General features: G+C 58.6%; 55 protein-coding genes (2 of these 55 only partly in view). 34 read left to right on the forward strand and 21 right to left on the reverse strand.

What is annotated here, in order from left to right; genetic code table 11:
• The 6 genes from AB1A64_RS11595 to cobS all read right to left on the reverse strand — a co-directional run.
• Positions 1-420 carry the 5' portion of a class I SAM-dependent methyltransferase gene (locus tag AB1A64_RS11595; protein ID WP_366551544.1) on the reverse strand. Its footprint begins 279 nt before the window's first position, so 420 of the gene's 699 nt are visible here — the first part of the coding sequence; it begins with the start codon at positions 418-420; its stop codon lies beyond the left edge, outside the window.
• Between the two features lie 26 nt (positions 421-446).
• Positions 447-788: a DUF427 domain-containing protein gene (locus tag AB1A64_RS11600; RefSeq protein ID WP_366551545.1), complete on the reverse strand. Its 342-nt coding sequence runs from the start codon at positions 786-788 to the stop codon at positions 447-449.
• A 60-nt stretch (positions 789-848) separates the two neighbouring features.
• Positions 849-2,630, reverse strand: a complete 1,782-nt coding sequence (locus tag AB1A64_RS11605; RefSeq protein ID WP_366551546.1) for an aminopeptidase P family protein — start codon at positions 2,628-2,630, stop codon at positions 849-851.
• 73 nt (positions 2,631-2,703) lie between these two features.
• Positions 2,704-4,581, reverse strand: coding sequence for a cobaltochelatase subunit CobT (gene cobT, locus AB1A64_RS11610; protein ID WP_366551547.1), 1,878 nt, complete (start codon positions 4,579-4,581; stop codon positions 2,704-2,706).
• A gap of 214 nt (positions 4,582-4,795) precedes the next feature.
• Positions 4,796-5,515, reverse strand: coding sequence for a sulfotransferase family 2 domain-containing protein (locus tag AB1A64_RS11615; RefSeq protein WP_366551548.1), 720 nt, complete (start codon positions 5,513-5,515; stop codon positions 4,796-4,798).
• A gap of 4 nt (positions 5,516-5,519) precedes the next feature.
• Positions 5,520-6,506, reverse strand: coding sequence for a cobaltochelatase subunit CobS (gene cobS, locus AB1A64_RS11620; protein WP_170360236.1), 987 nt, complete (start codon positions 6,504-6,506; stop codon positions 5,520-5,522).
• 391 nt (positions 6,507-6,897) lie between these two features.
• On the opposite strand from cobS, the gene AB1A64_RS11625 reads away from it, so the two are divergent.
• Complete coding sequence (locus AB1A64_RS11625; RefSeq protein WP_366551549.1) at positions 6,898-7,785, forward strand: Hint domain-containing protein; 888 nt, start codon at positions 6,898-6,900, stop codon at positions 7,783-7,785.
• A 6-nt stretch (positions 7,786-7,791) separates the two neighbouring features.
• Here the strand turns inward: AB1A64_RS11625 and AB1A64_RS11630 are convergent, their stop codons facing one another.
• The gene (locus AB1A64_RS11630) at positions 7,792-8,415 is read right to left on the reverse strand and encodes a J domain-containing protein (protein WP_366551550.1); all 624 of its coding nucleotides are present in this window, start codon (positions 8,413-8,415) and stop codon (positions 7,792-7,794) included.
• 108 nt (positions 8,416-8,523) lie between these two features.
• On the opposite strand from AB1A64_RS11630, the gene AB1A64_RS11635 reads away from it, so the two are divergent.
• Entirely contained in the window at positions 8,524-8,778 is a 255-nt protein-coding gene (locus AB1A64_RS11635; RefSeq protein ID WP_366551551.1) for a BolA family protein, read from the forward strand.
• Between the two features lie 32 nt (positions 8,779-8,810).
• Entirely contained in the window at positions 8,811-9,035 is a 225-nt protein-coding gene (locus tag AB1A64_RS11640) for a GDCCVxC domain-containing (seleno)protein (RefSeq protein ID WP_366551552.1), read from the forward strand.
• Between the two features lie 17 nt (positions 9,036-9,052).
• Here AB1A64_RS11640 and AB1A64_RS11645 read toward each other — a convergent pair whose 3' ends face one another.
• The 5 genes from AB1A64_RS11645 to pepN form a co-directional block, all read right to left on the reverse strand.
• Positions 9,053-9,463 carry a DUF4177 domain-containing protein gene (locus AB1A64_RS11645; RefSeq protein WP_366551553.1) on the reverse strand — a complete coding sequence of 137 codons (411 nt, stop codon included), beginning with the start codon at positions 9,461-9,463 and terminating at the stop codon, positions 9,053-9,055.
• A 140-nt stretch (positions 9,464-9,603) separates the two neighbouring features.
• Complete coding sequence (gene gatB, locus AB1A64_RS11650; RefSeq protein ID WP_366551554.1) at positions 9,604-11,115, reverse strand: Asp-tRNA(Asn)/Glu-tRNA(Gln) amidotransferase subunit GatB; 1,512 nt, start codon at positions 11,113-11,115, stop codon at positions 9,604-9,606.
• A gap of 70 nt (positions 11,116-11,185) precedes the next feature.
• Positions 11,186-12,445 carry a hypothetical protein gene (locus tag AB1A64_RS11655; RefSeq protein ID WP_366551555.1) on the reverse strand — a complete coding sequence of 420 codons (1,260 nt, stop codon included), beginning with the start codon at positions 12,443-12,445 and terminating at the stop codon, positions 11,186-11,188.
• Positions 12,446-12,576: 131 nt separating this feature from the next.
• A complete protein-coding gene (locus AB1A64_RS11660; protein WP_366551556.1) occupies positions 12,577-13,005 on the reverse strand; it encodes a hypothetical protein in 429 nt (142 codons plus the stop codon).
• Positions 13,002-15,554: an aminopeptidase N gene (pepN, locus tag AB1A64_RS11665; RefSeq protein WP_366551557.1), complete on the reverse strand. Its 2,553-nt coding sequence runs from the start codon at positions 15,552-15,554 to the stop codon at positions 13,002-13,004. The genes AB1A64_RS11660 and pepN overlap by 4 nt, the downstream gene beginning before the upstream one ends.
• A gap of 206 nt (positions 15,555-15,760) precedes the next feature.
• Here pepN and AB1A64_RS11670 point away from each other — a divergent pair, with 206 nt between their 5' ends.
• The 3 genes from AB1A64_RS11670 (at position 15,761) to AB1A64_RS11680 (ending at position 19,345) form a co-directional block, all read left to right on the forward strand.
• Complete coding sequence (locus AB1A64_RS11670; protein WP_366551558.1) at positions 15,761-17,893, forward strand: malate synthase G; 2,133 nt, start codon at positions 15,761-15,763, stop codon at positions 17,891-17,893.
• Positions 17,894-17,918: 25 nt separating this feature from the next.
• Positions 17,919-18,344 carry a heme-binding protein gene (locus AB1A64_RS11675; protein ID WP_366551559.1) on the forward strand — a complete coding sequence of 142 codons (426 nt, stop codon included), beginning with the start codon at positions 17,919-17,921 and terminating at the stop codon, positions 18,342-18,344.
• A 221-nt stretch (positions 18,345-18,565) separates the two neighbouring features.
• On the forward strand, positions 18,566-19,345 hold the full coding sequence (locus AB1A64_RS11680; protein ID WP_366551560.1) for a gamma-glutamyl-gamma-aminobutyrate hydrolase family protein: 780 nt from the start codon (positions 18,566-18,568) through the stop codon (positions 19,343-19,345).
• Between the two features lie 39 nt (positions 19,346-19,384).
• Here AB1A64_RS11680 and AB1A64_RS11685 read toward each other — a convergent pair whose 3' ends face one another.
• Both AB1A64_RS11685 and AB1A64_RS11690 read right to left on the reverse strand, forming a co-directional pair.
• The gene (locus tag AB1A64_RS11685) at positions 19,385-21,625 is read right to left on the reverse strand and encodes a molybdopterin cofactor-binding domain-containing protein (protein WP_366551561.1); all 2,241 of its coding nucleotides are present in this window, start codon (positions 21,623-21,625) and stop codon (positions 19,385-19,387) included.
• Positions 21,626-21,628: 3 nt separating this feature from the next.
• The gene (locus tag AB1A64_RS11690) at positions 21,629-22,093 is read right to left on the reverse strand and encodes a (2Fe-2S)-binding protein (RefSeq protein WP_366551562.1); all 465 of its coding nucleotides are present in this window, start codon (positions 22,091-22,093) and stop codon (positions 21,629-21,631) included.
• A 99-nt stretch (positions 22,094-22,192) separates the two neighbouring features.
• Between AB1A64_RS11690 and AB1A64_RS11695 the strand changes: the two genes are divergently transcribed.
• Positions 22,193-22,771, forward strand: coding sequence for a helix-turn-helix domain-containing protein (locus AB1A64_RS11695; RefSeq protein WP_366551563.1), 579 nt, complete (start codon positions 22,193-22,195; stop codon positions 22,769-22,771).
• Here the strand turns inward: AB1A64_RS11695 and kynU are convergent.
• The gene (kynU, locus tag AB1A64_RS11700; protein WP_366551564.1) at positions 22,764-23,957 is read right to left on the reverse strand and encodes a kynureninase; all 1,194 of its coding nucleotides are present in this window, start codon (positions 23,955-23,957) and stop codon (positions 22,764-22,766) included. The two genes, AB1A64_RS11695 and kynU, sit on opposite strands and share 8 nt — an antisense overlap.
• Positions 23,958-24,123: 166 nt before the next feature.
• On the opposite strand from kynU, the gene AB1A64_RS11705 reads away from it, so the two are divergent.
• The 7 genes from AB1A64_RS11705 to AB1A64_RS11735 all read left to right on the forward strand — a co-directional run bounded on the left by AB1A64_RS11705 (position 24,124) and on the right by AB1A64_RS11735 (position 32,078).
• Positions 24,124-24,573 (forward strand): isoprenylcysteine carboxylmethyltransferase family protein, encoded by a 450-nt coding sequence (locus AB1A64_RS11705; protein WP_366551565.1) that lies wholly within the window; start codon positions 24,124-24,126, stop codon positions 24,571-24,573.
• Positions 24,574-24,702: 129 nt separating this feature from the next.
• A complete protein-coding gene (locus tag AB1A64_RS11710; RefSeq protein WP_366551566.1) occupies positions 24,703-26,274 on the forward strand; it encodes a Re/Si-specific NAD(P)(+) transhydrogenase subunit alpha in 1,572 nt (523 codons plus the stop codon).
• A 13-nt stretch (positions 26,275-26,287) separates the two neighbouring features.
• Positions 26,288-27,742: an NAD(P)(+) transhydrogenase (Re/Si-specific) subunit beta gene (locus tag AB1A64_RS11715; protein WP_366551567.1), complete on the forward strand. Its 1,455-nt coding sequence runs from the start codon at positions 26,288-26,290 to the stop codon at positions 27,740-27,742.
• 160 nt (positions 27,743-27,902) lie between these two features.
• Complete coding sequence (locus AB1A64_RS11720) at positions 27,903-28,259, forward strand: VOC family protein (protein ID WP_366551568.1); 357 nt, start codon at positions 27,903-27,905, stop codon at positions 28,257-28,259.
• 107 nt (positions 28,260-28,366) lie between these two features.
• Positions 28,367-29,644, forward strand: a complete 1,278-nt coding sequence (locus tag AB1A64_RS11725; protein WP_366551569.1) for a DUF3422 domain-containing protein — start codon at positions 28,367-28,369, stop codon at positions 29,642-29,644.
• 69 nt (positions 29,645-29,713) lie between these two features.
• A complete protein-coding gene (locus AB1A64_RS11730; protein WP_366551570.1) occupies positions 29,714-30,856 on the forward strand; it encodes an MFS transporter in 1,143 nt (380 codons plus the stop codon).
• Between the two features lie 58 nt (positions 30,857-30,914).
• Complete coding sequence (locus AB1A64_RS11735; protein ID WP_366551571.1) at positions 30,915-32,078, forward strand: M20 aminoacylase family protein; 1,164 nt, start codon at positions 30,915-30,917, stop codon at positions 32,076-32,078.
• Positions 32,079-32,129: 51 nt separating this feature from the next.
• Here the strand turns inward: AB1A64_RS11735 and AB1A64_RS11740 are convergent, their stop codons facing one another.
• Positions 32,130-33,440 (reverse strand): 3-deoxy-D-manno-octulosonic acid transferase, encoded by a 1,311-nt coding sequence (locus AB1A64_RS11740; RefSeq protein WP_366551631.1) that lies wholly within the window; start codon positions 33,438-33,440, stop codon positions 32,130-32,132.
• A gap of 13 nt (positions 33,441-33,453) precedes the next feature.
• Positions 33,454-34,461 carry a GTP 3',8-cyclase MoaA gene (gene moaA / locus AB1A64_RS11745; protein WP_366551572.1) on the reverse strand — a complete coding sequence of 336 codons (1,008 nt, stop codon included), beginning with the start codon at positions 34,459-34,461 and terminating at the stop codon, positions 33,454-33,456.
• 90 nt (positions 34,462-34,551) lie between these two features.
• On the opposite strand from moaA, the gene AB1A64_RS11750 reads away from it, so the two are divergent.
• Positions 34,552-34,983, forward strand: coding sequence for a hypothetical protein (locus AB1A64_RS11750; protein ID WP_366551573.1), 432 nt, complete (start codon positions 34,552-34,554; stop codon positions 34,981-34,983).
• Here the strand turns inward: AB1A64_RS11750 and AB1A64_RS11755 are convergent.
• The 3 genes from AB1A64_RS11755 to glmU are packed head-to-tail and all read right to left on the reverse strand — an operon-like array spanning position 34,971 to position 38,882.
• Positions 34,971-35,654, reverse strand: coding sequence for a DNA alkylation repair protein (locus AB1A64_RS11755; protein WP_366551574.1), 684 nt, complete (start codon positions 35,652-35,654; stop codon positions 34,971-34,973). The two genes, AB1A64_RS11750 and AB1A64_RS11755, sit on opposite strands and share 13 nt — an antisense overlap.
• Positions 35,655-35,705: 51 nt before the next feature.
• Positions 35,706-37,526, reverse strand: a complete 1,821-nt coding sequence (glmS, locus tag AB1A64_RS11760) for a glutamine--fructose-6-phosphate transaminase (isomerizing) (RefSeq protein WP_366551575.1) — start codon at positions 37,524-37,526, stop codon at positions 35,706-35,708.
• 3 nt (positions 37,527-37,529) lie between these two features.
• The gene (gene glmU / locus AB1A64_RS11765) at positions 37,530-38,882 is read right to left on the reverse strand and encodes a bifunctional UDP-N-acetylglucosamine diphosphorylase/glucosamine-1-phosphate N-acetyltransferase GlmU (RefSeq protein ID WP_366551576.1); all 1,353 of its coding nucleotides are present in this window, start codon (positions 38,880-38,882) and stop codon (positions 37,530-37,532) included.
• 134 nt (positions 38,883-39,016) lie between these two features.
• Here glmU and AB1A64_RS11770 point away from each other — a divergent pair, with 134 nt between their 5' ends.
• From AB1A64_RS11770 to AB1A64_RS11780, 3 genes are all read left to right on the forward strand, one after another.
• A complete protein-coding gene (locus AB1A64_RS11770) occupies positions 39,017-39,724 on the forward strand; it encodes an HAD-IA family hydrolase (protein WP_366551577.1) in 708 nt (235 codons plus the stop codon).
• 3 nt (positions 39,725-39,727) lie between these two features.
• The gene (locus AB1A64_RS11775) at positions 39,728-40,918 is read left to right on the forward strand and encodes an aminotransferase class I/II-fold pyridoxal phosphate-dependent enzyme (RefSeq protein ID WP_366551578.1); all 1,191 of its coding nucleotides are present in this window, start codon (positions 39,728-39,730) and stop codon (positions 40,916-40,918) included.
• A 161-nt stretch (positions 40,919-41,079) separates the two neighbouring features.
• The gene (locus tag AB1A64_RS11780; protein WP_366551579.1) at positions 41,080-42,243 is read left to right on the forward strand and encodes an isovaleryl-CoA dehydrogenase; all 1,164 of its coding nucleotides are present in this window, start codon (positions 41,080-41,082) and stop codon (positions 42,241-42,243) included.
• Positions 42,244-42,287: 44 nt separating this feature from the next.
• Here AB1A64_RS11780 and AB1A64_RS11785 read toward each other — a convergent pair whose 3' ends face one another.
• Positions 42,288-42,890 carry an OmpW family outer membrane protein gene (locus tag AB1A64_RS11785; protein ID WP_366551580.1) on the reverse strand — a complete coding sequence of 201 codons (603 nt, stop codon included), beginning with the start codon at positions 42,888-42,890 and terminating at the stop codon, positions 42,288-42,290.
• 136 nt (positions 42,891-43,026) lie between these two features.
• Between AB1A64_RS11785 and AB1A64_RS11790 the strand changes: the two genes are divergently transcribed.
• From AB1A64_RS11790 to nuoF, 16 genes are all read left to right on the forward strand, one after another.
• Positions 43,027-44,553, forward strand: coding sequence for an AMP-binding protein (locus AB1A64_RS11790; RefSeq protein ID WP_366551581.1), 1,527 nt, complete (start codon positions 43,027-43,029; stop codon positions 44,551-44,553).
• The gene (locus tag AB1A64_RS11795; protein ID WP_366551582.1) at positions 44,550-45,026 is read left to right on the forward strand and encodes a hypothetical protein; all 477 of its coding nucleotides are present in this window, start codon (positions 44,550-44,552) and stop codon (positions 45,024-45,026) included. The genes AB1A64_RS11790 and AB1A64_RS11795 overlap by 4 nt, the downstream gene beginning before the upstream one ends.
• A complete protein-coding gene (locus AB1A64_RS11800) occupies positions 45,023-46,627 on the forward strand; it encodes a carboxyl transferase domain-containing protein (RefSeq protein WP_366551583.1) in 1,605 nt (534 codons plus the stop codon). Before AB1A64_RS11795 ends, AB1A64_RS11800 begins: the two co-directional genes overlap by 4 nt.
• A complete protein-coding gene (locus AB1A64_RS11805) occupies positions 46,627-47,052 on the forward strand; it encodes an ASCH domain-containing protein (RefSeq protein WP_366551584.1) in 426 nt (141 codons plus the stop codon). The genes AB1A64_RS11800 and AB1A64_RS11805 overlap by 1 nt, the downstream gene beginning before the upstream one ends.
• A 3-nt stretch (positions 47,053-47,055) precedes the next feature.
• Positions 47,056-48,984 carry an acetyl/propionyl/methylcrotonyl-CoA carboxylase subunit alpha gene (locus AB1A64_RS11810; protein ID WP_366551585.1) on the forward strand — a complete coding sequence of 643 codons (1,929 nt, stop codon included), beginning with the start codon at positions 47,056-47,058 and terminating at the stop codon, positions 48,982-48,984.
• 78 nt (positions 48,985-49,062) lie between these two features.
• Entirely contained in the window at positions 49,063-49,917 is an 855-nt protein-coding gene (locus AB1A64_RS11815; protein ID WP_366551586.1) for a hydroxymethylglutaryl-CoA lyase, read from the forward strand.
• A 9-nt stretch (positions 49,918-49,926) separates the two neighbouring features.
• Positions 49,927-50,709, forward strand: a complete 783-nt coding sequence (locus AB1A64_RS11820; RefSeq protein WP_366551587.1) for a crotonase/enoyl-CoA hydratase family protein — start codon at positions 49,927-49,929, stop codon at positions 50,707-50,709.
• Positions 50,710-50,902: 193 nt separating this feature from the next.
• The gene (locus AB1A64_RS11825; RefSeq protein ID WP_050602775.1) at positions 50,903-51,268 is read left to right on the forward strand and encodes an NADH-quinone oxidoreductase subunit A; all 366 of its coding nucleotides are present in this window, start codon (positions 50,903-50,905) and stop codon (positions 51,266-51,268) included.
• Complete coding sequence (locus tag AB1A64_RS11830) at positions 51,259-51,792, forward strand: NADH-quinone oxidoreductase subunit B family protein (protein ID WP_010442777.1); 534 nt, start codon at positions 51,259-51,261, stop codon at positions 51,790-51,792. Before AB1A64_RS11825 ends, AB1A64_RS11830 begins: the two co-directional genes overlap by 10 nt.
• Before the next feature lie 11 nt (positions 51,793-51,803).
• A complete protein-coding gene (locus tag AB1A64_RS11835; RefSeq protein WP_366551588.1) occupies positions 51,804-52,409 on the forward strand; it encodes an NADH-quinone oxidoreductase subunit C in 606 nt (201 codons plus the stop codon).
• Positions 52,409-52,582 (forward strand): hypothetical protein, encoded by a 174-nt coding sequence (locus AB1A64_RS11840; protein WP_010442775.1) that lies wholly within the window; start codon positions 52,409-52,411, stop codon positions 52,580-52,582. Before AB1A64_RS11835 ends, AB1A64_RS11840 begins: the two co-directional genes overlap by 1 nt.
• 1 nt (position 52,583) lies before the next feature.
• On the forward strand, positions 52,584-52,709 hold the full coding sequence (locus AB1A64_RS11845; RefSeq protein WP_366551589.1) for a hypothetical protein: 126 nt from the start codon (positions 52,584-52,586) through the stop codon (positions 52,707-52,709).
• Complete coding sequence (locus AB1A64_RS11850; RefSeq protein WP_366551590.1) at positions 52,709-53,932, forward strand: NADH-quinone oxidoreductase subunit D; 1,224 nt, start codon at positions 52,709-52,711, stop codon at positions 53,930-53,932. Before AB1A64_RS11845 ends, AB1A64_RS11850 begins: the two co-directional genes overlap by 1 nt.
• On the forward strand, positions 53,932-55,029 hold the full coding sequence (nuoE, locus tag AB1A64_RS11855) for an NADH-quinone oxidoreductase subunit NuoE (protein WP_366551591.1): 1,098 nt from the start codon (positions 53,932-53,934) through the stop codon (positions 55,027-55,029). The genes AB1A64_RS11850 and nuoE overlap by 1 nt, the downstream gene beginning before the upstream one ends.
• A 32-nt stretch (positions 55,030-55,061) precedes the next feature.
• Complete coding sequence (locus AB1A64_RS11860) at positions 55,062-55,283, forward strand: DUF5337 domain-containing protein (protein ID WP_366551632.1); 222 nt, start codon at positions 55,062-55,064, stop codon at positions 55,281-55,283.
• A gap of 12 nt (positions 55,284-55,295) precedes the next feature.
• Positions 55,296-56,115, forward strand: partial view of an NADH-quinone oxidoreductase subunit NuoF gene (gene nuoF, locus AB1A64_RS11865; RefSeq protein WP_170395745.1) — the 5' portion only. The gene runs 479 nt beyond the window's last position; only the first 820 of its 1,299 coding nucleotides appear in the window; its start codon is at positions 55,296-55,298; the stop codon falls past the right edge of the window.

Raw genomic sequence — 56,115 nt, forward strand, 5'->3', positions numbered from 1 at the left:
CTTGGTCGTCACAACCATGAAGAACACACCGTCCTTTGCCAAAGCACGTTCTATTGCTTTGGCGGTGGATTCCAAGGCTTGTTTTGATCCCAGTTCCATGAACACGAATACAGACAGGACTATGTCTACGTCCTGCACCGGCAGTTCGTCGTTCGGTCCTATTTGGCGGTAGTCGCCACTCGGGTCCGCGGAACGAGCGAGCTTCAACTGTTCCGCGGAAATGTCCAAACCTACAACCGAGAGGCCCAGACGTTTCAACAGGCGAGTGGACTTTCCGCTTCCGCAGCCGAAATCAACAGCTGTGCCCCTGTTTGAATAGGTGTTGATGAGGCTGGCAAGATCGCGATAGGCAAGCAGGTCCGTTCCGTTCAGGCCGACCTGTTCATATTGTTCCGCCTTGCCTGAATAGCGATCATTCATTACGCCGAAACGCCAGCTGTTGGCGCTTAGATCTGCTCAACCTTCACCGACTCGACCGGGTAAAAAGCCACATAACCCTTGATCTCGGCCATGGCGGCAATGGGGGTTTCATAGCTCCACGCGGCGTTTTCGGTCACCGAGGATTTGTTGACGATCGAGAAATGCGAGGCATCCCCCTTGTGTGGGCAGTGGGTGACCTTATCGGTGCTATCCAGAAAGGCCATCGCGATGTCGGTACGGGGGAAATAGATCACTGGAGTCAGATCACCTTCGATCAATTCCAGCGCGCCATTACTTTCACCCAGTACGGCACCACCGGAACGAACGCTCCATTTGCCCGGAGCCTTGCGGATCGTGATCTCAACCATTTTTCTTCCCTCGTCTTAAATTCGGCCTCTCTTCTGCTCTGTTTGCGTAACAGGACAGTGTCAGATCGGCGCAGTTGCGGCATCCAACCACAGTTGCGCGTCGTCGCCCAGCCTTGAGCGCAGTTTTTTCGCAACGTCGTAGTGATAGGTGTTCAGCCAGTCTCGCTCTGCCGACGTCAACATGTCGGTCACAATCAGCCTTCTGTCAATTGGGACGTACGTCAGGGTCCGCCAGTTCAGCATCGCGCGTTCCGCGTCACCACCGGGCAGGGCTGGGGCTTCTTGAACAACTACGAGGTTTTCGATGCGGATACCAAAGGCGCCCTCGCGGTAGTAGCCCGGTTCGTTGGACAGGATCATGCCCGGTTGCAAAGGGACATGGCTAGCTTTCGACAAACGCTGGGGGCCTTCATGGACGCTCAGGTAGGCACCAACGCCATGGCCGACACCATGGTTAAAATCCTGACCTGCAGCCCACAGCGGGGCCCGCGCGATACATTCGATGTCACGCCCGGCCAGCCCGACAGGCCAGCGCAGCATTGAAAGGTTAATCATGCCCTTCAACACACGGGTAAAGCACGCTTTTTCTTCATTCCCGATTTTGCCGATGGCGATGGTGCGGGTGATGTCGGTGGTGCCGTCCAGATATTGACCGCCACTGTCCAGAACAAGAATATGACCGTCTTCAAGGCGAGTGTCGGTTTCCTCGGTCACGCGATAATGCATGATCGCGCCGTTCGGGCCCGTCCCGGCGATTGTGTCGAACGAGATATCCTGCAGCGCATTGTCCTTGCGCCGGTTCTCTTCAAGGCGGGTCACCACCTGCGTCTCGGTCAGTGTCCCCGGGGCTTGCGCATCCAACCAGCAAAGGGTTTCTATAACCGCCGCTGCATCGCGCAGATGCGCTTCGGCGCTGCCCGTGATCTCGGCCGCATTCTTGCAGGCCTTGGGCAAGGCGCAGGGATCGCCGCCATCCACCATCCGATCCTGCAACACATCTGCCACAGCCTGAGGCAGCGTTCCCAGATCGACCTGTATCTTTCCCTCAAGCGCTGTAGCAGCGTCCAGAAATATCGCCGGCGTGTGGACGGAAACTTGATCCGTCAATGGCTCGGACAGTTTTTCCTGATCCATGAACAGATCCACCCGGCCATTGGCACGCAGAATAGCAAAGCCATGCGCCACCGGGTTGTACCCGATATCCGAGCCGCGAATGTTCAGAAGCCACATAATCGAATCCGGCAACGTGATCACTGCTGCTGTGCAGTTTGCCTCGCGCAGGGCTTCGGCCAGACGGGTGATTTTGCTGTCCGCGGTTTCACCCGCAAACTCAATTGGATGGATCTTGACCGGGTTCATCGGGGCGGTTGGCTGGTCGGGCCACACGCGGTCCACCAGATTGTCACAGCGCACCAGTTCGATACCGCTGTTGGTCAGTTCTTTCTGTGCGCTTGTAATCTGACCTGCTGCATGCAGCCACGGATCAAAACCTACCTTGCCGCCATCGGGAAGGTGTTCCTTCAACCAGGTACTCAGGCTGACCTCGGGCCATGGAACCGGAGTGAATTCGGCGGCGACCTGCGCCTTGACTTGGGTTCGATACCGGCCATCGACAAACACGCCCGCTATATCCGGCAGCACGGCGCAAAACCCTGCTGATCCTGTGAACCCTGTCAGCCACGCCAACCTCTCATCCCGAGGTGCCACGTATTCGCCCTGATGCGCGTCTGCGCGCGGGATCAGAAAACCGTCCAACCCTTCGTTCGAAATCTCACTTCGCAGAGCAGCCAACCGGGGCGGCCCCTGTTCCGGGCGCGCCGTCACCTCAAAGGACTGAAACATCACATACCTCTCCCAAGTGGGGGGTCACCCCTTATTCTTTTGGAAAATTCTTTGGCCCGGGGCAAGGCCAGCCTCAGCTGGCCCTTTTCATCCCCATCACCCGCGCACGCGCGCGCGGGTCACTGTCGAACAAGGCGGCCAGTTGCTCGGTCATTGCACCTGCCAGTTGCTCTACATCGGTGATCGTCACCGCGCGGTCGTAATAGCGGGTGACGTCGTGACCGATGCCAATCGCCAGCAGTTCAACCATTTTACGCTTTTCAACCATGGCGATCACGTCACGCAGGTGTTTTTCCAGATAATTCGCGGGGTTGACGCTGAGCGTTGAATCGTCGACCGGCGCACCATCCGAAATCACCATCAGAATTTTACGTGCTTCGCGCCGCGCCAGCATCCGGCGATGCGCCCATTCCAGCGCCTCGCCGTCGATATTCTCTTTCAGCAGGCCTTCTTTCATCATCAGGCCCAGATTGGGCCGTGCGCGCCGCCATGGGGCATCCGCGCCCTTGTAGATGATGTGGCGCAGGTCGTTCAGACGCCCCGGCTGTTGCGGTCGGCCATCGTTCAGCCATGCCTCGCGCGCTAGGCCACCTTTCCACGCGCGGGTGGTAAAGCCCAGAATCTCAACCTTCACGTTGCAGCGTTCCAGCGTGCGCGCCAGAACATCCGCGCAGATCGCCGCAATGGAAATCGGACGCCCGCGCATTGATCCCGAGTTGTCCAACAACAGCGTTACCACTGTGTCGCGGAACTCGGTGTCTTTCTCGACCTTGAAGCTGAGCGGCGTGGTCGGGTTTGCCACAACTCGCGCCAGACGGCCCGCATCCAGAATGCCTTCTTCGCGGTCGAACTCCCAGCTGCGGTTCTGTTGCGCCTGCAGGCGACGCTGCAACTTGTTGGCCAATCGGCTAACAGCGCCCTTCAGGGGCTCCAACTGCTGATCCAGGTAAGCACGCAGCCGTTCCAGCTCGGCCGGTTCGGCCAGATCTTCTGCAGCGATCTCTTCGTCGTAGGTGTTCAGATAGACCTTGTATTCCGGATCAGCTTCGGACGCAGGCGGGGGCGCAGGGGGTTCCAGCGGAGCCTCACCTTCGGGCATCTCTGCCTCATCGCCCATCTCATCCTCGGCCATCTCATCCATCGAGACCTGCGCCTGAGACTGGTCCTGCTGTTCTTCCTGCGTTTGTTCAGGCGTGGCGTCGGCGTCCTGCTCTTCTTGGTCATCCTGGCCGGTGCTGTCGGGATCGGGCTGTTCCTCGGCGTCGTCTTCGGCCTGATCTTCCTGTTCGTCGTCCAGCTCATCAGGGTCATCGCCCAGCTGATCGCCGTAACCCAGATCCTTGATCATCTGGCGGGCAAACTTGGCGAATTCCGCCTGATCCGAGAGCAGCTCATCTAGGTTTTCCAGCGTGCCACCGGCCTGTTCCTCGATAAACCCACGCCATAGATTCATGATGTTAGAGGCCGCCGGGGGCAGGTCCCGCCCCGTGGCCAGGTGCCGGATCAGATAGCCCGCAGCAACCGCCAAAGGCGCGTCCGCTGGCTGTTTGCACTGGTCGTACCCGCGCCGCAGGGCCTCATGCCCAATCTTGACGTCGATATTGCTGGCGGTGCCGGGCATATCCCGCGCGCCCATCGCCTCGCACCGCGCGACCTCCATCGCCTCGTACAAGTCCCGCGCCATATCACCCGGAGGCGCATAGCGCGCATGGGTGGCGTCGTCATGGTATTTCCGCTGCAGCGCCAGAGCATCAGCTGTACCGCGCGCCAGCAAAACCTCTTCGCGCGTCATCCGGCGGCTGACTTGCGGCAGACGCATCGACTCGCCCGATATACCGGAAGGGTCGACTGTGTAGGTCACGTTCAATTCGGGGTCGTCGGCCATAACTTTGGTGGCCTCGGCCAAAGCCTTCTTGAACGGATCAGCGGGGTTGTCGTTGGGTTTGCTCATCGGTGGCAGTCCGGTCTTGTTCTGTCCCGGCAACCTAGTGCCAATTCAGGGCCTTGACCATAGGGCCAACCCCGTTTTCGCATGAAACCAGAAGAGGGTTAACAGTAGAATCCTTGTAGAAATTCGAAGCGCGGCGAGTCAGACCTTGGTTAGTGCTGGTCGAAACTGGCGCATCAATGGCTTGTGTAAATGCATCGTAAAGAGAGTAGTGGTATTACCTGAACCATCCTGAAAGGCCCTCTAGCACTCCCTTAAGCCCATTTTGCCGAAACAACTTCTGATCTTTGCCGTGGGGCGAGCGCATAACGATTTTGGTCAAGTCACGCATCTGTCCGGCGTTGAGCTTCATGGGATCGCTTACAGCACTGGAGTTCACTTTCTTGCTGGGCATGTCGGTCAGGTCAAAGCCGTTTTCCCGGCCAAATGTCTCAAGCCCGTGCCGTAAATCGGCAAAATCCAACAGGGTCATGCGCGCTCCTGATGCATGCCGGGCGCTCTTGTTGACGGTTAACCTACCTGAAACATTTTTCATATCCAGCAAATCCGAGATCGATTTGTTGGCTGACACAAGCGTCTCAAATTCCTCAAGGTTTATTGGTTCGTTGCGGGGATCAAGGCCGAAACCACCCCCTTCTTGCGCGCGCATCCAGCGGTGGGGCGAATAGTACAGCGAGATCATCCGCTCGACCGGAGGGCGGGCAAAGGCATAAGCGGTATACTCGGCAAAGGCCGGGCCAATCAGTTGGCTGTATTCCGCAAGCGTCTGATGCTTGGACTTGGTTGCGTCACCGCTTAGTTCGAACCGGTCTGTACCGTCTTGGTGGCCGCTGGTGACGATGGCATCGTCTGAGAACCGAAGGAAACAACGCGTAAAAAAGTTTCCTCCGGTTTTCGGTACGTGGATGAACACGCATTTTTGCGCGGCAAATTGCACCTACTTATCCCAGGCTTGTGCTGGCCGCGCTTTCCGGCAGTTCTTCGTCAAAGCAACGCTGATAGAACTCGGCAACGGTCTGGCGTTCCAGTTCGTCACATTTGTTCAGGAAGGACAAGCGGAAGGCATAGCCCACATCGCGGAATATTTCGGCGTTCTGGGCCCAGTTGATCACGGTCCGCGGGCTCATCACGGTGGACAGGTCGCCATTCATAAAGGCGGTCCGGGTCAGATCAGCAACGGTCACCATCTGGCTGACGGTTTTGCGGCCTTTCTCGGTGTTGTAGTGCGGCGCTTTCGACAGGACGATCATCGTTTCGGCGTCGTGGCTCAGGTAGTTCAGGGTCGAGACCAGCGACCAGCGGTCCATCTGCGCCTGGTTGATCTGCTGTGTGCCGTGATAGAGGCCAGTGGTGTCACCCAGACCGACGGTGTTTGCAGTGGCGAACAGGCGGAAATTCGGGTTCGGCGTGATGATTTCGTTTTGGTCCAGCAAGGTCAGCTTGCCGTCATGTTCCAGCACGCGCTGGATCACGAACATCACGTCGGCGCGGCCGGCGTCGTACTCGTCGAACACGATGGCCACGGGGTTGCGCAGCGCCCAGGGCAGGATGCCTTCGTGGAATTCGGTGACCTGTTTGCCATCGCGTAGTTTGATCGCGTCTTTACCGATCAGGTCGATCCGGCTGATGTGGCTGTCCAGGTTCACACGCACGGCGGGCCAATTCAGACGAGCGGCAACTTGCTCGATATGGGTCGATTTACCGGTGCCGTGATAGCCTTGAATCATAACCCGGCGGTTATGTGAAAACCCTGCCAGAATCGCCAGCGTGGTTTCGGGATCAAACTTATAGGTCGGGTCGATGGCTGGAACCCGATCACTGCGCTCTGCAAAGCCTTTGACCGCCATATCGGTATCAATGCCGAATACGTCCCGAACCGAGATTTCTTCGGTGGGTTTTGCGTTGATATCAATCGATCCGTCAGCCATTCGCCTTGTCCTTATCCTTTGGCCCGTCTTGCCGGGTTTGAACCCGTGTGTGGTGCAACATATTGCCGGGAAGGGCAAGGGAAAGAGGCGCCGCGCGGAGGCTGAGAGGATGTTTCTTCGAAACTGGCCTTATTGGGATGAAAGCGCACAGAAAGCTAAAGCGATCGAGGAGGGTGCTTGTAAGGAACAATATTCTCAATCAAATACAAATATCGAAATATTTAATTTGGGTTAAAATAGAATCTTGTAGACTGAGCTTAAGGGAATAGTCCGATTGTCTTAATTTGTGAGGCGTAATTGAACGAGACTAGCAGTCGCGAAAGAGTGCCCATCCACCCGTCGCATGATGGCGCCCCCGTTTTGACCATTGCTGGCGCAAAGGGCGAATTCGATGGCTTTTGATGTCCTACTGCACACCGTAAACACAACTGGCCCGGGCGACTTGGTCGTTCAAAACACGACTCAGCCAGCGATTGTTGATGGTCAAACGATCTCATTCGACGGGGGCCTTACGTTTCAGCCTTATACCTACCTTGGGCAAGGCACCAGGGTGAGCAACGGCGACTCCGGCGAATTTATTCAGGTCGGCACACAGATTTTCGCTTGGGACACAAACGACCCAACCGGACCAATGAGCACCGGCAATTGGAAGATCACTCAGAGTGATCTCGATCCGTCGAACCCGCCTTGTTTTGTTGCCGGTACCTTAATCGAAACAACCGCAGGCCCGCGACCGGTCGAGGATTTGGCGGTGGGCGACAGGGTTTGCGTATCTGATGGTCAAACCCTTCCTATTGTTTGGATCGGGAAACGAACAATCAGCGTTCAGACTTTGCGTTTCCAGCCAAGGTTTCGCCCAGTGAGAATTCAGCGCAACGCATTAGGCAAAGGTCTGCCCGACCGCGATCTGTACGTATCCCCGCAACACCGGATTGTGATTGAAGGCTGGCGGGCCGAGTTGCTATTTGGGGAACCGATGGTCTTCTCGGCCGCGATTCATCTGGTCAACGATGATACGATCCGTCAGATAGGAACGGATGAGCCCGTCACCTACTTTCACATTGCCTGCGAGCAGCATGCCATCCTGTCCTCGCATGGCCTGCAAAGTGAAAGCTTGTATGTCGGCGGTCGGACTTTGGATTCTTTCGGCCGCGAAGACGTTGAAGAACTGCGCACGCTTTTTCCAGAGCTTCGTGACAGCACGCAGGTTCTGAAAACCAAACTGCGTTGCTTGAAACGCCCCGAAGCGCAGGCGCTGCGGGGTACGTTTTCAGCGTAGTAGAGCTTACTTAAAATTCCGGCTGTCCTTGATCTGATCCCAGGCCCAGACGACCTCTTGTAGCTGTTCCTCTTGGGATCGGTCGCCGCCGTTCATGTCCGGGTGCAGCACCTTGATCAGCTTTTTATAGGCCTTGCGCACCTCAGCCTTGGACCAGCTGTCCTGCGCTTCAAGAATCTCGATTGCGCGACGTTCGGTGGGGGGCAGGCGGCGGCCTCCGGAATTGGCGCGGCCGGGGTTCTTAGTAGCGTTCTCGCCCAGAACCTGATGCGGGTCCTCGATGCCCAGACGGGCCCAGGCACGCGCTTCGGGGTCGCCCATCGGCTTGGTTTCACGCTCCCACACTTTGTCTTTTGAGCGCTGAGCGTTCAACTCGGCCTCGGTGGTGCCGTCGAAGAAGTTCCACTTGTTGTTATATTCGCGGACGTGCTGCTGGCAGAACCAGTAAAAGTCGTCCAGCACATCCGGCGCCTTGGGCGCACGGAACTTACCGGCCTCCTGACACCCCTCGTGATCGCAGATTCGCGTCGAGGTCTCAGATGCGCCTGACATCCCCCGGCGCCCGCGCGGGTTCTTTTTCTTAGCGCTGGAAACGGACATATCGAATCCGAAGGGGTCTGATTTCACCATGCTCTGATCCTTACGAACACATCTTTTCGACTCGGAGGCAGCAGTTTAGTCTAAGCAGCCGAAAGTAGAAGAGGGGGAGCGGTAAATTTTTTGCCGCTGAGCGAAAAAATGAGCGTGAGTGACGAAATCCATCAGCGCCTTGAGGCCGCGTTCAATCCGCGTGAGCTGGAGGTCATCGATGACAGCGAAAGCCATCGCGGCCATGCCGGGTATCAGGACGGAGGCGAAAGCCATTTCAATGTCCGCATCCGCGCCAGCGCGTTCGAGGGCCAGTCCCGCGTTGCCAGCCACCGCGCCGTGCACAGGGCGCTGGGCGATATCGTGCCGCGCATCCATGCTCTGGCGCTGGATATTGGGGTGTAGCTGGCCCAAAATGCTTTGAGGAGAGGGATCAAATGTCCAGTACGGAGACGGCTATTACGCTCGAGTCCACCTTGACTTGCCCATCCTGTGGGCACGTCGAAACGGAAACCATGCCCACGGACGCGTGTCAGTGGTTCTATGAATGCAAATCCTGCCGCAAAATGTTGAAGCCTCTGGAGGGCGATTGCTGCGTCTACTGCTCATACGCAACGGTGCCTTGCCCTCCGATACAACAGGGAAAAACGTGCTGCGCTTGACTTGAGGCTCGCCGCGATCAGGGCTTTTCCTGAGGTTCGGATTTCGCCTCGGACCCTTTCAGCGACAGGGGCGGGTCTTTCACTTCTTCGGCAATCGGAGCTGGGGCAACAACTGTTTCGGGCCCAGGTACGGGTTGCGCCAGCGGGACGCTGTCCGGCGTTTCGGTTGGGTTACGAGTCGAGACAAAAGGCGCCTCGATCTCGCGCCGAAAGACTAACACATTGCGCCAGTTCACAGCTGAACCAGTCAGGCCAGCGCGTTCCTCGCTGGGCAGCAATTCGGCCCGCTGATATTCCCAGCCGTCTTGCCCCATCTCGTTCAGCAGCTGTTCCACGGATGCTGCAAACCGTCCTTCGGCGGTTTTGACGCCCTTGGCCTTGGTGCCTTTTTGCGGGGCTGGGACAACTTTGTATTCGTAGCGCTGCATCGGTTCTTCCTGGTTGCCGGGTTCCGGCAATCTAACATGTTGGCGATTTTGGGAAAGTCATCATCGCATGGACGTGGCGGAAAGAAAAACGGCAGGGTTTTGTGCAAACCCCGCCGCGACTATTCGATATCCCTATGGCTTTATGAGCCCAGTTTCTTGCCAACCAACTCGTTCACTGCCTTGGGGTTGGCTTTGCCGCCGGTGGCTTTCATCACCTGACCGACGAACCAGCCCGCCAGTTTCGGGTTCACCTTGGCCTTTTCAACCTGCGCCGGGTTGGCGGCGATGATCTCATCCAGTGCAGATTCAATCGCGCCAGTGTCGGTCACCTGTTTCATGCCGCGCTCTTCCACGATCTGCGCAGGATCGCCGCCTTCGGTATAGACGATTTCGAACAGGTCCTTGGCAATCTTGCCCGAGATCGCATCCGATGCGATCAGGTCAATGATTCCACCCAGCTGAGCCGGAGACACGGGCGACTCGGTGATGTCGTGGTCTTCTTTCTTGAGGCGACCGAACAATTCGTTGATGACCCAGTTTGCGGCCAGCTTACCGTTGCGGCCCTTGGCGACTTCTTCGAAATAGGCGGCCGATTCCACCTCGGCGGTCAGCACGGACGCGTCATAATCGGTCAGGCCGAATTCGCTTATGAAGCGTGCTTTCTTGTCGTCGGGCAGTTCCGGCAGTTTGGCGGCGATGTCGTCCACCCATGCCTGTTCGATCTCAAGCGGCAGCAGGTCGGGGTCGGGGAAGTAGCGATAGTCGTGCGCCTCTTCCTTGGACCGCATCGAGCGGGTTTCACCCTTGTCCGGGTCGTACAAGCGGGTTTCCTGATCGACCTTGCCGCCAGCTTCGACAATGGCAATCTGGCGGCGGGCTTCGACCTCGATCGCTTGCTGGATAAAGCGCATCGAGTTCATGTTCTTGATTTCGCAGCGGGTGCCCAGATGCGAGAAATCCTGCGTTTCCTGGTATTTCTCATACGCGCCCGGCAAACAGATCGAGACGTTCACGTCTGCCCGCAGGTTGCCGTTTTGCATGTTGCCATCGCAGGTACCCAGATACCGCAGGATCTGGCGCAGTTTGACGATATAGGCTGCGGCTTCTTCGGGTCCGCGAATATCGGGGCGCGACACGATCTCCATCAGGCAGACACCGGTCCGGTTCAGATCGACAAAGGACATATGCGGGTCCATGTCGTGGATCGATTTGCCCGCATCCTGCTCCATATGGATGCGTTCGATCCGCACGTTGCGCGCGGTGCCGTCACCCATTTCAACCAGCACTTCACCTTCGCCTACGATGGGATGGTAGAGCTGGGAAATCTGATAGCCTTGCGGCAGGTCAGGGTAGAAATAGTTCTTGCGGTCAAAAGCCGATTTCAGGTTGATGTCCGCCTTCAGACCCAGCCCGGTGCGTACTGCCTGTTCCACGCAGTATTCGTTGATCACCGGCAGCATCCCCGGCATCGCCGCGTCCACAAAGGCCACATTCGCGTTCGGTTCGGCCCCGAATTGGGTCGATGCGCCCGAGAACAGTTTGGCATTGGACGAGACCTGCGCATGCACCTCCATCCCGATCACCAGTTCCCAATCGTGCTTGGCCCCGGCAATGGTTTTGGGTTTGGGCATTTCATATGTCAGGTCGAGCATGGCGCGCCTCATTTCCGCAGAAGTCTAAACCTGCGTATTAGGCCCGGCAGGGGCTAGGGGCAAGGGGGAATCAGTGTTGAGACAGGCGCAGACCAGACGGTGTAAAGGTCACGTCCGTGCCGCTGCGCAGTTCCTCGCGGAACAGATCACGGATGGCGCGCAACGCATCGCGCTTGCCGCGGGCTGCAAACCGTTCGGCAGAGGTGATGCGAACCGAGTTGTTGAACCCATTCGCGGCATGCGCCCAGATCAGCGGGTGCAGTTCAGTCATGTAGTCGCGGATCAGTCTGTTTGCAGCTTCGTGAATTTGCGAGCGCACAAAGTCGGCCTTTTCGTTCAGGCCCTGTCCGTTCTGTATCGTGATGGCGCAATAGGCCGCCAGCATGTTGACGGTCTGCTGATCGGGGCGGCGACGCAGAATGTCATCCAACCCTTCCAGGAAGTATTCGACATCCAGCCGGGCGCAGGCCTCTTCGTCCAATGCGATGGCGTCAAATTGGACCCAGGTATAGCCGCCAGCGCCCCAGATATCACCAGTCCGCGCGGCGTTCCGTAGTGCCTGAACTTCAAGCTTTTCATAGCTGCCAAACCAGCGCGGCAGCAGATGTGTGCCCATCGCCCGCATAGCGCGCTGATTGTGCGGGTCTAATGAGATCAGACGTTCGTATTCTTCGGCCACACGCAGGTTGGTTTTCCGCTGACCTGCCAACAAGGCACAGCTTGCGGCTGCGACAATGGGGCTGTCTGGTAATGCAGCGCGGCATGTAGGCAAAAGGTCTGCGGCCCGGTCGAAATGGGCCGCGCAACGCGACCGGTGAAGGGGCGGCAACGTGGCATCGGTTGCAGTTCCGCGCCATGCCCAGGCCAAGTCAATATGTGCTAAGGCGACCACCAGGGTAATCATCGGATCACCCGGATGCTCACGCATTTCGTCTTCAAGCTCAGAAATGCCGCCCAGCAAGTCATATTCGCATAGCGCGCTGCCATCCGACAGGGCATGTTCCACTGCCAATACAACGTCGGAACGCGCGCCAAAGGCCAACAGATCCGCAATCGGTGTTGCGTCCGGTGCGATCACGCGGTCCTTGTCGGCGGCATGCATCATTTTGGACAGCTTGGTCCAGCGGTCTTGTCTGGCCAGCGTGCGCCCTTCTTCAATGGTGTTACGGGCTGTCAAGTCTTCGGCCCGGATATCGGCCACTGGAATGTTCAGCTGCCCTTTATCCGGCAGCGATGCCGTCACCGCGCAGTCGGTTGCCCGCACGTTTTGCGTGGAATGACCCTTGGATAAAGAAGAAAGGGCCTCACGTGCCCTGAAAAACCGAAACATGGTAAAACTCGAAACCGTAACAAACTGGTAAGTTAGCTTGAAACTTTGACCGAAAATCGCCGCAAATTCAAGCTTTTTGGGGGGTGTTGCGTGACAGGCCGGGGGAATTGGTCCTTTTCCGACTGATTGTTTCAGAAAACAGTGAAATGGTGCCGTTCAACCCGTAATCCGGTGTCTTTCAGGACAGTTTCAAGGGTCTTGTGGGGTGGTGTGGCTTCATCCGGCAGCCGAATCCGCTTGCCCGAGGCCAGAACCAATGACGTACGCACGGAAAAGTCCCAGCGCGTGTCAAGACGGACATGGTCGATATCGGCCAAGGCAACCTCGGCCTCGCGATTGCCTGAAAACCATCGTATTGCGCCGTGATCCAGGGTTAGTCCGGCACTTGTGCCATGCGCAATGTCCCAAAGGGCGGGCAGGGTGGGCAAGCTCAGCAACCCGACCAGCCACCACGCCGCATCGAACAGAATCACCAACGCGATCAGCCCCGCATAGACGCACATCAGGATCACGACGGCGCGTGGGGTCCTGTTGTGGCGTTTGAAAGTAAACGGTGTCATGCGCCGAGGATGCGAGACACCATTTCCGTTGTATCCCGCGACAGGTTTGGTGTGTCGGCGATACGCGTCAGCTGAGCTTTCATCCGGTCCTGACGGTCGACGTCATAGCGTTTCCAGGTCTGGAAGGCGGAACACATCCTGGCGGTGGTCTGGGGGTTAACCGGGTCCAGCCTGATCAGCCAGTCTGCCAACAGCGCATATCCTGCCCCGCCCGCACGATGGAACCCGGCGTGGTTCATCGCCAACGCCCCCATGACTGCCCGGAACCTGTTGGGGTTCTTCCAATTGAAATCAGGGTGCTCGGTCAATGTGCGCGTAACATCCGGCGTAGTTTCAGGAGAGGCCGTTGTCACCTGCAGGCCGAACCACTTATCGACCACCAGCCGGTCATGCTGCCACTGCCTGTAAAAGTCCGCGAGTTCGGTTTGGCCCGCGCCCGCCCGCAACAGGCAAGACAGGGCGGTGAGTTGGCGGGTCATGTTGTCGGCTGCTGCGTATTCCTCGGCCGCTTTGGCACCGCCATCCAGCCGCGAAGTCAAGTACAGTACTGCGCCACCAAGCGCCCGCTTGCCGGCCTGATCAGCATCGGGGCTGAACGGCGCGTCGATCAGTGTTTCGCTGTGCAGCCTCGGCAGCAGGTCCTGCACATGCTGTGCGGTCGCTTGGCGCAGGGTTTCGACGGCGGTCCATATCGCCATCGGATCAGGGACATTTCCGCTTTCAAACAAGGCTGCAGCCAGTTCGGATTGCGTTGGCAGACCCAACATCAAAGAGCGGTAGGCTGGGTCCAGATCACCATCGCGCAGCACGGCCAGCATGCCATCCAGATAGTTGGTACCCGGTGCAGCATCTTCGCGGATCATGCGCAGCAGCGTATCTTGCGCAAGCGACCGCCCCGCCTGCCAGCGGTTGAACGGGTCGGTGTCGTGGGCCAGCAAAAACGCGCGTTCGGCATCCGTGTGGTCATGTTCCAAAATGACCGGGGCCGAGAAATCGCGCAGGATCGAGGCCACAGGTTTTGCTGCCAACCCACTGAAAGTAAAACTCTGTTCGGCTTCGGTCAGTTCCAGCACCTCGGTGGCGCGCACTTCGTCCCCGTTCTGGCCCAGCAGGCCCACGGCAACCGGGATCACCTGCGGCAGTTTCTCAGGCTGGCCGGGCGTTGGCTTGGTGCGTTGTGACAGGGTCAGGGTATAGGTGCCATCCTGCCAGTCTTCGGCAACCGAGATGCGCGGCGTGCCGGATTGGCTGTACCAGCGCTTGAACTGGGTCAGATCGCGACCTGTCGTATCCTCGAACACCTTGATCCAGTCTTCGATGGTGCAGGCCTGTCCGTCATGACGGTCGAAATAGAGCTTCAACGCTTGCGCATAAGCCTCATCCCCCACCAATCGCTTTAGCATGCCGATGACTTCGGCACCTTTCTCGTAAACGGTTGCTGTATAGAAGTTGTTGATTTCTTGAAAGCTTTCAGGGCGAACCGGGTGTGACAGCGGGCCGTTATCCTCGGGGAACTGCCGTGCACGCAGGTCGATGGCATCGTGGATGCGCTTCACTGGGGCCGAGCGCATATCGGACGTAAACTGCGCATCGCGGAACACCGTCAGGCCTTCTTTCAGACACAGCTGGAACCAATCGCGGCAGGTAATGCGGTTGCCGGTCCAGTTATGGAAATACTCATGCGCGATGATCGCCTCGATCCGCTCGAAATTGGCATCGGTCGAGGTTTCAGGGCTGGCCAGAACGGCGGAGGAGTTGAAGATGTTCAGCCCCTTGTTCTCCATCGCGCCCATGTTGAAGTCATCAACGGCCACGATGTTGAACATATCCAGATCGTATTCGCGGCCATAGACGTCTTCGTCCCATTTCATCGACTTTTTCAGCGCCTCCATCCCAAAGGCGCATTTGCCTTCGTCTCCGGGGCGGACCCAGAGGTTCAGTTCCACGTCACGGCCCGACATTGTGGTGAACTGACCGGGATGGGCGATCAGGTCGCCCGCGACCAACGCGAATAGATAGGCGGGTTTGGGCCACGGGTCAGTCCATTCAGCCCAGCCTTCACTCTTGCCCGAGGGGTTGCCGTTGGACAGCAAGACCGGCAAGTCACCGTTGATGCGCACTGTGAACACGGACATCACGTCGGGCCGGTCGGGGTAATAGGTGATCTTGCGGAAACCTTCAGCCTCGCACTGGGTGCAATACATGCCGTTCGACATATACAGGCCCTCAAGCGCGGTGTTGTTGCCGGGGTCGATCTCGACGACGGCCTCCCAGATGAACGGCGCATCGGGCACGTCAACCGTCAGGCCCTTGTCGGTGACATTGGGGGTGACTTCGACCCCGTCAATAACCGCCCGGATCAGGGTCAGGTCTTCGCCATGTAGAAAAAACGTACGATCCGTTGCCTCGGGGTTGGGGCAGAACGCGATACGAGACGTAACACGTGTGGCATGATCGGCCAGATCAAAGGTCAGATGCACGCTGTCTACAAGATAGCCAAATGGCATGTAATCTTTCAGATAGATCGTGGTGGGGGCAGCGTCACGCATCGGGGGCCTCGTATCGGTTGAGTTCGGGCGTGACGTTATGGGGATCACTTGTCAGCTGCAAGTTGATGCTGGGCATTCTGAGCCGCCAAGCAGGCCAATTTGGTCTTCAATTTCCACCGGAAACTTGAGGGGTCTGTTGCCTATCGGAAACTTTCGCACTAATTGACGTCTGCATGCCAACGTACACAATGCGGGAGAATTGACTTATGAGCGGTAGAGAAACCCGGAAAGGGTTGCAGATTGCCTGGGAGCTGGCGGATTTCATCGAAAATCAGGCTTTGCCTGGAACAGGTGTCACGCCCGAGGTGTTCTGGTCCGGTTTCGCCCGCTTGGTTGATGAGCTTGGCCCAAAAAATCGGGAATTGCTTGCTAAGCGGTCGGAAATTCAAAGTCGTCTTGATGGTTGGCATCTGGAACGCAAAGGACAGGCCCATGACGCCGCCGCATATGAGGCATTCCTGCGAGAAATCGGGTATCTGGTAGAAGAAGGCCCCGATTTCCAGATTGAAACGGCAAATGTCGATCCCGAGATCGCGGCAATCCCGGGGCCGCAGTTGGTTGTTCCGATTACCAATGCCCGTTTTGCCCTGAACGCTGCGAACGCCCGTTGGGGCAGTTTGTATGATGGGCTGTATGGCACTGATGCGATGGGTGATCTTCCCGCTGGCAAAGGATATGACACTGAACGCGGCGCACGGGTGATCGCCTGGGCCAAAGGTTTTCTGGATGACGCTTCACCGCTGGCCAGCGGTTCGTGGGCAGATGTCTCGGAACTGCGTGTGGAAAACCGGGCACTGGTGCCCGCGTTGGCGGACCCTTCGCGTTTTGTTGGCTTTGGTGGTGCGGCTGAAAAGCCCGAATTCGTTCTGCTGAAGAATAATGGCCTGCACGTCAAAATCGTGATCGACCCGTCCAGCACTATCGGTGCGTCTGATCCGGCGGGCATCGCGGATGTCGTTGTCGAAGCGGCCTTGTCAACGATCATGGACTGCGAAGACTCGGTTGCTTGTGTTGATGCCGAAGACAAGGTTGTGGCCTATGGCAACTGGCTGGGCCTGATGAAGGGTGACTTGACGCAAGAGGTTTCCAAAGGCGGAAAAACCTTCACCCGCAAGCTGGCACATGACGTCGATTACATCACCGCAGGTGGCGAGCAAGCCACGCTGAAAGGCCGCTCGCTGATGCTGGTGCGGAACGTGGGTCACCTGATGACCAACCCCGCCGTAATGGATGCCGAAGGCAATGAGATCGGCGAGGGCCTGATGGATGCGCTCTGCACCACGCTGATCGCAATGCACGATCTACAGCGCGAAGGCGGCAATTCGGTCAACGGGTCGGTTTACGTGGTGAAACCCAAGATGCACGGGCCGGAAGAGGTGGCATTCTCGGTCGAGATTTTCGACATGGTCGAGGACATTCTTGGCCTGCCGCGCAACACCGTAAAACTGGGCATCATGGACGAGGAACGACGCACCTCGGCCAACCTCAAGGAATGTATCCGCGCTGCGAAATCGCGCGTGGCTTTCATTAATACCGGCTTTCTGGACCGGACGGGGGACGAGATTCATACCTCGATGGAGGCAGGTCCGGTTCTGCCCAAAGGCGACATCAAGAACACGCCCTGGATTGCGTCTTACGAAGACCGCAATGTCGATATCGGCCTGGCCTGCGGCCTAAAGGGCAAGGCCCAGATCGGTAAAGGCATGTGGGCGATGCCCGACCGGATGGGTGAGATGCTTGAAGTCAAGATCGGCCATCCGCAATCCGGCGCGACCTGCGCCTGGGTACCGTCGCCGACCGCTGCGACCCTGCACGCCACGCATTACCACAAGGTCGACGTTCTGGCCCGTCAGGACGAACTGGCCGCTGGTGGCGCCCGCGGTACGTTGCGGGATTTGCTGACGATACCGCTGTTGGATGGCCGCAACCTCAGCGAGGATCAGATCACGCGTGAGATCGAAAACAGCGCGCAGGGCATTTTGGGATATGTCGTGCGCTGGATTGATCAGGGCGTGGGCTGCTCGAAAGTGCCGGATATCAACGATGTCGGCCTGATGGAGGATCGGGCGACCTGCCGGATTTCCTCGCAAGCGCTGGCCAACTGGCTACATCATGGCGTCGTCAGTAAAGAACAATTGATGGCTGCGATGCAAAAAATGGCTGCCGTGGTGGACCGTCAGAACGAAAACGATCCGGAATACTCACCGATGGCGCCGGGGTTCGATGGGATCGCCTTCCAGGCCGCTTGTGATCTGGTATTCAAGGGACGTATTCAGCCCTCGGGGTATACCGAGCCGGTTCTGCATGCGCGCCGCCTTGAACTGAAAGCCAGCCTTTAATTTCGCAAAAACGTTAGGACACACCATGACCATTTCTTTGCGCAAAGCCCGCACGATCATTCGCAAAACCCTTGATAAGGGCCACGAGATGGAGCTGAAGCCGCTCTCAGTCGTGGTGTTGGATGCAGGTGGGCACGTCATCGCGTTCGAGCGTGAAGATGGCGCGGCACCCGGCCGGTTCGCAATCGCGCATGGCAAGGCTTATGGCTCGGTCATGTTGGGCATAGCAGGCACCGCGCAAATGCAACGGGCTGAAGCCCAGGCGTATTTCATGGCTGCTGTAAATGGTGCGTACGGCGGTCAGGTTGTGCCGGTTCCGGGTGGCATACTGCTGCGCGATCGCAAAGGTGCGGTGATCGGGGCCGTTGGTGTGACCGGCGACACATCGGACAATGATGTAGTTGCCGGAATGACCGGGGTTGAGGGAGCGGGCCTAACCGGAGAAGCCTGATTTCGATCAGCCTGTGGTGCTAATTTGTTTCGGAGAATTGGGAAAAACTCTCAAAAACCTGGCATCAATTGTAATTCTGTTCCGGCATTTGCCGCATAGCCCGAACGTTTTGTGCGCAGTTGAACACGTCCTTGCGCCGTCATGCAGGGCGTGTTCTGTTGCACGTTCTTTCTGCTGAGGATAGCTTCCCTGTTAGTTACAGAAACTGCAAGGAATGCGGAATGTCTCGACCTGTCGTCGGTATCATCGGCAACTCTTACCTTATGAACGATGAATACCCTACCCATGCGGGTGGGACGATGAACTCTGAGGCCGTGGCAAATGTTTCGCATTGCCTGCCGCTGCTGATTCCATCAGACCCGCGCTTTGTCACGGTCGAGGAATTGCTTGAGGTCTGCGACGGGTTCCTGCTGACCGGCGGGCGTCCGAATGTGCATCCTGAAGAATACGGCGAAGACGCCACCGCCGCCCATGGTGAGTTTGACCGGGCGCGGGATGCGGTCACTTTGCCTTTGGTCCGGGCCTGTGTCGAGCGTGGTCAGCCTTTCATGGGCATTTGCCGCGGTTTTCAGGAGGTTAATGTGGCCATGGGCGGCACGCTCTATCCTGAAATTCGCGATCTTCCGGGTCGGATGAACCACCGCATGCCCCCGGACGGGACATTGGAAGAAAAGTTTGCGCTGCGCCATGTGGTTGCACTGGACGAAGGTGGCGTATTCCACCAATTGTTCGGCGCGCCCGAGGTGATGACGAACACGCTGCACGGGCAGGGTATCAAGACGGTAGGGGACCGCGTGGTTATCGACGGGCACGCACCAGATGGCACGCCCGAGGCGATCTATATCAAGGATGCTCCGGGTTTTACCCTATCGGTGCAATGGCACCCTGAATGGGATGCAATGAACGATCCCGTTTCACGGCCTTTATTCGAGGCGTTCGGTGCCGCCGTACGCGCATGGGCCACCGGATCGGATGCCAGTCTGATACAGCAACGAGCTTGAATTGCGCGCCGATCCACAAAGGGGACCGGCGCATCGCGATCAAATCAACAGATCAAACTGCTGATTCAATGGCAGCTTTCGGGCGCGCTCTCCGGTCAGGTCAAACAACGCATTGCCGAGAGCGGGCATCGACGGCGGCGTTCCTGGTTCACCCGCGCCACCCATGTGGCGGTTGGTCTCCAGCACACGCACCTCAACCCGCGGGGCGGTGTGCATCCGGATCGCATCGTAGTCGGGGAAGTTGTATTGCTCGACCTCACCTTCGGCAAAAGTGATCTCGCCGTAGCAGGCTGCGGACAGGCCGTACATCATGCCGCCGAACATCTGTGCTTTGACGTTCTCGGGGTCCAGAGCCAGCCCCATATCACAGGCAATCCACGCCTTGTTGATGCGGATGGTGCCGTCTTCGTCTACCACCTCGATCACCTGAGCGACCGGAGTACCGAAACTGTAGGTAAAGGCCACTCCGCGCCCCACGCCGTCCGGTGTCTGCCCGGTCCAGCCGGACATTTCGCGCACCGCTTCGAGACAACCGGCCGAGGGGGCATGTTCGCTTTTCATCAACTCCAGGCGGAATTCCAGCGGGTCGCGGCCTGCGGCATAGGCCATCTCATCCATGAAGGTCTCATGGAAAAAGCCGTTATGGCTGTTGCCGACCGAGCGCCAGAACCCGACGGGGACGTCTAGCTGGGCAATATGGCCGCTCATCCGGTAGTTCGGCACCGCGTAGGGCTGATTGAAAAAACCTTCGACCAGAACCTTGTCCGGGCCGGCACCGGGCATACCGGTATATCGCGTCACGGCCTGCTGCGTGCAGGATTGCGCCGCAACTTTGCCGTCAATCAGAACTGCCTTGCCGTCCTGTACTGCGCCGCGCATCCGGGCAATGGCGCCGGGGCGGTAATAGTCGTGGCGCATATCCTCTTCGCGGCTCCAGGTCGTCTGAACCGGGGTGCCGGGCATGGCCATGGCAACCTTGGTGGCAATCTCGCCGAAATCCAGCTCACCTCGGCGACCAAACCCGCCACCCAGATATGTGGTGTGGATCTGTACCGCTTCGGTGTCCAGATTAGCAGTGTTGGCAGCGCGGAAGCGGATCAGGGTTGGGGCCTGATTGCCGCACCACAGCTCTAGCGCATCACCAGTATACAGCGCGGTGGCGTTCATCGGCTCCATCGTGGCATGGGCCAAATAGGGCACTTGGTATTCTGCAGTAATCTCGGTCGCGCCGTCAGGTGTGACACTGACATCGCCATCGTCGCGCATGGTGGAATTCGCCGAGTCATCAAACGCCTCGGCGATCTTGGAGAAAATACCATCTGTCTCCGGCGGGTAGGGGGCGTTACCCCAATCCACGTCGATAGCCTCGACTGCCTGATTGGCGAGCCAAGTGTTGTTGGCAATCACGGCGACGCCGGTGCCAAGGTCGACGACTTTCTCGACCCCCGGCATGGATTGCGCGGCGCTGTCGTCATAACCCTTCATCGCGCCGCCCAGCTTGGGGTTCATGCGCACGGCGGCGAATTTCATACCGGGCAGACGAACATCGACGCCGAATTCTGCGGTGCCGGTTGCCTTTTCGACCATGTCCAGACGCGGCTGGGTTTGGCCCAGATAACGCCATTTGGACGGATCACGCAGGGGCACCTCGAACGGCTCAAGCCCGGCGGCGTCAACGGCTAAGTCCGTATAGGCAATCTTGTCGCCATTTGGCGCGATGACATGCCCCGAGGCAGTTCCCAGTTCCGAAGGGTCAACACCCAAACGAAGGGCCGCAGCGCGCTTCAGCGTGTCGCGGGCCGAGGCACCGGCCTGACGCATCCGCTGGAACCCGTCCTTCATCGAGGTCGAACCACCCGTGACCTGAAGGTGAAGAGCTTTGCCAAGCACACCCAGCGCCTCACCCAGATTGTGCTGGAAGTCCGAGATGTCATAGCCCTTGTTGGGCAGACCTTCCCCCAACATGGCAGAGTTATAATAGGCCGCTGCCGCCGGACCGTGCAGCACAGTGATCTGGTCCAGATCTACGTCCAATTCCTCGGCAATCAGCGCGGCCCATGTGGTCTTGACGCCCTGACCCATCTCGGCGCGCGGTGCAAAGAGGGTTACGCCATTCTGGTCGATCAGAACAAACGGATTCAGCGCCGCCTGACCTTCGCCAGGTTTTAGCGGGTTCGCAGCGGGGCGGCTGACATAATACGCGCCGAATGCTACGCCGCCGACAATAGCGGCCGAACCGATCAGGAAAGTGCGGCGAAGGATTTTACCAACAGAAGCCATGGGTTACGCCTCCTTCAACTTGCCAGCCGCGTCATGGATCGCAGCGCGGATACGGGGGTAGGTGCCACAGCGACACAGGTTACCTTGCATCGCCTCATCAATATCGGCGTCCGAAGGTGCAGGGTTTTCGGCCAGCAACGCCGCTGCCTGCATGATCTGGCCCGACTGGCAATATCCGCATTGCGCCACCTGATGATCGACCCAAGCTTGCTGTATCGTCGCCATCGTATCCGGCGTCCCGATACCTTCAATCGTGGTGACATCACCCCAAACATCCGACAGGCTCACCTGGCACGAGCGCACAGCCTCGCCATCAATATGAACGGTGCAGGCACCACAGGCCGCCACGCCGCAGCCGAATTTGGTGCCGGTCAGGCCGACCTCATCGCGCAAGACCCAAAGCAGGGGGACGTCATCGGGCAGATCGACTTGGTGTTGGTTACCGTTAATCTTCAGGGTGGTCGCCATGGCGCACCTCATCTGGCTGTGGCTGGTTTCTGACATATTTAGCGCAAAGTGTCAGTATGTCAATTGACAAAATAAACAAAAAGTGTCAGAGGTTCTGATATGACCGAAGCAGTTGACGATTCACGGCAAAAAACCATCCTGAACTCGGCTTTTCAGGCTTTTGCCGCCTATGGTTACCGAAAAACCTCAATGGATGACATTGCGCAGGGGGCGGGAATGTCACGGCCGGCGCTGTATCTGCATTTCAAGAACAAAGAGGCGATCGTCAGTAAACTGACCGAGGTCTACTATGTCGAGAAATACGCGGCTGTTGCCGAGGCGCTGGCAACGTCAGGATCAGTGTCCGAGGTTCTAGCCAGAGCGATTCAGGCGCAGACGGCAGGGATGGCTGCGATACTGGCCTCGCCCCATGGGCTTGAGATGCTGGACAACACCAAATCCTTATCCGCCGAAATCATCGCGGAGGGCGAGGCCAAACTGTCAGGGCTATACGCGGATTGGCTGACACAGCAAGAACAGGCCGGGCGGGCGCGCCTGCAAGCTAACGCAGCCGAGACTGGTCGGACGATTGCGGCCACGCTTAAGGGGCTCAAGCTGATCGGTGCGGGCGCTGAAGTATATGAGCGGCAGGTAGCGCAGATCGCAGCGTTAATCGGTGCGGGGCTTGAGGTCAGGTAACCCGCTGCCGCACTTTGTATTCCGGTGCGTCCCATAAACGGTTCTGAATGATGTCAGCCAGGATTTCGACCGCGCGCTCGACGTCCCTTGCGTCGATATACAAAGGCGTGAACCCAAACCGTATGATATCGGGTGCACGAAAATCTCCGATCACGCCGCGCGCAATCAGGGCCTGCATGACGGCGTAACCTTCGGTAAAGCGGAACGAAACCTGACTGCCGCGCTGTTGCGGATCACGTGGGCTGGCCAGTTCCAACTCGGGGCAAGTGGCTTCGACGCGAGTGATGAACAGTTCGGTCAACTCGATCGATTTGGCGCGCACATCAGCCATGTTGGCCATGTCCCATACATCCATTGCGGCGGACAGGGCGGTCATCTGAAGGATCGGAGGGGTGCCGACCCGCATCCTCTCGATCCCGCTGCCGGGGCGATAGTCCAGGTCGAAGGCGAAGGGTGCCTCGTGCCCCAGCCAACCTGACAAGGCCGGGCGGGCGCGATCAGACAGGCGTGGTGCGACATAGATAAAGGCTGGCGCACCGGGGCCCCCGTTAAGGTATTTATATGTGCAGCCCACAGCGAAATCGGCGTTGCAGCCGGACAGGTCCACTGGGATAGCTCCGGCGGAGTGGGCCAGATCCCAGACAGTGACCGTCCCGTTTGCATGTGCCAGTTCGGTCAGCGCCTTCATGTCGTGTATGCGCCCGCTGCGATAGTCGACCTCGGTCAGCATCAACACGGCGACGTCTTCGGTTATGTTTGCGGCCACGTCCTCGGGCGCGACAACGCGCAGTTCATAATCTGGCCCTAGTGAGCGCAACAGCCCATCCACCATATACAGATCAGACGGGAAGTTGCCGTTATCCGACAGGACCACCTTGCGGTCCGAGCACAGCTCCAACGCGGACGCCACGGCCTGATACACTTTGATCGACAGGGTGTCGCCGGTCACAACCGTCCCGGGTTTAGCGCCGATCAGACGGCCGATGCGGTCGCCCAGGCCGGTCGGCAAACCCATCCATCCGGCCTTGTTCCAGCCGGTGATCAGCATCTGGCCCCATTCCTTGACCATCATGTCAGTGACACGATCGCTTGCAACCCGAGGCAACGGACCCAGCGAATTGCCGTCCAGATAAATGACCCCCTCGGGCAGATCGAACATGGCTTTGGTCGCGGCAAAGTCGGTCATGGGCGGCTCACTACTTTGTGTTGTGTTGCTTCCCTCCGGCCTAGCCGATCCGTATCGGCCTGTCCATTGATGCGACAACCTGAGCTTTTGCCAATTCGGTTCGAAAGCGGTAGGACATCGGCCAGAAACGACATGCCTGTGCATGTTGTCAGTTGCGGGGATGCGCATGCACCGGATCGACATACCGCCCGTCTGGCTTGTTGGGTTCGCTTTTCTGGCCTGGCTGCAGGCGCGTCATTTCCCCTTGGGGTTGTCGCTGGAGGGCGGATTAACGGATTTGCTAAGCGGGTTGCTGATCGGGGGCGGCATTCTGCTCGCCGTATTGGCGATCATGGAGTTTCGCCGTCACAAAACGACCGTTATCCCACACGAAACACCTTCGGCGCTGGTTCAGTCAGGCATTTATAAACGCAGCCGCAACCCGATCTATGTTGGCGATGTTCTGATTCTGGCTGGTTTGGTTTTACGGTTCGATGCGGTGCTGTCCCTGATCCTGATCCCAATCTTCGTCTGGGTGCTTGAGCACCGGTTCATTTTGCCCGAAGAAGACCGCTTGCGCCGTAATTTCCGCGCCGATTTCGCCCGTTATGAACGTAAAACCCGCAGGTGGGTTTAGGATGCACAGAACAATAACATCATATCATGAATGCTGCGCTTGCGAAATAATGTTGCGCAAGATACATGTTTGCTTAACGAAGAATACCGACCACCCGCTCGGCTTGAGTGAGAACTAGGGGGATTGCCAGTGAAGATAGGCACACCGAAGGAAAAATATGAGGGCGAGAACCGCGTCGCGATGACGCCGGACTCTGCTGTGCAGTTGCAGAAACTGGGCTATGAGTGCCTGATTGAGAAAGGCGCTGGTGCGGCGGCCGGGTTCTCGGATGCGGCGTATGAGGCTGCAGGCGTTGAGGTCGTCAAGACGGCTGCTGCGCTGTGGAAGGCGGCCGATATCGTTGCCAAGGTGCGCCAGCCGGATGCGACCGAGTTAAAGCGTCTGACCAAAGGCAAGACTTTGATTTCGTTCTTCAACCCGGCGGGGAACGAGGAGGGAATGGAGGCAGCCAAAGCCAAAGGGGCCAACGTCATCGCCATGGAGATGGTGCCGCGCATCAGCCGCGCACAGAAGATGGACGCGCTGTCGTCGATGGCCAATATCGCCGGTTACCGCGCGGTGATCGAAGCGGGCAACAATTTTGGCCGGTTTTTCACCGGTCAGGTGACGGCGGCCGGTAAGGTGCCGCCGGCCAAGGTGCTGATCGTGGGGGCCGGCGTGGCTGGTCTGGCGGCGATCGGGACCTCGACCTCGCTGGGTGCGATTACGTACGCGTTCGACGTGCGCCCCGAAGTGGCCGAGCAGGTCGAATCCATGGGCGCTGAGTTTGTCTATCTGGACTTTGAAGAAGATCAACAGGACGGCGCGGCCACCGGTGGTTATGCCAGCGTCCAGTCGGACGAGTTCCGCGAGGCGCAGCTGGCCAAGTTCCGTGAGCTGGCCCCCGAGATGGACATCGTCATCACCACGGCGCTGATCCCGAACCGCGAAGCGCCCGAGCTTTGGACCAAGGACATGGTCGAGGCGATGAAACCGGGCTCGGTCATTGTTGACCTCGCGGCGGAAAAGGGCGGCAACTGCAAGCTGACCGTCGCGGATGAGAAGATCGTGACCGACAATGGCGTGACCATCATCGGCTATACCGATTTCCCCAGCCGGATGGCGGCGCAATCATCGTCGCTGTACGCGACCAACATCCGTCACATGATGACCGACCTGACCCCTGAAAAGGACGGTCAGATCAATCACGACATGGAAGATGACGTGATCCGCGGCGCAACTGTGACCCATGAGGGTGAGATCACCTTCCCGCCGCCACCGCCCAAGGTGCAGGCGATTGCGGCGCAGAAAAAGCCCGAGGTCAAGGAGCTGACCCCGGAAGAGAAAAAGGCGCAGGAAATTGCAGCCTTCAAGGCGCAGACCAAGCAGCAGTTCACCCTGCTGGGTGTCGGCGGTGCGCTGATGCTGCTGGTGGGGCTGGTTGCTCCGGCCAGCTTCATGCAGCACTTCATCGTCTTTGTGCTGGCGATCTTTGTGGGTTTCCAGGTGATCTGGAATGTCTCACACAGCTTGCACACACCGCTGATGGCGATCACCAACGCGATCTCGTCGATCATCATCGTTGGGGCCCTTATGCAGATCGGATCGGGCTCGTTCCTGGTTATTCTGCTGGCGGCGCTGTCTGTCTTCATGGCCGGGATCAACATCTTCGGCGGCTTCCTCGTAACCCGGCGCATGCTCGCCATGTTCCAGAAATCTTAAGGAGGCCGGGCACATGGAATTTGGCTTCACTACTGCCGCTTATGTTGTTGCGGCTGTCCTTTTCATCCTTTCGCTCGGCGGTCTGTCGAACCAGGAAAGCGCCAAGCGCGCGGTCTGGTATGGCATCGTCGGTATGGCGCTGGCGGTATTTGCCACGCTGGTTGGCCCCGGTTCGGGTCTGTGGCTGCTGTCGCTGCTGCTGATCGCGGGTGGTGGCCTGATCGGTCAATACGTGGCGCAGCGCGTCCAGATGACCGAGATGCCTCAGCTTGTTGCCGCGATGCACTCGCTGGTCGGCCTGGCGGCTGTGTTTGTTGGTTACAACGCCCATTTCGAAGTTTTGAACGTCGCTGAAGTGATGGCCGTTGAGGATGCTTCGAAAGAGGTTCTGTACACAGGGCTCGGAGGGTTCGCCCAGCTGATCGCCAAAAAGACCCCGGCGGAACTTTCGATCCTGCATGTGGAACTGTTCCTGGGCGTCTTTATCGGTGCGATCACCTTTACCGGTTCGGTTGTGGCCTATGGCAAGCTGGCGGGCAAGGTGACCTCGGCAGCGACCAAACTGCCAGGCGGTCATGCACTGAACGCAGCTGCGGCGGGTCTCTCGTTGATCTGCCTGATCTGGTACACAGCATCGGGCGGCTTCCTCCCGCTGTTCCTGATGACGCTGGCGGCGCTGTTCATCGGCTATCACCTGATCATGGGCATCGGCGGTGCCGACATGCCGGTGGTTGTGTCGATGCTGAACTCGTATTCAGGCTGGGCTGCTGCGGCTATTGGCTTCTCGCTGGGCAACGACCTGCTGATCGTGGTTGGCGCGCTGGTGGGCTCGTCGGGTGCGATCTTGTCCTACATCATGTGTAAGGCGATGAACCGTCACTTTGTCAGTGTGATCTTGGGTGGCTTTGGCGGCCCGCAGGGCGAGCAGATGGCCGTTGAGGGTGAGCAGATTGCCATCGAAGCCGATGGTGTGGCTGCGGCCCTGAACGATGCCGACAGCATCGTGATCATCCCGGGCTATGGCATGGCCGTGGCGCAGGCGCAGCAGTCGGTTTCGGAACTGGTTCGCAAGCTGCGCGCTAATGGCAAAGAGGTGCGTTTTGCGATCCACCCTGTTGCCGGTCGTCTGCCGGGTCACATGAACGTGCTGCTGGCCGAGGCGAAGGTGCCGTATGACATCGTTTTGGAAATGGACGAGATCAACGACGACTTCCCGGAAACGGATGTGGCCATCGTCATCGGCTCGAACGACATCGTGAACCCTGCGGCACAGGAAGACCCCAACAGCCCCATCGCCGGTATGCCGGTTCTGGAGTGCTGGAAGGCGAAACAGGTGTTCGTGTCCAAACGCGGTCAGGGCACCGGGTATTCGGGCATCGAAAACCCTCTGTTCTTCAAGGAAAACACCCGCATGTTCTATGGCGACGCAAAGGCCAGCCTCGACAAACTGCTGCCCATGATCGACTGATCGAGGGGTGTAACCAAATTGCAAAGGGCGCTTTCGGGCGCCCTTTTCTTATTTGTAGTGCAGGAGGCTCTGCCTCCTGACCTTGGGGATGTTTGTAGCCAGATGAAGCGGGCGGATTGTGATAGACTGGTCTGACGTGGTGGGTGTTAGGAGAGTGGTCATGCAGAAAGTAAACGGCATAGGTGGTGTGTTCTTTCGTGCCCGCGACCCAGACGCGTTGAGCGCGTGGTATGAGAAACACTTGGGCGTCAATCATTACGATCCTGTGCCCTGGAAGCAGCGCGAAGGGTTTACCGTCTTTGCCCCTTTTGCCGAAGACACGGAATACTTCGGCCGCGCAGATCAGCAATGGATGATCAATTTCCGCGTAGACGATTTGACGGCGCTGAAAGCGCAGCTTGAGGCCGCCGGGATCACCGTCGAAACACGTGCTGAGTGGGACAGTGAGGTGGGAAAGTTTGCTCGTATTCACGATCCTGAGGGCAATCCGATCGAGCTGTGGCAGCCAAATCAATGAGATAGATAGAATGTATACAGCCGTATCCACTTAAGTATATGAAATAAAAAGAGAATTGATGTATTTTTATGGTGGCTTATAGTGCCCTGGACAGAACGGAGCTCTGTATGACGCCCATTGATGATCACCCGCTGCGCTATGCGCTGGCCAATGAACTGCATGCACGACCGTTTCCGGTCGCGTCGATGCCATGCACAGTGGTGTTTCTGGCGATAAAGAAACCGGAAGCTGCCGTAGCCCGTGATCGTCGTGAGGATTTGGCCCACTTGATCAACCTTCTGGATCGACACGGTGCGCAGCACCCTCAGCCGGATGCCACGCACTACGCCGGTCAGATTGGTCGCCATTGGTTGAAGTGGGAGCAACACACCGAGTTCGTTACCTACACGGCGATCGCTCAGAATGTGAGCGATCGCGCGTTCAACCCGGCCGATTTCGAAGTTTTTCCTCCCGACTGGCTGATGGCTAGTCCTGGTCAAAGGGTTACGTCAGCAATGGTTCGCGTGGTTGAGCGCGAAAGTGATGAGGTGGTTAAATCCAAATTGCTTGATTGGTTCGAGCCTGAAAGCCTGGCCGTAGCTAGGGTATTGGACGATGCCGCTATTTGCGCCAGCGATTTTCGTATCGATCCAGCAGGTCATATGCGCTTTGCATTGTTTGTGGCCGAAGGCACTGGGCGGCGCCGGACAGGGCGAATTGTCCAGCGCCTTTGCGAGATAGAAACCTATAAGGCGATGTCCATGCTTGGATTTGCGCGCGTCAAGCAGTTGATGCCGCGTATTGGAGAACTGGACGGGCAACTAACCCGATTGATGGGACTGATGACCGACAACTCGGCCCAGCCTGACGAGCTTTTGCAGGAATTGTTGTCGACTTCGATTGAACTCGAAACTTTGTCGGCCCGGTGTTCTTTCCGGTTCGGAGCGACGGGCGCTTATGAAGCTATCGTCAACCAAAGGATCGAAGTGTTGCGGGAACAGCGTTTCGAAGGCGGTCAGAATTTTGCTGATTTCATGATGCGCCGCTATGACCCTGCGATCCGTACTGTGAAGTCTACAGAACGCCGCCTTCAGGCATTGTCCGACAGGGCCATCCGAGCAGGCGAACTTTTACGGACGCGGGTGGATGTGGAACGCAGTGCGCAAAATCAGGCGCTGCTGGAAAGCATGGACCGCCGGTCCGATCTGGCCTTGCGGTTGCAACACACGGTCGAGGGGCTGTCCGTTGTTGCTATCAGCTATTATGCGGTGTCACTGGTTAGTTACCTCCTGTACCCGTTGACGGCCTCTGGCATCAGCAAGGGCATGCTGACCGCCGCGGTGACGATCCCCGTGGTCGCATTGGTTTGGTTTGCAATCCGTCACGTCCGCAAACGTTTGGAATGATCCGCAATTGCCAAACCCCACTTAGTCTGTAGAACAGAAGGGTTCGACGCTTTTTGCGAAGGAAATCCGGTGATTGGTATTGTGACCGCGTGGCGGGCCGTTGCTGCCATGTTCATCCTGAACGGCGCGCTGTTTGGCATTTGGGCATCTCGCATTCCAGCCGTGCGGGACAGGCTGGATTTGACGCATGTGGCATTGGGCTATGGTCTGCTGTTCATGGCGGCGGGGGCTGTGTGTTCGTTTCCGGTGACAGGGCGGTTGAGTGATCGGTTCGGGGCCGTAGCCATCACGCGGGTTATTGCGATGCTGTACACGTTGTCTCTGATCCTGTTGGCCGTGGCCGATGGGTTCTGGGCGCTGGCGGGGTTCCTGTTCGTATTCGGTGCCTTTCACGGGTCGATGGATGTGGCCATGAACGCCTGGGCCGCCGAGGTCGAGCAAGCCTATGACAAGCCCGTCATGTCCTCGTTCCACGCGATGTGGAGTTTGGGCGCCGGGTTGGGCGCGCTCAGCGGATACGGGGCGGTGCAGCTGGGACTGACAGTGATGCAGCACTTTTTACTGGCTGGCGGAGTTGTCGTGGCGCTGGCGCTGGCGCTGTCCTGGGTTAAGTGGACGTCGCGCAGAGCTGTCTCACATGACGGCAGTGTCTTTGCCCTGCCGTCCGGCGCGTTGATCCTGGTTGGGTTCACTGCGCTGTGCGGCGCTTTGGGGGAAGGTGCCGTAGCGGATTGGAGTGCAATATACCTGCGTGACGTAACCGGTGCCGCCGAAAGCGTCGCTGCGTTGGGATATGCCGTGTTTTCGGTGACGATGGTGGCGTTTCGGCTGGCTGGCGGATTTGCAATCGCGCGGTTTGGTCCTGTCGCAACGGCCCGCTTCGGAGGTGTTTGTGCGGCATTGGGCGTGTTCGGTGTGGTCTCGGCATCAGAGGCGGGGTTGGCCTTGGCGGGCTTTGCCCTGATGGGAGTTGGCTATGCGGTGATCATGCCGTTGGCCTTCAGCCGTGCAGCCAATGATCCGCATGTACCGCCGGGACAAGCTATCGCCAGTGTCGCCACGCTGGGGTACGGAGGGTTGTTGATCGGCCCGCCGCTTATTGGGATTCTGGCCGAGATGCTTACATTACGACTGGCGTTCATGGTTTTATTGCCCTTGGCCGTCCTGATTGTCCTGCTGTCCGGCGCGCTGCGACCCGCCTCTTTGGACTGACTTGGGAATTCCGCGCCGGGATAAAGCCGGGGCAAATAGAAAAAGATGGGAGAAGACTATGCCGATCAAAAACCGTTTTGCCGAATTGCAGGGGGAGATCACTGAATGGCGGCGCGACATTCATGAAAACCCCGAGATTCTGTTTGATACGCACCGCACCAGTGCCCTGGTCGCCGAGAAGCTGAAGGAATTTGGTTGCGACGAGGTTGTCACCGGGATTGGCCGCACCGGGGTCGTTGGGGTGATCAAGGGCAAAGTCGACACGGGCGGCAAGGTGATCGGCCTTCGGGCTGACATGGACGCGCTGCCGATACATGAAGCAACGGGTCTGGAGTATGCCTCCAAGACCGATGGGGCTATGCATGCCTGTGGTCATGACGGGCATACGGCGATGTTGCTGGGCGCGGCGAAATACCTGTCGGAAACACGGAATTTCGACGGCACGGTCGTGGTGATCTTTCAACCCGCTGAAGAAGGCGGTGGAGGTGGCCGCGAGATGTGCGAGGACGGCATGATGGACCGCTGGGGTATCCAAGAGGTCTATGGCATGCACAACTGGCCCGGTCGTCCTGTCGGCAGTTTTGCCATTCGTCCCGGCGCGTTCTTTGCGGCCACGGACCAATTCGACATCACCTTTGAGGGCAAGGGCGGTCACGCGGCGAAACCACATGAGACGGTCGACACAACCGTTATGGCGGCACAGGCGGTGCTTGCGCTGCAGACGGTGGCATCGCGCAACGCTGATCCGGTGGATCAGGTCGTGGTTTCAGTAACGTCGTTTGAAACCTCGTCGACGGCCTTTAACGTCATCCCGCAGACGGTCCAGATCAAAGGCACCGTCCGCACGATGAGTGCGCAGATGCGGGAAATGGCAGAAAAGCGCATCAAAGAGATCTGCAACGGAATCGCGACGACGTTTGGTGGAACGGCTGATGTGACTTATTACCTGGGCTACCCGGTGATGGTGAACAGTGATGAGCAGACCGGCTTTGCAGCGGATGTCGCACGTTCGGTGGCGGGCAATTGCGATGAGGCACCGTTGATCATGGGCGGTGAGGATTTTGCCTTTATGCTCGAAGAACGACCGGGGGCATATATTCTGGTTGGCAATGGTGACACGGCGGCGGTGCATCACCCTGAGTACAACTTCAATGATGAGGCCATTCCAGCTGGGTGCAGCTGGTGGGCTGAAATTGTCGAGCAGCGGATGCCAGCGGCCTGATCTTGGCGTTGGGTGGCGAGGGGCCAGCCCCTCGCGCTCCCCGACGTATTTTTAGCCAGATGAAGATGGACCCGAACCAGATAAGTTGAGTTCGGTGCACAGTGTCTCGACAATTGCGTCCAGTGCTGATCGCTGGGTGTTCACGCAGGATTTTGCGGCAGCACGAGCTGTGTCCAATGCGGTTTGATCCAACAGCCAGATCGCCACAGCCTCGGCCAGTTCTGAGGCGGATTGAACCTCCAGTGCTCCGCCAGTTTCGACTAGTGGGGCAAAGGTTTCTGCAAAGTTGAAATAACCGGACCCTGTAATTACAGCCGCACCCGCCTGTGCCGGTTCGAACGGGTTGTGGCCGCCGATTTCCTTCAGTGATCCCCCGAGGAATACGACGGGGCTCAGCGCGTACCATGTCCCGGTTTCACCCAGCGTGTCGGCCATGTAGACCTGCGTTTTGTCGGTGATTGTATCGCCGTTCGAACGGATGGCCACGGTTTGCCCAGCTTGGGTTGCCAGACTGGCCACCTCGGCTCGGCGTTCAGGGTGGCGTGGGATCAGCAGCAGCAGCAGGTCAGGCCAGCGTTTGAGCAGCTCTGTGTGGGCGGCGAGAACAGTTTCCTCTTCACCGGCATGTGTCGAACTGGCGATCCAGACGGGGCGGGCGCCGGTCTGTGTGCGGATGTCGGACAACGTGGCCTGATCAATCGGCAAGGGGTCAGACATGGCCTTCAGGTTCGTGCCCGGCTGTACACGATCAGCAGGCGCACCCATATCGATCAGGTTTTGCGCGGTCTTGTCGTTCTGGGTCAGGAACAGGCGAAAGTGATCCAGAATGAAACGTGCAGTGCCCGGGCGTTTCTTCCAGCCTTCTACGGATTTGTCCGACAGGCGTGCGTTGAGCAGAACCAAGGGGATGCCACGGCTGGCGCCTTCGACAATCAGGCGGGGCCAGATTTCGCTTTCGACGAAAATACCGGCATTCGGGCGCCAGTGGTCCAGAAAGCGCCGCACGGGACCAGCCGTATCCAGCGGCGGGTACTGGTGCCGCGTTCGCGGTGGCATGCGTTTTTCGATCAACGCGGCCGAAGTGGGCGTACCAGAGGTGATCAGAAACTCGGCATCCGGCAGACGTTCACCCAACCTTTTGATCAGGCTGATAACCGAAAGGGTTTCACCAACGCTGGCGGCGTGGAACCAGATCAGTTGGCCGTCGGGGCGGGGCAGGCTGGCACGGCCTTGGCGTTCCTGCTGCCGGGTTACGGAAACATCCGCGGCTTGCAGCTTGTTCCGTACGGTGCGCCACACGAACGGCCCTGCAACAGAGGTCAGGCCGCAATATAGATGATACAGCAGCGTCGGTCGGCCCATCTTGTCCGGCACGTCAGCCGCCTGTGTGGCTCATGTGACGGCTCATCTTGCCGTCGACCGACTGGCGGGAATAGTCGAAATCATGCCCCTTAGGCTTGAGATTGATCGCCGCGCGGATCGCGTCTTCGAGAGGTTGCTCGGTATCGGGGTGATCACGCAGGGCACCCCGCAGGTCGGCCATATCCTCTTGACCCAGACACATATACAGCTCACCGGTGCAGGTCAGACGTACGCGGTTGCAGCTTTCGCAGAAATTATGCGACAGAGGGGTGATGAAGCCGATCTTTTGGCTGGTTTCCTCTAGGCGAACATAACGCGCTGGCCCGCCGCTGCGTTCTGCCAGATCGGTCACGGAATAATGGTTCTCATATTCCTTACGAACGTCCTTGAGCGACCAGTATTGATCCAGGCGATCCTCATTGCCGATATCGCCCATGGGCATGACCTCGATCCAGGTCAGGTCCATGTCGCGTTCCGCACACCATTTCGTGATCGTGGGCAATTCTACTTCGTTGAAGCCCTTCAGGGCCACCGCATTGATCTTGATCCGCAGCCCGGCCTTCTGCGCCGCGTCGATTCCGTTCAGCACTTGCTTCAGACGACCCCAGCGGGTGATCTCAGCGAATTTATCGTCGTCCAGTGTGTCCAGCGAGATGTTCACCCGACGCACACCTGCGGCGTACAGGTCATCGGCAAAGCGGTGCAGTTGTGAGCCATTGGTGGTCAGCGTCAGTTCTTTCAACGCGCCGCTGTCCAGATGCCGGGTCATGCTGTTGAAAAACGTCATGATATTTCGGCGTACAAGCGGCTCACCACCGGTAATGCGCAGCTTTTCAACCCCCAACTTCACGAAGGTCGAGCACATGCGGTCCAACTCTTCCAGCGTCAGCAGGTCTTTCTTTGGCAAAAACTTCATGTCCTCGGACATGCAGTAAACACAGCGGAAATCGCAGCGGTCTGTGACAGACACGCGGAGATAGGTGATCGCACGTGCGAATGGGTCGATAAGCGGAGCAGTCATGCGACATAGGTAAAGCCGCGACCAGCCTGCGACAAGGGCGAAGTTTCCTTTGCGCTGGTACAGATGAGCGCAGGGCGATAGGCTGACGGCATGAGATATATGCTATTCGCTTTGTGTATTCTGGTGGCCGGATGCGACACCGTACGGTCCACGACAGATCGGGTGTTTGGGGGCGAAAAGACGCCTTCTGAACCCGAAGACGTCGTGGTCGAAGAGGTTGTGACAGAGGAAGCAGTTGAACCAGAGTCTGTTGCGGCCACTTCTGTTGGCTGGGTGGGCGCAAAGACGACCATAGCCGGATTGGGCGATCCGACCACGCCGGGCCGTTGGCTGGAAACTCCGCTGGTCGACGTCGAATTCACCGGTCGCGTGGTCGTTCCCAGAACCGGATCGCAGGCTTATATCACTCTGGTTCCAGCGCCAGGACCCGAAAGCGGCGGCAGCCGGTTATCTCTGGATGCGATGCGGGCCTTGTTGTTGCCGTTCGACGAATTGGTTGAGCTTGAGGTCTATTCCAACTGATCTTTCAGGTATTTTCCGGCTTCGCGGCGTGCGAAAGGTTTCATTGCGTCCCCGTGTTCGGCCAAAAACGCAAGGACGCGGACAGGGTCGTGTTTGGACAGATCACGCAGCCACCAGGCAATGGCTTTCTGGATGAACCAGTTCCGGTCCGGCACATAGCTTGCTGCCCAGCCGAGGATACGCTCGCGCCGAGCCAGATCGTCGGGTTTGGGGTGGTTCTGCTTGGTCCAGGGCAGGGTGGCCACCAGCGCTGCGCGCCGCGTCCACATGTGATCTGAGACCGTCCAGATTTCCACTTGATCCAACCGGCTGGGATCGGCCGACAGGCGTTTTTGCATCGCCATGCAGGCGTGATCGGCCGCGGCCCAGGCGTCGAAATCGGCCAACCAGCTGTACAGTAAATCCCAGACTGCCTCATCAGGCCGGATCCGGGCCTGGGTCAGCAGTTTGGCTGCGGCCAGACGGCCCTCGTGTATATTGGTCTGCCACAAGGCATCCGCCAGTTCCACGCGCTCAGATACATCCAGGTCTTGACGCCAAGTTTTTGTCAGGTCGTTCAGAACGGGGTTCGCGACACCCAGATAGAGGCGGTCGACCTTGTGATAGGCTGCCATTTGGCTCGCGCGCTCGGGGTCAGCATAAGCCTTGATCTGGTCCAGATAGATATTCAATGTTTGCCGCCCTGTTGGTGAAACGGGCCGTGGGTGCGGCCCGATCTTGGCTTATTCGACGGTAACGGATTTCGCCAGATTGCGCGGCTGGTCCACGTCCGTACCTTTGGCGACAGCCGTATGATAGGCCAGCAGCTGCGCCGGAACCGAATACAGGATCGGGGCAAGGCTGGGATGGATATGGGGCATGCGAATAGTGCTCCACACCCCATCCTCGGCCTCGGCAACGCCGTCATCATCCGAGACCAGAATGACCTTGCCTTTGCGTGCCATGACCTCTTGCATGTTCGACACGGTCTTGTCGAACACCGTATCGCGCGGGGCCATGACCACCACCGGCATGTGCTTGTCGATCAGGGCGATGGGACCGTGTTTTAGCTCGCCAGATGCATAACCTTCAGCGTGTATATAGCTAATTTCCTTCAGTTTCAGCGCACCTTCCATTGCCAGTGGATACATCAGGCCGCGGCCCAGGAACAGCACATCGCGCGCCTCGGACAAGCGTTGGGCCGAGGCCTTGATGGACTGGTTCTGATCCAAAGCCGCGTTCAGTGCGGTCGGCAATCCACGCAGTGCAGCGGCATGATCAGCCAGTTCCTCATCGCTCAGAGTGCCCCGATCCGCAGCCGCCTTGAGCGCTAGCATCAGCAATACGCTTAGCTGACAAGTGAAAGCTTTGGTCGAGGCCACACCGATCTCAACACCGGCATGGATCGGCAGGGCAATGTCGCTTTCGCGCGCGATCGAGCTTTCGGGGACATTGATCACCGATACGATCTTATCGGCCTTACCCTCGCAATAGCGCAGCGCGGCCAGCGTATCGGCGGTTTCGCCCGACTGGCTGACAAACAAGGCCGCTGTGCGGTCGGGGATCGGAGGTTCGCGATACCGGAACTCGCTGGCGATATCGACCTCGACGGGCATTCTGGCCAATTGTTCGAACCAATATTTCGCCGTCAGACAGGCATAAAAGGCTGTTCCGCAGGCGACCATGGTCAGACGGTCCAGCTTGCTGAAATCCAGCTCACACGGCAGGGTAATCTCGTTGCCACCAGTGGGCAGGTAGGATTGGATTGCCTCAGCCACCACCACGGGTTGCTCGGCGATTTCCTTGGCCATGAAATGCTTGTGACCGGCCTTGTCGGCCCGTGTCTGATCCAGCTTGATTTGGCGGGTCTCGCGGTTGGCCAACTCACCGGCTTCGTTGCGGATTTCAAGCGAGGTGCGGGTTAGGACCGCCCGGTCGCCTTCCTCAAGATAGGTGATGCGATCCGTCAGCGGGGCCAGCGCAATGGCGTCCGAACCCACGTACATCTCGCCGTCCCCATGTCCAATGGCTAAAGGTGAGCCCTTACGCGCCGCAACGATCAGATCGTCCTGCCCGTCGAACAAAAAGGCCAACGCAAAGGCCCCTTTAAGCCGTTCGATGGTCTTGAACGCTGCATCAACGGGCGACAGTCCATTGTTCAGATAATGCTCGGCCATCAAGGCTACGGTTTCGGTATCGGTCTCTGTGACGAAATTGACGCCATGTTCGGCTAATTCAGCCCGCAATTCGCGGTAGTTTTCGACGATGCCGTTATGCACCACGGCCACAGGACCCGCCTTGTGCGGGTGCGCGTTGGTCACTGTGGGTGCGCCGTGCGTTGCCCAACGGGTATGCCCGATGCCCGATTTTCCGCGCAGAGGATTATGCACCAGCAAATCGCTGAGATTAACCAGCTTGCCCACAGCCCGACGCCGCCCCAGTTCGCCATCATTGACAGTGGCGATACCGGCGCTGTCATAGCCGCGATATTCCAGCCGTTTCAGCGCCTCAACCAAAATAGGGGCGGCTTCGTGTTGCCCCAGAACACCTACAATTCCACACATGGATCAGGCTCCTTTGTCGCGGCGAGCCTTCTTCGCCTTCAACACATCAAACAATTTACGTGCATAACCGGGTTTGTTGTCCTGCTTGGCGCGGGCCACGGCCAGCGCGTCGGGCTCGACGTCTCGCGTCACGACTGTGCCGGTCGCCGTCATTGCACCGTCTCCGACCTTCACCGGGGCCACCAACATGGTGTTTGAGCCGACAAAGACATTCTCACCAATTGTGGTGCGATGTTTCATCACGCCGTCATAATTGCAGGTGATCGTTCCCGCGCCGATATTCGAGGTCGCGCCGATCGAAGCGTCGCCGATATAGCTAAGGTGGTTCACCTTGGCCCCTTCCGCGATCTCAGCGTTCTTGATCTCGACAAAATTGCCGATGCGGGTGTTTTCTGCCAACTCGGCACCGGGGCGCAGGCGGGCATAAGGTCCAACTATGGCACCCCGGCTGACGTGGCAGCCTTCCAGATGTGAAAACGCCCGGATTGTAGTTCCACTTTCGACTGTGACGCCGGGGCCAAAAACCACGTTGGGCTCAATTACCGTGTCGCGCCCGATGATGGTGTCGGCGGCCAGATAAACGGTTTCGGGTGCCATCAGGGTGACACCAAGATCCAACAGCTCGGCACGGGCATTGGCCTGAAACACCGCATCTGCCGCAGCCAAATCGGTGCGCGAGTTCACACCCAATGTCTGAGCTTCGTCACAGGCGACTGCGGTGACTTTCAAACCGCGCGCGCGCGCTATTTCCACGACGTCGGTCAGATAGTATTCACCAGCCGCGTTGTCATTTCCTACCGCGTCGATCAGGGAAAACAATGTCTGCGCATCACAGGCCAAAAGGCCAGAGTTGCAGAATGTTATCGCGCGCTCTTCATCTGATGCGTCCTTGAATTCTACGATCCGCTCAAGGCTGTCGCCGCTTATTACCAGCCGACCATAACGCGCCGGTTCAGCAGCCTCAAACCCTAGAATGACCAGATCGTTTTCCGCCCGCGCCGCGATCATGCGTTTAAGCGTATCGGGCTGCAGAAACGGAGTGTCGCCATACAGAACTACGACGTCGCCGGTGAATCCGTCCAGCGCGTCGCGCGCTTGTGCGACGGCATGGGCGGTGCCCAACTGCTCTTCCTGTAGGGCGATCTGCGCCGCGTCATCCTCGGCTGTGGCGACCTTGGCCACGGCTTCCGCCCCGTGTCCGGTGACGATTACGGTCCGTTCGGGCGACAATACGCCTCCGGCGCGCATGGTGTGGACCAGCATCGGGACCTGCGCGATAGGATGCAGAACTTTGGGGATATCCGAATGCATCCTGGTGCCTTTTCCGGCGGCAAGGATGACAAGGGCAGTGCTCATGAAATCGATTTCTCTTTGTGTTTTGTTGCAGTCCGTTTTATCCGCTGAGGGCAAAGGCGCAAGCGGTTCGCGGATCAAACAAGATTGCCGTTTGCAATACGAGACGGCAATAAACCGCCGAGGCAGGAGACACAATGCGCACGGTAATCTTCGATCTGGACGGAACTTTGGCCGATACGTCGGGTGATCTGCTGGCAGCGGCCAACCATTGTTTTCGCCAGATGGGGCATGGGGATGTCCTGGTTCACGATGATGACGCAGCCGTTGCCTTGCGGGGTGGGCGGATGATGTTGACCCACGGGCTAAAGCGGGTCGGCGCTTATGATGAGGATACCGTCCACGCCTATTACCCGACGCTGCTGGAGGCCTATGCGCAAGCCATCGACACCCACACCCGGTTCTACCCCGGCGCGCTTGAAGCCGTCGAGATGTTGAGGACCCAAGGCTATGGCGTGGGTATCTGCACTAATAAGCCCGAGGCTCTGGCTGATCAGTTGCTGACCCAGATGGGCGTGCGGGACCAGTTTGCTTCTTTGGTGGGCGCAGATACGTTGCCCGTGCGCAAACCAGACCCCGAACCACTGCGCGAAGCCGCGCGCCGGGCCGGGGGGCATCCCGATTTGTGTGTGCTGATCGGCGATTCCGACACCGACCGAAATACGGCGCGGGCGGCGGGCGTACCCTCGGTGCTGGTGACGTTTGGCCCATCCGGGGAAGATATGGCCGCATTGGAGCCCGAAGCACTGCTACATCACTTTGATGATCTGCCTGAGCTGGTCACCGGGCTGATTGGTGCGGCGGCACAAATTCTTGACCCCAACCCTTTGCAGGATCAGAACTAGCCCATGACCGAGACATTCACTGGCAGCTTCACCCAGCAGGAACCTATTCCAGAAGAGGCGATTGACGCCGCCATGGCCGTTCTGCGCCACGGGCGTCTGCATCGCTATAACGTCGTGCCCGGAGAGTTGGGCGAAACCGCGCTGCTTGAGCAAGAGTTTGCGGCGCAAATGGGGGCGAAATACTGTCTGGCTGTGTCGTCTGGGGGGTATGCATTGGCTACCGCGTTGCGGGCCGTGGGGGTGCAGCCGGGTGACCCGGTTTTGACCAATGCTTTCACGCTGGCGCCTGTGCCGGGTTCAATTGCCTCGGTCGGGGCAAGGCCGGTTTTTGTGGGCGTGACTGAGAATCTGACGATTGATCTGGATGATCTTGAATCCAAGCTGGATCAGGCGCGGGTGCTGATGCTCAGCCACATGCGCGGGCATCTGTGCGACATGGATCGGCTGATGCAGATGTGTGATGCGGCGGGCGTTGCGGTGATCGAAGACTGCGCCCACACAATGGGTGCCGCTTGGCGCGGCCAATTGTCGGGGCGTCAGGGTGCGATTGGGTGTTACTCCTGCCAGACGTACAAACACGTCAATTCCGGTGAAGGCGGTCTGCTGATCACCGATGATGAGGTGCTTGCAGCAAAGGCCACGATGCTTTCAGGTTCCTACATGCTGTATGAACGCCACCTTGCCGCGCCGGGGCCCGAGGTGTTTGAAAAGATCAAATACACTACACCTAATGTGTCCGGCCGCATGGACAATTTGCGTGCTGCGATCCTGCGCCCGCAATTGCGTGATCTTGACCGGCAGGTGCGGCGCTGGAACGAACGCTATGACGAGATCGCGACCGGCCTGCGGGACACCCCTGGCCTGACTATCGTCGAGCGTCCCGAACAAGAGACCTATGTTGGTTCGTCGATCCAGTTCCTGCTGCTCGACTGGACGCCGGAGCGTATCGCTGAAGTCATCAGTCGTTGCGCCACACGGGGGGTCGAGATCAAGTGGTTCGGTGGGGCCGAGCCGACTGGCTTTACCTCGCGCTACGACAGTTGGCGCTATGCCGAAAGCACGCCGTTGCCCGCAAGTGACCGTATCCTTGCCGGGGTGATGGATATGCGCGTGCCGTTGACCTTTTCGCTGGACGACTGCCGTCTGATCGCGCGCATCATCCGGGCCGAAGTTGGGGCTGTGTTTCAATCGTGATCCAATTGAGTGCGCCTTTGGCGCACGCTTTATTCTTGAAAAATGCCATCCTGTTCGGGGTGGCATTTTCTTTGGTGCTAGCCTTCTCATTGACCCGTGGAGGATTCGCTGTTACCTAATTATTGAACAAGTGTTCATTAATTCGATGAGGAGGTCGCAACATGTTCACGGCCACAATGCAATTCGATCTGGGTGAGGATGTGAACGCCCTGCGCGAGATGGTGCATCGCTGGGCGCAGGATCGGGTCAAACCGATGGCGGCCGAGGTCGATCAATCGAACGCCTTTCCCAATGAGCTGTGGAAAGAGATGGGTGACCTCGGGCTGTTAGGGATCACCGTGCCCGAAGAGTATGGCGGGGCGGGGATGTCTTATCTGGCCCACACCGTTGCAGTGGAAGAAGTGGCGCGGGCTTCAGCCTCGGTTTCGCTGTCTTATGGGGCGCATTCGAACCTGTGCGTCAATCAGATCAAGCTGAACGGCAATGACGAGCAGAAGGCGAAATATCTGCCGCGCCTGATCTCGGGTGACCATGTTGGCGCGCTTGCGATGTCCGAAGCCTCGGCCGGATCGGACGTTGTGTCGATGAAGCTGCGCGCGGAAAAGCGTAACGATCATTATCGTCTTAACGGCAACAAATATTGGATTACCAATGGGCCGGACGCGGACACGCTGGTCGTGTATGCCAAGACGGACCCGGATGCGGGCTCAAAAGGGATCACGGCCTTTTTGATCGAGAAAGAGATGAAGGGTTTCTCGACCTCTCCGCATTTCGACAAGCTGGGGATGCGGGGGTCGAACACGGCCGAGCTGATTTTTGAGGACGTCGAGGTACCGTTCGAAAACGTTCTGGGCGAAGAGGGCAGGGGTGTAGCCGTTCTGATGTCAGGGTTGGACTATGAACGTGTTGTGTTGGCCGGGATTGGCACCGGCATCATGGCCGCCTGTCTGGATGAGATCATGCCCTATCTGGCCGAGCGTAAGCAGTTCGGCAAACCGATCGGCAGCTTCCAACTGATGCAGGGCAAAATCGCCGATATGTACACCGCGATGAATTCCGCGCGGGCCTATGTCTATGAGGTCGCCAAGGCCTGTGATCGGGGGGATGTGACCCGTCAGGATGCGGCGGCGTGCTGCCTTTACGCCTCGGAACAGGCGATGACGCAGGCGCATCAGGCTGTGCAGGCGATGGGCGGGGCCGGGTTCCTGTCGGACTCAGCGGTCAGCCGGATATTCCGAGACGCCAAGCTGATGGAGATCGGCGCGGGCACCAGTGAAATTCGCCGAATGCTGATCGGACGCGAGTTGATGGGCGAAATGCGCTGAGCAAAACGCCCCGCCAAAGGGTGGCGGGGCGTTTAAGACAAGGATCAGAAGCGATGGACGTAGGATACGCCGACCAGCCAGGGATCGATTTCTGCGGTGCCGATATCGGTGCCGTTCAGTTTGACGTCCGAGTCGATGTCGAACCAGCGCACGTTCAGACGCACGGCTCCTTTTTCGGTGACCATGTAGTCCAGGCCGGCTTGCAGCGAGACACCGAAGGAGTTGTCGATGTCCAGATCCCCAAGCGCGGATTTTTCGTCAAAGAAGATGGTGTAGTTCAGACCGGCGCCAACATAGGGCTTCCAGGCGCTGTTGTTCGCGAAGTGATAGTTCAGCGACAGGGTGGGCGGCAGGTGTTTGGTGCTGGCCAGGTCGGTGCCCCCCAACGCGATGCTGTGGCTGAACGGGGTCGCAGCCAGCAGTTCGATGCCCAGATTGTCCCGGACGAAATACTCTACTGTGAAGATCGCGCTGGTGTCTGCGTCAATGTCGGCATCAAGACCAGCCAGGGTTCCGTTGTCGGATTTCGGGTCCAGATAGCCAACACCAACACCCACGGTCCAGTCACCTTGGTTCTGGGCCATGGCGGGGGCGGCAAGCGCGACAAGCGCAGTCGAGAGCGTCAAAGCGGCGAGTGTTTTGGTCATTTTATGGCCTTTGAATTTGTTGATGAGTCGCTTGTGCAGGACCGGGCCGACGCGAACTCTGATCTGCATCAAGTTTCTGTGAGAGCGGGAGGTCGCCCGCGCCCGCCAAGAGTAAGAAAAACAAGGGGTTTTGCGCATGCATCCCGATAGCTGCATACCTGGTATGTCGAAGGCGGGCGTCTGGGATATTCCGGATCAGCTCAATATGGCGCGACAATGCTTGGCGCATCCTCGTGACGGCGTCGCGATCATTGACCTGACAGACGGCGACCGAGAGGTTGTGACCTTTGGCCAACTCACGCGTATGACCGACGGGATCGCGCATGATTTGCAACAGCAGGTGCAGCCCGGGGACCGCGTGGGTGTGTTGCTGAGCCAGTCACCCTGGTGCGCAGCGGCGCATCTGGCGATCTGGAAACTTGGCGCGATCTCAGTGCCACTGTTCAAGCTGTTCAAGCGGGATGCGCTGGCCTCGCGCGTTGGGGACGCAGGCGCGCAATGGGTGCTGACCGATGCCGAAGGGGTGGCATTGCTGGGCGATCTGGCCCAGCCGGTATTGGTCGATCAGATTGCACCGTCGGATGATCCTTTCCCTTGTGCCAATACCGGTCCCGAGGATCCTGCGGTGCTGATCTACACCTCGGGTACCACGGGCACCCCCAAGGGCGCACTGCATGGGCACCGGGTTCTGACCGGCCACCTGCCGGGTGTTTCGATCAGCCACAACCACCTGCGCGACAGCGATTGTCTGTGGACGCCTGCCGACTGGGCCTGGATTGGGGGACTGTTCGACGTGTTGATGCCCGGGCTTGCGCTGGGCATTCCCGTGGTTGCGGCACGGTTGGAGAAGTTCACCCCCGCAGCCTGCGCCGACTTGATCGCACGCGGCGGGGTGCGAAACGTGTTCTTCCCTCCGACCGCACTTCGCATGCTGAAGGCGGCCGATCAGGCCATCCCCGGCTTGCGCTCAGTCGCTTCGGGCGGTGAGCCTCTGGGGGCCGAGATGCTGGCCTGGGGACAAAAGGCGTTTGGCCTGACGATCAACGAATTCTACGGCCAAACGGAATGCAACATGGTCGTGTCGTCCTGTGCCGAGGATTTCCCGGTGCAACCTGGCTGTATCGGCAGGCCAGTGCCGGGGCACGAGGTTGCGGTAATTGATGAGGACGGCAATCCGACCGATGAAGAGGGCGACGTGGCCATCCGGTGCGGCTCGGCCTCGATGCTGCTGGAATATTGGAACCGGCCCGAAGCCACCGCCGAGAAGTTCAGGGGTGACTGGCTGATCACCGGCGACCGCGGCGTGTGGGAAGGCGACTATCTGCGTTTCGTAGGCCGCGATGACGACGTGATTACCTCAGCCGGATACCGCATTGGTCCCGCTGAGATCGAGGATTGCCTGCTAACCCACCCGGCGGTGGCGACAGTGGGTGTGGTTGGCAAGCCCGACCCGCTGCGGACCGAGATCGTGAAGGCCTATGTGGTGTTGAAACCTGGGGGCGAAGCCTCAGGCTGGGAATTGCAGGATTGGGTCAAGGACCGTCTCGCGCAGTATTCCTACCCGCGCGAGGTGGCGTTTCTGGAGGAATTGCCGATGACAGTGACGGGAAAGGTGATCCGGAAGGAATTGAAAGCCCGTGCGGCGGGGGAGGTAAAGGTATGAGACACAAACTAGCAGTTTATTTTTTGCCAGTGTCATTCGCTTGCCAAGCGCTAGCGGAAAACAGTCCGGTCCCAGTTGATGTTTTGGCGTGGTTTGAAGGGTGTACACAACTAACACAGCCTGCCAACGGGATGTTCATGGATACCAACTGCGCGGATCTCGCCATTCAATACTGTGTGATCGGTCGTGCAAGAGACAAACAGCAACAGTGTTTTGTAGAATTTTCAAAGCAGGTCTCTTTACTGTCGGGCAAAATTCGAGATGACCTTCCTCTAAGCATTAACGGCACGACCTGGCGTGCGCGGGGTTATGAGCGAACGTATAGACAGTTGGTCGAAGATGTTTTTGACGTTTGTGACTCTTCTCCGGTTGCCGATATTTCACCAGATGTGTGGTGCGACGCGTATCTGAAAACCGGAGAATGGTTGCAGTGGCGATCCTTGGAGCGAATTGCTGATGAGGTGCAACAATGAAACTCACATCCAAAGCCATGCCCGCCTCCGAGGGCTTCAAGGCAAACCGTTCGGCCCATCTCGACGCTCTGGCGCAAATCTCAGCCGCCGCCGAAGCCGCCCGCATGGGCGGTGGTGAGAAATCCCGTGTGCGGCATGAATCTCGGGGAAAGATGCTGCCGCGCCGTCGTGTGGCGAACCTGTTGGACCCGGGGTCTCCGTTCTTGGAAATCGGCGCGACGGCGGCAAATGGGATGTATGGCGATGCCGCGCCTGCTGCCGGGGTTGTCGCGGGCATTGGCCGGGTGCAGGGGCGCGAGGTTATGGTGGTGTGCAACGACGCCACAGTGAAGGGTGGCACCTATTACCCGATGTCGGTCAAGAAACACCTGCGCGCGCAGGAGATAGCTGAGGAAAACAACCTCCCCTGTATTTATCTGGTCGATAGCGGCGGTGCGAACTTGCCCAATCAGGATGAAGTTTTCCCCGACCGCGATCACTTTGGCCGCATCTTCTACAATCAGGCGCGGATGAGCGCGAAGGGGATCGCTCAGATCGCCGTTGTGATGGGGTCGTGTACGGCGGGCGGGGCCTATGTGCCTGCGATGTCGGATGTGACGATCATCGTGAAAGAGCAGGGCACGATCTTTCTGGCCGGGCCACCCTTGGTCAAGGCAGCGACCGGAGAGGTTGTCAGCGCCGAAGATCTGGGCGGCGGCGACGTGCACACCCGCCTGTCCGGCGTGGCCGACTATCTGGCCGAGGATGACGCCCACGCGCTGGCATTGGCGCGCCGCGCGGTCGGATCGCTGAACCTCCGAAAGCCACAAACGGTGGATTGGGCCAGCCCCGAGGACCCGGCCTATGACCCCGAGGAAATTCTGGGTGTGGTCCCTGCCGATCTGCGTACGCCCTACGATATCCGCGAGGTGATCGCACGGCTGGTCGATGCCTCGCGTTTCGATGAGTTCAAACCGCGCTTTGGCGAGACGCTGGTGACAGGGTTTGCCCATGTCAAAGGTTGCCCGGTCGGGATCATCGCCAATAACGGCGTGCTGTTTTCCGAGGCCGCGCAGAAGGGCGCGCATTTTGTCGAGCTGTGCTCGCAGCGCAAAATCCCATTGGTGTTCCTGCAGAACATCACAGGCTTCATGGTGGGCCGAAAATACGAAAATGAAGGCATCGCACGGCATGGGGCCAAGATGGTGACAGCTGTGGCCACGACGAACGTGCCGAAGGTCACGATGCTGGTTGGTGGCTCGTTCGGGGCCGGGAACTATGGCATGGCCGGACGAGCGTATCAGCCGCGGTTCCTGTGGACCTGGCCGAATTCACGGATATCCGTGATGGGAGGTGAGCAGGCGGCGGGCGTTCTGGCCACCGTCAAACGAGACGGGATCGAACGGCAGGGCGGAACATGGTCCGCCGAGGAGGAGGCCGAGTTCAAACGCCCGACGCTGGAGATGTTCGAGGAACAATCGCACCCGCTCTACGCGTCGGCCCGATTATGGGACGACGGCATAATAGACCCGCGCAAAAGCCGCGATGTGCTGGCCCTGTCGCTAAGCGCTGCGTTGAACGCCCCAATTGAAGAGACACGTTTCGGCGTGTTCAGGATGTGATGTGCATGGACCTGAAAGAAGTAATGGCCCGCTACCCGGACGCACAGACTTTTAAGTTCGGCGATAGCGCTGCCTTGAGTGCTGAATTGCTGGCATTGGTGCGCTCAGGCCAAAAAAAAGCAACTTGTGGGGCGCTGCGCTACTATCCGGACGGAAGCCCTGAGACACCGGTTGTCGGGCGGCGCGATATCGCTCTGGAATGGGATGACAACCCGGCTTTGGTCATCGAAACAATCGATGTCTCGATCTGTCGTTTCTGCGACGTGACCGCTGACTTCGCTTTGGCCGAGGGAGAGAATGAAACGCTTGAAGGATGGCGCGAGGACCATCGCCGTTACTTCGAGCGCAATGGCGGTTTTGATCCTGAGATGGAGTTGTTGTGCGAACGGTTCCGTCTAGTCGAAGACCTGGCTGTTGAGGGGTAAGACATGTTCAATAAAATCCTGATTGCCAACCGAGGCGAGATTGCCTTTCGGGTCATGGAAACGACCCAAAAAATGGGCATCTCCTGTGTTGCGGTCTATTCCGACGCGGATGCCTCGGCAAAACATGTGCAGATGGCAGATGAGGCGGTGCATATTGGCGGCGCGGCTCCGGCTGATAGCTATCTTAAAGGCGACGTGATCATTCAGGCTGCGTTGGACACAGGCGCGCAGGCGATCCATCCGGGGTACGGTTTTCTTTCAGAGAACCCTGATTTCGTTGATGCGGTTAAGGCGGCGGGCCTGACCTTTATCGGCCCTTCGGCGGATGCGATCCGCAAAATGGGTCTTAAGGATGCGGCCAAGGTTCTGATGGAGCAGGCAGGCGTGCCAGTTGTTCCGGGCTACCACGGTGACAATCAGGACCCCGAACATCTGGCGGGCGCTGCTGAAACCATCGGCTACCCTGTGTTGATCAAGGCAGTGGCAGGTGGCGGCGGCAAGGGCATGCGGCTGGTCGAACGCCCCGAGGAATTCGCCGCTGCACTGGACAGCGCCCGTGGCGAGGCGAAAACCGCCTTTGGTAATGACGCCGTGTTGGTCGAGAAATTCGTTGCCAAACCACGCCATATCGAGGTGCAGGTCTTTGGCGACGGCACCCACGCGGTGCATTTGTTCGAACGCGACTGTTCGTTACAACGCCGCCATCAGAAAGTGATCGAAGAAGCTCCGGCCCCGGGTATGACGGCTGAGATGCGCGAGGCGATGGGGCAGGCGGGCGTGCGCGCGGCCGAGGCGATTGGCTATAAAGGGGCAGGGACGGTTGAATTCATCGTCGACGCCTCGGACGGTCTACGCCCGGATCGGTTCTGGTTCATGGAGATGAACACGCGCCTGCAAGTAGAACATCCCGTGACCGAGGCGATCACCGGGGTCGATCTGGTCGAATGGCAATTGCGGGTCGCCGCTGGTGAAGCGTTGCCGAAACGTCAAGACGATCTATCCATCACTGGCCACGCATTTGAGGCCCGCCTCTATGCCGAGGACGTGCCCAAGGGCTTCCTGCCTGCAACGGGCACCCTGACGCATCTGCAATTCCCTACGGCCTGCCGTGCCGATAGCGGAGTGCGTGCGGGTGATACGATCAGCCCTTGGTATGACCCGATGATCGCCAAAGTCATCGTCCATGGCCCCACGCGCGCGGTTGCACTGGAACAGCTTCATCGTGCCCTGCAACAGACCGAGGTCGCGGGCACCGTGACCAACCTCGCCTTTCTGGGCGCGCTGGCCCGGCATGAAGGTTTCGCCACAGGTGATGTGGATACCGGGCTGATCGGGCGGGATATTGATGCGCTGACACAGGTAGCACCGAATTCGGCAGCGACATGCGTGGCGGCTGCGATGACGGCGTTGGATTTGGTCGATACGACTGAAGAGACTGGGTTTTCCCTGTGGGCTCCGCTGCACCGTGCAGTTCAGCTAAAGGCAGATGACACCCTTGATCTGGACGTTCAGGTTGAAGGTTCAAATCGTCAGGTTTGGCAGGTCGGGGAAGATACTGTCATTGCCGAGCGGAGCAACGATATCTGGTCCATTGACGGCAGCCCAATGCCGCAGGTGTCGGTTTCGGGTACGCGGATCACGGTCTTTGATACCTACGGGCAGGCGTTTGACATTATTGATCCGCTGGACCGCGATGCAAGCGCTGCAGGCGATACCAACGTGATCGAAGCCCCCATGCCTGGTTTGGTCAAGGCGGTGTTTGCCGCCGTGGGCCAAGAGGTGAGTGAGGGGGACAGGCTTGCCATTTTGGAGGCCATGAAGATGGAACATTCCCTGCTGGCCGCACGTGACGGTGTCGTGGCCGAGGTGCTGACTGAGGACGGCGCGCAGGTCGAAGCCGGAGCGGCCCTGATCAGGTTGAAAGAAGAGTGACCTGTTCGCGCGCCGCATCGCGTGGCACAGTCACGCCATCCGAACAGGAAACGAAACAAAACCGGGAGAAGCGCAGCCATGGGTGAGCGGGTCGAGATTTTCGAAGTAGGTCCACGCGACGGCCTGCAAAATGAACAGCGTGAGATTCCGGTGGCGGAGAAAGTGGCTTTGGTCGATTGCCTCAGCCGGGCGGGGTTTAAGCGGGTCGAATTGGCTAGTTTTGTTTCGCCCAAATGGGTGCCACAGATGGCCGGCAGTGCAGAAGTTTTGGCGGGAATAAAAAGGGCAGATGGGGTGCGCTATGCCGCGCTGACGCCCAACATGCGAGGGTACGAGGATGCCTTGGCGGCCAAGGCGGATGAGATTGCGGTGTTTGCTTCGGCCTCCGAGGGGTTCTCGAAAGCCAATATCAACGCCACGATTGCCGAATCCATCGAGAGGTTCACGCCGATCCTCGAGGCCGCACGCCACATTGACCTGCCGGTGCGTGGCTATGTGTCCTGCGTGACCGATTGCCCCTATGATGGCCCAACCCCGCCCGAGAAGGTGGCGGAGGTCGCGGATCTACTGTTCGGCCTGGGCTGCTACGAGGTCTCATTAGGTGACACAGTCGGGCAAGGAACGCCCGATACCATCGCGCATATGCTGTTGGCCGTACGCGAACGCGTGCCGGTAACCCGGCTGGCGGGGCATTTTCACGACACCAACGGGCGGGCCATCGACAATATAGACGCTGCGCTGGCACTGGGCGTACGAACCTTTGATACGGCGGTTGGTGGCCTGGGCGGTTGCCCTTACGCGCCCGGAGCAGCCGGGAATGTCGCCACCGAGGCCGTAGCCGCCCATCTGGAGCGGCTGGGCTATGAGACCGGGCTTGATCTGGAAATTGTGGAACAGGCTGCGCAAATGGCGCGGGCCATGCGGCTAGAGTGAGGGGCGGGCATGTTTGAAACGATCTCGGTGACCACAGACGCGCGTGGAGTTGCGACTTTGACGCTCGACCGGGCGGAAAAGCACAACGCGATGTCGGCGCGGATGATTGCCGAACTGACACAAGCGGCCGCGCAACTGGGTGCAGATGACACAGTGCGCGTGGTGGTGCTGACCGGGGCGGGCAAAAGTTTCTGTGCGGGCGGTGACTTGGGTTGGATGCAGGACCAGATGGCCGCCGACTCCGAAACGCGGTTTGCCGAGGCGCGCAAGCTGGCCGAGATGTTGCAGGCGCTGAACACCATGCCCCGCCCGCTGATAGGTGCGATTCAAGGCAACGCGTTTGGCGGTGGTGTTGGGCTGACTGCTGTTTGCGACGTGGCCATTGGCTTGGACAGCGTAAAGATGGCCCTGACCGAGACGCGGCTGGGTCTGATCCCGGCGACGATTGGTCCATATGTAATCGCCCGCATGGGCGAAGCGCGGGCGCGACGCGTGTTCATGTCGGCCCGGATGTTTGATGCCGCTGAGGCGGTTGAGCTTGGGCTGTTAGCCAAAACTGTTCCGGCCACCGAATTGGATGATGCAGTCGAAGCCGAGGTTCAGCCCTACCTTTCGTGCGCACCAGGCGCGGTCGCCTCGGCCAAGGAACTGATCCGCGAGCTGGGGCCCAAGATTGACGATGCCGTGATCGACCAAACGATCCGAGCCCTGGTGGACCGATGGGAGACGGACGAGGCGAAAGAGGGAATCAGCGCATTCTTTGAAAAGCGAAAACCTGTATGGAAAAGTTAGGTTTAAGCCTTAATTTCATTGCAGTTGCGGTAGGAATCACCTTTCCCGGATCACAGGGCATGACAAGTGGATTATTACTCCTGTCTGCGACTGTGTTTGGTTGACCCTCTGACCCCGCGCGGATAGAGAATGTCCAGTCAACACGCCAATTGACGGCGCCCCCCGACTGGGTTGCGCAGGAAAGGAGCTATTCGTGGAAGACCTGCTACGGGAGTATCTCCCGATTCTGGTGTTTCTGGCCGTTGCTGTCGGCCTTGGAATCGTCCTGATTCTGGCGGCTGTGGTTCTGGCAGTCCGCAATCCCGACCCTGAAAAGGTCAGCGCATATGAATGTGGCTTCAACGCCTTTGACGATGCGCGGATGAAATTCGACGTCCGGTTCTATCTGGTTTCGATTCTTTTCATCATCTTCGATCTGGAAATCGCCTTTCTGTTTCCGTGGGCCGTGGGCTTCAAGGACATCAGCGATGTTGGATTCTGGTCCATGATGGTGTTTCTGGGCGTTCTGACCATCGGCTTTGCCTATGAATGGAAGAAGGGGGCCTTGGAATGGGAGTGATGACGGGTGCAAACACCGCTGGCGTCGACAAAGAAGTCGCCACCCAGGCCCTGAATGCCGAGCTTCAGGACAAAGGGTTCCTGCTGACCTCGACCGAAGACATTATCAACTGGGCCCGCACCGGATCGCTGCACTGGATGACCTTTGGTCTGGCCTGTTGCGCGGTTGAGATGATGCACACGTCGATGCCGCGCTATGATGCGGAACGGTTCGGGATTGCCCCGCGCGCGTCTCCGCGTCAGTCGGACGTGATGATTGTGGCGGGAACGCTGACCAACAAGATGGCCCCGGCGCTGCGCAAGGTATACGACCAGATGCCCGAGCCCCGCTATGTGATTTCGATGGGGTCCTGCGCAAATGGCGGGGGGTATTACCACTATTCCTATTCGGTTGTGCGCGGCTGTGACCGCGTGGTTCCAGTGGACATCTACGTGCCTGGCTGCCCACCGACCGCCGAAGCACTGCTGTACGGTCTGATGCAGTTGCAGCGCAAAATCCGCCGTACCGGCACCATTGTACGCTGAGGAGAGAGCTGATGAGCGAAGCACTCAAAGAACTCGGCGCGCAGCTTGAACTGAAACGGGCCGATTGCGTTCTGTCCTGGGATGTGTCCCATGGCGAGCTTAACGTGGATGTGGCGCCTTCGAACCTTGTGGAATTCGTGGAGTTCCTGAAATCCGACCGAAACTGCCAGTTTTCGTCACTGGTTGACATCACTGGCGTGGATTACCCCGAACGGGCCAAGCGGTTCGACGTGGTGTATCACTTCCTGTCGATGTACCAGAACCAGCGCATCCGCCTGCGGGTTTCAATCCGCGAAGAAGACATGGTGCCCTCGATCGTTGACGTACACCCCTCGGCCAACTGGTTCGAGCGTGAGGTGTTCGACATGTTCGGCATCCTGTTCTCGGGCCACCCGGACCTGCGCCGCATCCTGACCGACTATGGGTTCCGCGGCCATCCGCTGCGCAAGGATTTCCCGACAACTGGTTATACCGAGGTGCGCTATGACGAGGCGCAAAAGCGCGTGGTCTACGAGCCTGTGTCGTTGGTGCAGGAATATCGTCAGTTTGATTTCATGTCCCCGTGGGAAGGCGCGAACTACATTCTTCCGGGGGATGAAAAACAGGAGACTGAATAATGGGTGGCATCTGGTGGCTGATCCTGTCTGCGCTGACTATCATTCCGATGGTGAAGATATTGCCGTTTTTCGGGATCAACAAATACTGGTGTCTGCTCTGTCTGGTTCCCTTTGGCACGATTGCGTTGCTGTGGTGGGTCGGGCTGAAACTGCAAGAGCTGGAGCGCCGCTGACATGATGGGTGAACTGATCGTTTTGGGCGCATTGGGCGTCTTGCTTGCAGGGGTCGCGGCCAAAGCTGCCGAAGCTGAAAAGGTTCGGGTTCGGGCCGAAGCGAAAAAGAACAAACGGGGGCGTTGATGGACGGCTCAAGATACGATGACGGCAGCACGGACGCGCTGAGCGGAGAACAGAAAATCCGCAACTTTAACATCAACTTCGGCCCGCAACATCCTGCGGCGCACGGAGTTTTGCGTCTGGTGCTTGAGCTGGACGGTGAGATTGTCGAACGTTGTGATCCGCATATCGGCCTGCTGCACCGTGGCACCGAAAAGCTGATGGAAAGCCGGACGTACCTGCAGAACCTGCCATATTTCGACCGGTTGGATTATGTGGCACCGATGAATCAGGAGCACGCCTGGTGTTTGGCCATCGAAAAACTGACCGGGGTTGAAGCGCCGCGTCGTGGCTCGCTGATCCGGGTGCTGTATTCCGAGATCGGCCGTATCCTGAACCACCTGCTGAACGTGACCACTCAGGCGATGGATGTCGGCGCGCTGACGCCGCCTCTGTGGGGGTTCGAGGAACGCGAAAAGCTGATGGTGTTCTATGAGCGTGCCTGTGGTGCCCGCCTGCACGCGGCCTATTTCCGCCCCGGCGGTGTCCATCAAGACCTGCCGCCAGAACTGCTGGACGATATCGAGGCCTGGAGCCACGAATTCCCCGCCGTTCTCGATGACATCGACGGTCTGCTGACCGAAAACCGCATCTTCAAACAGCGTAATGCCGATATTGGCGTGGTGACCGAGGATGACATCCAGAAATACGGCTTCTCGGGGGTGATGGTGCGTGGATCGGGTCTGGCCTGGGACCTGCGCCGCGCACAGCCCTATGAATGCTATGACGAGTTCGAGTTCCAGATCCCTGTCGGTAAGAACGGCGACTGCTATGACCGCTATTTGGTCCGCATGGAAGAGATGCGCCAGTCCCTGTCGATCATCCAGCAGGCCATCGCCAAAATCCGTGACTGCCCGGGCGACGTTCTGGCCCGCGGCAAGATCACCCCGCCGAAACGCTCGGACATGAAGACCTCGATGGAAAGCCTGATCCATCATTTCAAGCTGTACACCGAAGGCTTCCACGTGCCTGCAGGCGAGGTTTACGCCGCCGTCGAGGCCCCTAAGGGCGAGTTCGGCGTCTATCTGGTCGCCGACGGCACCAACAAACCCTACCGCGCCAAACTGCGCGCGCCGGGGTTCCTACACTTGCAAGCCATGGACCATGTCGCCAAGGGCCACCAACTGGCCGACGTCGCCGCAATCATCGGCACCATGGACGTCGTATTTGGAGAGATTGACCGCTAATGCTCCGCCGCCTCCACCCAGAACAACCCGAAAGCTTTGCCTTCTCCGCTGCCAACCAGCAATGGGCCGAAGCGCAGATCACCAAATATCCCGAAGGCCGTCAGGCCAGCGCAGTGATCCCGCTGCTGTGGCGCGCGCAGGAGCAGGAGGGATGGCTGAGCCGTCCGGCGATTGAATCCGTCGCCGACATGCTGGGCATGGCCTATATCCGCGTTCTTGAGGTTGCTTCGTTCTACTTCATGTTCCAGTTGCAACCGGTTGGCTCGGTGGCGCATATTCAGGTCTGCGGCACGACCTCGTGTATGATCTGCGGGGCCGAGGATCTGATTGCTGTCTGCAAGGAAAAGATCGCAACCAAGCCGCACGAGCTTTCGGCTGATGGCAAGTTGAGCTGGGAAGAGGTGGAATGCCTCGGCTCGTGCACCAATGCGCCGATGGCTCAGATCGGTAAGGACTACTACGAGGATCTGACCACCGAGAGCTTTGGCAAAATCCTCGACGATTTGGTTGCTGGCAAAGTACCGACGCCGGGTCCACAGAATGGGCGTTATGCAGCCGAACCTCTTAAGGGGCTGACCAGCCTGACGGAATATGACAGCGGCAGAACCCAGTATAATGCCAGTGTCGCACTGGCGACTGATTTGGGCGATACGGTCAAGCGGATCGACGGTACAGAAGTGCCGATCTTGACCCCTTGGCTGGGTAAGGACGGTAAGGCTGCGGCGACCAAGGCGGCACCGAAACCTCCGAAAGCACCGGCACCGGGCAAGCCTGCGGTGAAACAGGCCGAAGAGGCGAAGGCGAAAGAAGACCAGCCGGAAACCCTGACCGCGCCGCGCGATGGAAAAGCTGATGACCTGAAGATGCTCAAAGGTGTCGGGCCCAAGCTGGAAGAAACGCTGAACGAGTTGGGCTTTTACCACTACGACCAGATCGCAGCCTGGACACCAGCGCAGGTGGCCTGGGTCGATGCGCGGTTGAAGTTCAAAGGCAGGATCGAGCGGGATGGCTGGATCGAACAGGCCAGTAAGCTGGCGGCGGGTGAAGAAACCGAGTTCGCCAAACGTGTCAAGGAAGACGGCACTTACGAAGACTAGGACGCATGCCCATTCGGGGCATGAAGGATGAGATGGACAAGGACAAGGAACAGGCCATAGCCCGCAAGGGCCGTCATATCGGGGTGGTCATCGCCGCGACCATGCTGCTTTGGCTTGCCATGACATTGTTCATCGGCCCTGCGCTGGGATTGCCGGGGCGATTTGCGCTGCTGTTTGATTTCGCTGCTTTGGCGGGATTCATCTATGCAGGCGTCAACATTTTTCAACTCTGGCGCATGCGTCAGGATAGCTGAAGGTAACACGCGATGCTGAAGGATCAGGACCGGATCTTTACCAACATCTACGGGATGCACGAGCGTACGCTGAAAGGCGCGCAGGCCCGCGGGCATTGGGACGGCACAGCTGGCCTGATTGGCAATGGGCGCGACTGGATCATTCAGACGATGAAGGACTCGGGCTTGCGTGGTCGGGGCGGTGCGGGTTTCCCAACCGGTTTGAAATGGTCGTTCATGCCCAAGGAAAGTGATGGTCGTCCGGCTTATCTGGTGGTGAACGCGGATGAATCCGAGCCCGGCACCTGTAAAGACCGTGAAATCATGCGCCATGATCCGCATACGCTGATCGAAGGCTGCCTGATCGCGTCTTTCGCGATGAATGCGCATACCTGTTACATCTACCTGCGCGGCGAATATATCCGCGAGCGTGAGGCGCTGCAGGCCGCGATTGACGAAGCCTATGACGCTGGTCTGCTGGGCAAGAACGCTGCCGGTTCGGGTTGGGATTTCGACCTGTTCCTGCATCACGGGGCAGGGGCCTATATTTGCGGCGAAGAGACCGCCCTGATCGAAAGCCTTGAAGGCAAGAAAGGCATGCCGCGGATGAAACCTCCGTTCCCGGCGGGCGCGGGGCTTTATGGTTGCCCGACGACGGTGAACAACGTGGAATCTATTGCGGTTGTGCCGACCATCCTGCGTCGCGGTGCCGACTGGTTCGCGGGCTTTGGTCGTCAGAACAATGCGGGTACCAAGCTGTTTGCCATCTCGGGTCATGTGAACAACCCCTGCGTGGTCGAAGAGGCAATGTCTATTCCCTTTGAGGAGCTGATCGAAACCCATTGCGGCGGCA

Origin of the sequence: Ruegeria sp. ANG10, from assembly GCF_040705255.1 — a bacterium.
Classification (GTDB): domain Bacteria; phylum Pseudomonadota; class Alphaproteobacteria; order Rhodobacterales; family Rhodobacteraceae; genus Ruegeria.

What these genes read in the sequence shown, in the direction of transcription:
- AB1A64_RS11600 (WP_366551545.1), bottom strand. Translation starts at nt 788, where the DNA reads ATGGTTGAGATCACGATCCGCAAGGCTCCGGGCAAATGGAGCGTTCGT.
- AB1A64_RS11605 (WP_366551546.1), bottom strand. Translation starts at nt 2,630, where the DNA reads ATGTTTCAGTCCTTTGAGGTGACGGCGCGCCCGGAACAGGGGCCGCCC.
- cobT (WP_366551547.1), bottom strand. Translation starts at nt 4,581, where the DNA reads ATGAGCAAACCCAACGACAACCCCGCTGATCCGTTCAAGAAGGCTTTG.
- cobS (WP_170360236.1), bottom strand. Translation starts at nt 6,506, where the DNA reads ATGGCTGACGGATCGATTGATATCAACGCAAAACCCACCGAAGAAATC.
- AB1A64_RS11625 (WP_366551549.1), top strand. Translation starts at nt 6,898, where the DNA reads ATGGCTTTTGATGTCCTACTGCACACCGTAAACACAACTGGCCCGGGC.
- AB1A64_RS11630 (WP_366551550.1), bottom strand. Translation starts at nt 8,415, where the DNA reads ATGGTGAAATCAGACCCCTTCGGATTCGATATGTCCGTTTCCAGCGCT.
- AB1A64_RS11635 (WP_366551551.1), top strand. Translation starts at nt 8,524, where the DNA reads ATGAGCGTGAGTGACGAAATCCATCAGCGCCTTGAGGCCGCGTTCAAT.
- AB1A64_RS11640 (WP_366551552.1), top strand. Translation starts at nt 8,811, where the DNA reads ATGTCCAGTACGGAGACGGCTATTACGCTCGAGTCCACCTTGACTTGC.
- AB1A64_RS11645 (WP_366551553.1), bottom strand. Translation starts at nt 9,463, where the DNA reads ATGCAGCGCTACGAATACAAAGTTGTCCCAGCCCCGCAAAAAGGCACC.
- gatB (WP_366551554.1), bottom strand. Translation starts at nt 11,115, where the DNA reads ATGCTCGACCTGACATATGAAATGCCCAAACCCAAAACCATTGCCGGG.
- AB1A64_RS11655 (WP_366551555.1), bottom strand. Translation starts at nt 12,445, where the DNA reads ATGTTTCGGTTTTTCAGGGCACGTGAGGCCCTTTCTTCTTTATCCAAG.
- AB1A64_RS11660 (WP_366551556.1), bottom strand. Translation starts at nt 13,005, where the DNA reads ATGACACCGTTTACTTTCAAACGCCACAACAGGACCCCACGCGCCGTC.
- pepN (WP_366551557.1), bottom strand. Translation starts at nt 15,554, where the DNA reads ATGCGTGACGCTGCCCCCACCACGATCTATCTGAAAGATTACATGCCA.
- AB1A64_RS11670 (WP_366551558.1), top strand. Translation starts at nt 15,761, where the DNA reads ATGAGCGGTAGAGAAACCCGGAAAGGGTTGCAGATTGCCTGGGAGCTG.
- AB1A64_RS11675 (WP_366551559.1), top strand. Translation starts at nt 17,919, where the DNA reads ATGACCATTTCTTTGCGCAAAGCCCGCACGATCATTCGCAAAACCCTT.
- AB1A64_RS11680 (WP_366551560.1), top strand. Translation starts at nt 18,566, where the DNA reads ATGTCTCGACCTGTCGTCGGTATCATCGGCAACTCTTACCTTATGAAC.
- AB1A64_RS11685 (WP_366551561.1), bottom strand. Translation starts at nt 21,625, where the DNA reads ATGGCTTCTGTTGGTAAAATCCTTCGCCGCACTTTCCTGATCGGTTCG.
- AB1A64_RS11690 (WP_366551562.1), bottom strand. Translation starts at nt 22,093, where the DNA reads ATGGCGACCACCCTGAAGATTAACGGTAACCAACACCAAGTCGATCTG.
- AB1A64_RS11695 (WP_366551563.1), top strand. Translation starts at nt 22,193, where the DNA reads ATGACCGAAGCAGTTGACGATTCACGGCAAAAAACCATCCTGAACTCG.
- kynU (WP_366551564.1), bottom strand. Translation starts at nt 23,957, where the DNA reads ATGACCGACTTTGCCGCGACCAAAGCCATGTTCGATCTGCCCGAGGGG.
- AB1A64_RS11705 (WP_366551565.1), top strand. Translation starts at nt 24,124, where the DNA reads ATGCACCGGATCGACATACCGCCCGTCTGGCTTGTTGGGTTCGCTTTT.
- AB1A64_RS11715 (WP_366551567.1), top strand. Translation starts at nt 26,288, where the DNA reads ATGGAATTTGGCTTCACTACTGCCGCTTATGTTGTTGCGGCTGTCCTT.
- AB1A64_RS11720 (WP_366551568.1), top strand. Translation starts at nt 27,903, where the DNA reads ATGCAGAAAGTAAACGGCATAGGTGGTGTGTTCTTTCGTGCCCGCGAC.
- AB1A64_RS11725 (WP_366551569.1), top strand. Translation starts at nt 28,367, where the DNA reads ATGACGCCCATTGATGATCACCCGCTGCGCTATGCGCTGGCCAATGAA.
- AB1A64_RS11735 (WP_366551571.1), top strand. Translation starts at nt 30,915, where the DNA reads ATGCCGATCAAAAACCGTTTTGCCGAATTGCAGGGGGAGATCACTGAA.
- AB1A64_RS11740 (WP_366551631.1), bottom strand. Translation starts at nt 33,440, where the DNA reads ATGGGCCGACCGACGCTGCTGTATCATCTATATTGCGGCCTGACCTCT.
- moaA (WP_366551572.1), bottom strand. Translation starts at nt 34,461, where the DNA reads ATGACTGCTCCGCTTATCGACCCATTCGCACGTGCGATCACCTATCTC.
- AB1A64_RS11750 (WP_366551573.1), top strand. Translation starts at nt 34,552, where the DNA reads ATGAGATATATGCTATTCGCTTTGTGTATTCTGGTGGCCGGATGCGAC.
- glmS (WP_366551575.1), bottom strand. Translation starts at nt 37,526, where the DNA reads ATGTGTGGAATTGTAGGTGTTCTGGGGCAACACGAAGCCGCCCCTATT.
- glmU (WP_366551576.1), bottom strand. Translation starts at nt 38,882, where the DNA reads ATGAGCACTGCCCTTGTCATCCTTGCCGCCGGAAAAGGCACCAGGATG.
- AB1A64_RS11770 (WP_366551577.1), top strand. Translation starts at nt 39,017, where the DNA reads ATGCGCACGGTAATCTTCGATCTGGACGGAACTTTGGCCGATACGTCG.
- AB1A64_RS11775 (WP_366551578.1), top strand. Translation starts at nt 39,728, where the DNA reads ATGACCGAGACATTCACTGGCAGCTTCACCCAGCAGGAACCTATTCCA.
- AB1A64_RS11780 (WP_366551579.1), top strand. Translation starts at nt 41,080, where the DNA reads ATGTTCACGGCCACAATGCAATTCGATCTGGGTGAGGATGTGAACGCC.
- AB1A64_RS11785 (WP_366551580.1), bottom strand. Translation starts at nt 42,890, where the DNA reads ATGACCAAAACACTCGCCGCTTTGACGCTCTCGACTGCGCTTGTCGCG.
- AB1A64_RS11790 (WP_366551581.1), top strand. Translation starts at nt 43,027, where the DNA reads ATGCATCCCGATAGCTGCATACCTGGTATGTCGAAGGCGGGCGTCTGG.
- AB1A64_RS11795 (WP_366551582.1), top strand. Translation starts at nt 44,550, where the DNA reads ATGAGACACAAACTAGCAGTTTATTTTTTGCCAGTGTCATTCGCTTGC.
- AB1A64_RS11800 (WP_366551583.1), top strand. Translation starts at nt 45,023, where the DNA reads ATGAAACTCACATCCAAAGCCATGCCCGCCTCCGAGGGCTTCAAGGCA.
- AB1A64_RS11805 (WP_366551584.1), top strand. Translation starts at nt 46,627, where the DNA reads ATGTGCATGGACCTGAAAGAAGTAATGGCCCGCTACCCGGACGCACAG.
- AB1A64_RS11810 (WP_366551585.1), top strand. Translation starts at nt 47,056, where the DNA reads ATGTTCAATAAAATCCTGATTGCCAACCGAGGCGAGATTGCCTTTCGG.
- AB1A64_RS11815 (WP_366551586.1), top strand. Translation starts at nt 49,063, where the DNA reads ATGGGTGAGCGGGTCGAGATTTTCGAAGTAGGTCCACGCGACGGCCTG.
- AB1A64_RS11820 (WP_366551587.1), top strand. Translation starts at nt 49,927, where the DNA reads ATGTTTGAAACGATCTCGGTGACCACAGACGCGCGTGGAGTTGCGACT.
- AB1A64_RS11830 (WP_010442777.1), top strand. Translation starts at nt 51,259, where the DNA reads ATGGGAGTGATGACGGGTGCAAACACCGCTGGCGTCGACAAAGAAGTC.
- AB1A64_RS11835 (WP_366551588.1), top strand. Translation starts at nt 51,804, where the DNA reads ATGAGCGAAGCACTCAAAGAACTCGGCGCGCAGCTTGAACTGAAACGG.
- AB1A64_RS11840 (WP_010442775.1), top strand. Translation starts at nt 52,409, where the DNA reads ATGGGTGGCATCTGGTGGCTGATCCTGTCTGCGCTGACTATCATTCCG.
- AB1A64_RS11845 (WP_366551589.1), top strand. Translation starts at nt 52,584, where the DNA reads ATGATGGGTGAACTGATCGTTTTGGGCGCATTGGGCGTCTTGCTTGCA.
- AB1A64_RS11850 (WP_366551590.1), top strand. Translation starts at nt 52,709, where the DNA reads ATGGACGGCTCAAGATACGATGACGGCAGCACGGACGCGCTGAGCGGA.
- nuoE (WP_366551591.1), top strand. Translation starts at nt 53,932, where the DNA reads ATGCTCCGCCGCCTCCACCCAGAACAACCCGAAAGCTTTGCCTTCTCC.
- AB1A64_RS11860 (WP_366551632.1), top strand. Translation starts at nt 55,062, where the DNA reads ATGGACAAGGACAAGGAACAGGCCATAGCCCGCAAGGGCCGTCATATC.